This window comes from Desulfobotulus sapovorans DSM 2055 (assembly GCF_059569355.1).
Window position 1 is genome coordinate 1 of sequence record NZ_JCANVJ010000019.1, and the last position, 57,671, is coordinate 57,671.

At 55.7% G+C, this 57,671-nt stretch carries 44 protein-coding genes (1 of these 44 running past the window's edge); 18 read left to right on the forward strand and 26 right to left on the reverse strand.

Annotated features, from left to right (window positions below):
* On the forward strand, window positions 1-438 hold a 438-nt coding region (locus BR04_RS12240; protein WP_496356301.1), incomplete at its 5' end, for a hypothetical protein.
* A gap of 192 nt (window positions 439-630) precedes the next feature.
* Here BR04_RS12240 and BR04_RS12245 read toward each other — a convergent pair.
* From BR04_RS12245 to BR04_RS12310, 14 genes are all read right to left on the reverse strand, one after another.
* A complete protein-coding gene (locus BR04_RS12245) occupies window positions 631-3,102 on the reverse strand; it encodes a CehA/McbA family metallohydrolase (protein WP_496356302.1) in 2,472 nt (823 codons plus the stop codon).
* A 40-nt stretch (window positions 3,103-3,142) separates the two neighbouring features.
* Complete coding sequence (locus tag BR04_RS12250) at window positions 3,143-3,409, reverse strand: hypothetical protein (protein ID WP_496356303.1); 267 nt, start codon at window positions 3,407-3,409, stop codon at window positions 3,143-3,145.
* A gap of 1 nt (window position 3,410) precedes the next feature.
* Complete coding sequence (locus BR04_RS12255; protein ID WP_496356304.1) at window positions 3,411-4,493, reverse strand: DMT family transporter; 1,083 nt, start codon at window positions 4,491-4,493, stop codon at window positions 3,411-3,413.
* 192 nt (window positions 4,494-4,685) lie between these two features.
* Window positions 4,686-7,019, reverse strand: coding sequence for a sigma 54-interacting transcriptional regulator (locus BR04_RS12260; RefSeq protein WP_496356305.1), 2,334 nt, complete (start codon window positions 7,017-7,019; stop codon window positions 4,686-4,688).
* 207 nt (window positions 7,020-7,226) lie between these two features.
* The gene (locus BR04_RS12265) at window positions 7,227-8,477 is read right to left on the reverse strand and encodes an L-lactate MFS transporter (RefSeq protein ID WP_496356306.1); all 1,251 of its coding nucleotides are present in this window, start codon (window positions 8,475-8,477) and stop codon (window positions 7,227-7,229) included.
* A gap of 93 nt (window positions 8,478-8,570) precedes the next feature.
* On the reverse strand, window positions 8,571-9,356 hold the full coding sequence (locus BR04_RS12270; protein ID WP_496356307.1) for an enoyl-CoA hydratase-related protein: 786 nt from the start codon (window positions 9,354-9,356) through the stop codon (window positions 8,571-8,573).
* A 25-nt stretch (window positions 9,357-9,381) separates the two neighbouring features.
* Window positions 9,382-10,503, reverse strand: a complete 1,122-nt coding sequence (locus BR04_RS12275) for an enoyl-CoA hydratase/isomerase family protein (RefSeq protein WP_496356308.1) — start codon at window positions 10,501-10,503, stop codon at window positions 9,382-9,384.
* On the reverse strand, window positions 10,500-10,790 hold the full coding sequence (locus BR04_RS12280) for a hypothetical protein (protein WP_496356309.1): 291 nt from the start codon (window positions 10,788-10,790) through the stop codon (window positions 10,500-10,502). The genes BR04_RS12275 and BR04_RS12280 overlap by 4 nt, the downstream gene beginning before the upstream one ends.
* Window positions 10,791-10,903: 113 nt before the next feature.
* The gene (locus BR04_RS12285) at window positions 10,904-11,716 is read right to left on the reverse strand and encodes a CoA-transferase subunit beta (protein ID WP_496356310.1); all 813 of its coding nucleotides are present in this window, start codon (window positions 11,714-11,716) and stop codon (window positions 10,904-10,906) included.
* Window positions 11,713-12,690, reverse strand: a complete 978-nt coding sequence (locus tag BR04_RS12290) for a CoA transferase subunit A (RefSeq protein WP_496356311.1) — start codon at window positions 12,688-12,690, stop codon at window positions 11,713-11,715. The genes BR04_RS12285 and BR04_RS12290 overlap by 4 nt, the downstream gene beginning before the upstream one ends.
* A 143-nt stretch (window positions 12,691-12,833) precedes the next feature.
* A complete protein-coding gene (locus BR04_RS12295; RefSeq protein ID WP_496356312.1) occupies window positions 12,834-13,994 on the reverse strand; it encodes an acyl-CoA dehydrogenase family protein in 1,161 nt (386 codons plus the stop codon).
* 148 nt (window positions 13,995-14,142) lie between these two features.
* Window positions 14,143-14,994, reverse strand: coding sequence for a 3-hydroxybutyryl-CoA dehydrogenase (locus BR04_RS12300; protein WP_496356313.1), 852 nt, complete (start codon window positions 14,992-14,994; stop codon window positions 14,143-14,145).
* A gap of 61 nt (window positions 14,995-15,055) precedes the next feature.
* The gene (locus tag BR04_RS12305; RefSeq protein ID WP_496356314.1) at window positions 15,056-16,228 is read right to left on the reverse strand and encodes an acetyl-CoA C-acetyltransferase; all 1,173 of its coding nucleotides are present in this window, start codon (window positions 16,226-16,228) and stop codon (window positions 15,056-15,058) included.
* Between the two features lie 328 nt (window positions 16,229-16,556).
* Window positions 16,557-16,730, reverse strand: a complete 174-nt coding sequence (locus tag BR04_RS12310; protein ID WP_496356315.1) for a hypothetical protein — start codon at window positions 16,728-16,730, stop codon at window positions 16,557-16,559.
* A 197-nt stretch (window positions 16,731-16,927) separates the two neighbouring features.
* Between BR04_RS12310 and BR04_RS12315 the strand changes: the two genes are divergently transcribed.
* A complete protein-coding gene (locus tag BR04_RS12315; protein ID WP_496356316.1) occupies window positions 16,928-20,425 on the forward strand; it encodes a hybrid sensor histidine kinase/response regulator in 3,498 nt (1,165 codons plus the stop codon).
* Window positions 20,415-21,542: a response regulator gene (locus BR04_RS12320; protein ID WP_496356317.1), complete on the forward strand. Its 1,128-nt coding sequence runs from the start codon at window positions 20,415-20,417 to the stop codon at window positions 21,540-21,542. The genes BR04_RS12315 and BR04_RS12320 overlap by 11 nt, the downstream gene beginning before the upstream one ends.
* 28 nt (window positions 21,543-21,570) lie before the next feature.
* Here BR04_RS12320 and BR04_RS12325 read toward each other — a convergent pair whose 3' ends face one another.
* Window positions 21,571-22,368 carry a sulfite exporter TauE/SafE family protein gene (locus tag BR04_RS12325; RefSeq protein WP_496356318.1) on the reverse strand — a complete coding sequence of 266 codons (798 nt, stop codon included), beginning with the start codon at window positions 22,366-22,368 and terminating at the stop codon, window positions 21,571-21,573.
* Window positions 22,361-23,083: a FadR/GntR family transcriptional regulator gene (locus BR04_RS12330; protein WP_496356319.1), complete on the reverse strand. Its 723-nt coding sequence runs from the start codon at window positions 23,081-23,083 to the stop codon at window positions 22,361-22,363. The genes BR04_RS12325 and BR04_RS12330 overlap by 8 nt, the downstream gene beginning before the upstream one ends.
* 313 nt (window positions 23,084-23,396) lie before the next feature.
* Here BR04_RS12330 and BR04_RS12335 point away from each other — a divergent pair, with 313 nt between their 5' ends.
* A complete protein-coding gene (locus tag BR04_RS12335; protein ID WP_496356320.1) occupies window positions 23,397-23,996 on the forward strand; it encodes a hypothetical protein in 600 nt (199 codons plus the stop codon).
* A gap of 42 nt (window positions 23,997-24,038) precedes the next feature.
* Here BR04_RS12335 and BR04_RS12340 read toward each other — a convergent pair whose 3' ends face one another.
* Window positions 24,039-25,199: an ArsA family ATPase gene (locus BR04_RS12340; RefSeq protein WP_496356321.1), complete on the reverse strand. Its 1,161-nt coding sequence runs from the start codon at window positions 25,197-25,199 to the stop codon at window positions 24,039-24,041.
* A gap of 358 nt (window positions 25,200-25,557) precedes the next feature.
* On the opposite strand from BR04_RS12340, the gene BR04_RS12345 reads away from it, so the two are divergent.
* Complete coding sequence (locus BR04_RS12345; RefSeq protein ID WP_496356322.1) at window positions 25,558-27,045, forward strand: HD domain-containing phosphohydrolase; 1,488 nt, start codon at window positions 25,558-25,560, stop codon at window positions 27,043-27,045.
* A 35-nt stretch (window positions 27,046-27,080) separates the two neighbouring features.
* Entirely contained in the window at window positions 27,081-27,374 is a 294-nt protein-coding gene (locus BR04_RS12350; protein ID WP_496356323.1) for a hypothetical protein, read from the forward strand.
* Between the two features lie 199 nt (window positions 27,375-27,573).
* Here the strand turns inward: BR04_RS12350 and BR04_RS12355 are convergent, their stop codons facing one another.
* Complete coding sequence (locus BR04_RS12355) at window positions 27,574-28,725, reverse strand: ribonuclease D (RefSeq protein WP_496356324.1); 1,152 nt, start codon at window positions 28,723-28,725, stop codon at window positions 27,574-27,576.
* A gap of 245 nt (window positions 28,726-28,970) precedes the next feature.
* Between BR04_RS12355 and thrS the strand changes: the two genes are divergently transcribed.
* The 5 genes from thrS (at window position 28,971) to BR04_RS12380 (ending at window position 35,799) form a co-directional block, all read left to right on the forward strand.
* A complete protein-coding gene (gene thrS, locus BR04_RS12360) occupies window positions 28,971-30,884 on the forward strand; it encodes a threonine--tRNA ligase (RefSeq protein ID WP_496356325.1) in 1,914 nt (637 codons plus the stop codon).
* A gap of 53 nt (window positions 30,885-30,937) precedes the next feature.
* Entirely contained in the window at window positions 30,938-31,360 is a 423-nt protein-coding gene (locus BR04_RS12365; protein ID WP_496356326.1) for a VanZ family protein, read from the forward strand.
* Window positions 31,361-31,568: 208 nt separating this feature from the next.
* Window positions 31,569-33,818 (forward strand): ATP-binding protein, encoded by a 2,250-nt coding sequence (locus BR04_RS12370; protein ID WP_496356327.1) that lies wholly within the window; start codon window positions 31,569-31,571, stop codon window positions 33,816-33,818.
* Window positions 33,819-33,959: 141 nt separating this feature from the next.
* The gene (locus BR04_RS12375; RefSeq protein ID WP_496356328.1) at window positions 33,960-34,865 is read left to right on the forward strand and encodes a universal stress protein; all 906 of its coding nucleotides are present in this window, start codon (window positions 33,960-33,962) and stop codon (window positions 34,863-34,865) included.
* A gap of 160 nt (window positions 34,866-35,025) precedes the next feature.
* The gene (locus tag BR04_RS12380; protein WP_496356329.1) at window positions 35,026-35,799 is read left to right on the forward strand and encodes an NYN domain-containing protein; all 774 of its coding nucleotides are present in this window, start codon (window positions 35,026-35,028) and stop codon (window positions 35,797-35,799) included.
* Between the two features lie 114 nt (window positions 35,800-35,913).
* Here BR04_RS12380 and divK read toward each other — a convergent pair whose 3' ends face one another.
* From divK to BR04_RS12410, 6 genes are all read right to left on the reverse strand, one after another.
* Window positions 35,914-36,267 carry a DVU0259 family response regulator domain-containing protein gene (gene divK / locus BR04_RS12385; RefSeq protein ID WP_496356330.1) on the reverse strand — a complete coding sequence of 118 codons (354 nt, stop codon included), beginning with the start codon at window positions 36,265-36,267 and terminating at the stop codon, window positions 35,914-35,916.
* 57 nt (window positions 36,268-36,324) lie between these two features.
* The gene (tmcA, locus tag BR04_RS12390; protein WP_496356331.1) at window positions 36,325-36,711 is read right to left on the reverse strand and encodes an acidic tetraheme cytochrome c3 TmcA; all 387 of its coding nucleotides are present in this window, start codon (window positions 36,709-36,711) and stop codon (window positions 36,325-36,327) included.
* Window positions 36,712-36,728: 17 nt separating this feature from the next.
* Window positions 36,729-38,063 carry an electron transfer complex ferredoxin TmcB gene (gene tmcB / locus BR04_RS12395; RefSeq protein WP_496356332.1) on the reverse strand — a complete coding sequence of 445 codons (1,335 nt, stop codon included), beginning with the start codon at window positions 38,061-38,063 and terminating at the stop codon, window positions 36,729-36,731.
* 10 nt (window positions 38,064-38,073) lie between these two features.
* The gene (tmcC, locus tag BR04_RS12400; protein WP_496356333.1) at window positions 38,074-38,736 is read right to left on the reverse strand and encodes a TmcC family electron transfer complex membrane anchor subunit; all 663 of its coding nucleotides are present in this window, start codon (window positions 38,734-38,736) and stop codon (window positions 38,074-38,076) included.
* Between the two features lie 60 nt (window positions 38,737-38,796).
* Window positions 38,797-40,062 carry an electron transfer complex subunit TmcD gene (tmcD, locus tag BR04_RS12405; protein WP_496356334.1) on the reverse strand — a complete coding sequence of 422 codons (1,266 nt, stop codon included), beginning with the start codon at window positions 40,060-40,062 and terminating at the stop codon, window positions 38,797-38,799.
* 429 nt (window positions 40,063-40,491) lie between these two features.
* Window positions 40,492-41,946: a two-component system sensor histidine kinase NtrB gene (locus tag BR04_RS12410; RefSeq protein ID WP_496356335.1), complete on the reverse strand. Its 1,455-nt coding sequence runs from the start codon at window positions 41,944-41,946 to the stop codon at window positions 40,492-40,494.
* Between the two features lie 224 nt (window positions 41,947-42,170).
* Between BR04_RS12410 and BR04_RS12415 the strand changes: the two genes are divergently transcribed.
* Window positions 42,171-42,521, forward strand: coding sequence for a hypothetical protein (locus tag BR04_RS12415; protein ID WP_496356336.1), 351 nt, complete (start codon window positions 42,171-42,173; stop codon window positions 42,519-42,521).
* On the opposite strand, the gene BR04_RS12420 is transcribed toward BR04_RS12415, so the two are convergent.
* The gene (locus BR04_RS12420; protein ID WP_496356337.1) at window positions 42,511-42,876 is read right to left on the reverse strand and encodes a flagellar basal body rod C-terminal domain-containing protein; all 366 of its coding nucleotides are present in this window, start codon (window positions 42,874-42,876) and stop codon (window positions 42,511-42,513) included. The two genes, BR04_RS12415 and BR04_RS12420, sit on opposite strands and share 11 nt — an antisense overlap.
* 158 nt (window positions 42,877-43,034) lie before the next feature.
* Here BR04_RS12420 and BR04_RS12425 point away from each other — a divergent pair, with 158 nt between their 5' ends.
* From BR04_RS12425 to BR04_RS12445, 5 genes are all read left to right on the forward strand, one after another.
* On the forward strand, window positions 43,035-43,964 hold the full coding sequence (locus tag BR04_RS12425; RefSeq protein WP_496356353.1) for an alpha/beta fold hydrolase: 930 nt from the start codon (window positions 43,035-43,037) through the stop codon (window positions 43,962-43,964).
* Between the two features lie 131 nt (window positions 43,965-44,095).
* Window positions 44,096-49,834 (forward strand): alpha-2-macroglobulin family protein, encoded by a 5,739-nt coding sequence (locus BR04_RS12430; protein ID WP_496356338.1) that lies wholly within the window; start codon window positions 44,096-44,098, stop codon window positions 49,832-49,834.
* A 1-nt stretch (window position 49,835) separates the two neighbouring features.
* Window positions 49,836-52,022, forward strand: coding sequence for a transglycosylase domain-containing protein (locus tag BR04_RS12435; protein ID WP_496356339.1), 2,187 nt, complete (start codon window positions 49,836-49,838; stop codon window positions 52,020-52,022).
* Between the two features lie 35 nt (window positions 52,023-52,057).
* Window positions 52,058-53,191, forward strand: coding sequence for an ABC transporter substrate-binding protein (locus BR04_RS12440; protein ID WP_496356340.1), 1,134 nt, complete (start codon window positions 52,058-52,060; stop codon window positions 53,189-53,191).
* Window positions 53,188-55,815 carry a hybrid sensor histidine kinase/response regulator gene (locus BR04_RS12445; protein WP_496356341.1) on the forward strand — a complete coding sequence of 876 codons (2,628 nt, stop codon included), beginning with the start codon at window positions 53,188-53,190 and terminating at the stop codon, window positions 55,813-55,815. Before BR04_RS12440 ends, BR04_RS12445 begins: the two co-directional genes overlap by 4 nt.
* A 159-nt stretch (window positions 55,816-55,974) precedes the next feature.
* Here BR04_RS12445 and BR04_RS12450 read toward each other — a convergent pair whose 3' ends face one another.
* Window positions 55,975-56,667, reverse strand: a complete 693-nt coding sequence (locus tag BR04_RS12450; RefSeq protein WP_496356342.1) for a superoxide dismutase — start codon at window positions 56,665-56,667, stop codon at window positions 55,975-55,977.
* Between the two features lie 227 nt (window positions 56,668-56,894).
* Between BR04_RS12450 and BR04_RS12455 the strand changes: the two genes are divergently transcribed.
* Window positions 56,895-57,671, forward strand: partial view of a helix-turn-helix transcriptional regulator gene (locus tag BR04_RS12455; RefSeq protein WP_496356343.1) — the 5' portion only. Its footprint extends 216 nt past the window's final position; only the first 777 of its 993 coding nucleotides appear in the window; its start codon is at window positions 56,895-56,897; its stop codon lies beyond the right edge, outside the window.

Consider the following 57,671-nt stretch of genomic DNA (forward strand, 5'->3'; position numbering starts at 1 on the left):
CTCCTTGCCGCCTTTCAGCAGTTTTTCAGGGAAAACTCCCAAAGCTGGATCGAGCGGTTTGACTACAAAGAGGCTGGGCCTCAGCTCCTCATGCAGGCCTTTTTACAGCGTATTGTGAACGGCGGCGGCAGGGTGAACCGGGAGTATGGTTTGGGCAGCAGACGGACAGATCTTTTTCTCGAATGGCCCCTGGATAAGGAAAAGGGCTTTTTCGGAACCGTGCAGCGGGTGGTGATTGAGCTTAAAATCTTAAGAAAAGGGCTGGAAGCCACCTTGAAAGAGGGCCTTTCCCAGACAGCGGACTATGCGGACAGAATTGCTGCGGATGAGGCCCATCTGGTTATCTTCAACCGGAACCCCGACATTCCCTGGGAAGAGAAGATCTGGCGGAAAAACATGGCGCATGGAAAATGCCCCATTGCCGTATGGGGAGCCTGACTCTCACCGCATGTTCCGTCCCTCTTCCCCTAAAAAAGATTCCCCTTAAGCGTAAGGTTTGCCCCGACGGGAAGGAACTCCCCCCTGAAGCCCCGCATCTTTTCAAGAACCTCCCTCCATAACAAAGAGAGGCCTTGTCCCAGAATCTGAGACAAGGCCCCTTATTTTCACATCACACTATCAGCACGCCCATCAGGGGATTACATGCACCCATACGGGGTTGGATACAGCCACCTTATCGGTCATATCCCTGGCGATGAGGCTGTACCAGGTATTTTCCCCGGCCTTCAGTGTAAAAGAGAGGGTTTCCCGCTTCACGCTGCCATTAAAGGTACGGGTTTCCACAGGGCTGCCGATAGTGCTTCCTGAAGTGTACAGTTCCACGCTCTTCAGACCATTCACGGCAAAGACCTCCAGCTCAAAATCAAAGGTCTGTCCTGCCCGGATACGAATACTGTCCCCGAACTGCACATCCCCGGTAAAAAACAGGGGCCCCATGGAAACATAGGATCTGCCCCTGGCCACGGCCTCCAGATAACGGCCCGGTGTCAGCTCCCCATCCACCCTGGCATAGGTACGGATAATGCCCGAATACAGGGTCGGGGAGGCTACATCATGGGTATCCGATCCACCGGTCAGGTAGTAGGCCTTGTTTTTTCCCCCCAGAGAATCCGTCCACAGTTCCATGGCCCTGTTCAGGGTACGGGTATCCGTATTTTTGGGTTTGGAAAGATCGATGGTGGGCTGAAGCTCAATGAGATCAAAGTCCGCATCGTATCCACCAGGGGCAATTTCCCGGTTATTGAAATAGCCATAGTCCGTGTAGGGATGGTTCACAATGACAAGGGCTTTTTTCTCATGGGCCTTTGCAATGATCTCTCCCACATTCAGGCTGGGTTCAATGATTTCGCCTCCCAGAGGCATGGGCAGGATGTTCATATGCCCCCATCCCGGAGAGACCTCCAGACTGGGAATCATGCCCACCTTTCTCGCGTCGGACAAGGTTTTGACAAGACGATGATTCTCCACGGAATCGTGGTCGCTGACAAAGGTCAGGGCCAGACGGCTGGCAAGCTGGGACTTGACCAGATCTTCCGGAGAGGTGTTGCCGTCCCCGATATTGGTGTGATGGTGCAGATCCACGCCATACCAGCCCTCCCGTTCCGGATGGATATGGGTTTCAACGACAGCCCCATGCTCCTGCTTCTGACGGGAAGCGACCGTGACCTTGATTTCTTCCGGAAGGCTCACGAAATTGGCTCCGGACATCACCTTGAAGGAAAAGTCTCCCACAGCCAGGGGAATGCTCACCTGACCGATTTTTTCAAGATCTGTGAAATAGGTGCGGGCACCGAGATATTTTACCGCAGGTACGGGGCCATCTACGGCAATCCTTGCGTCAACGGGTGCGCCCGTTACCCTGTCCGTCACATGCAGGGCCACGCTTCCGCCCTGTACCATGGCATGATCCCCTGTGAAGGAAAGGGAAAGATCCTGTCCCGCCGCCACACGGATGTTCCAGGGCTGAGAGGCGGTATAGCCTGCTGCAATGGCATAGACACTGTAAACCCCTTCGGGAAGGCGGAAGGAAAAGGAACCATCGGCCTCCCCCACATGCCAGATAAAAGGCTGAACATGGGTATGCAGCACATCGGAGGGCAGGTTCTGGGAACCGTCAAAGCTGCCCTTGAAGCGTCCTTCCTTTTCCACCACCAGAACAGGATGGGGATAAATGCTGCCGTCATCGGAAGTCACCACACCGGAAACCTTTGCGGAGGCAAGGTTTTTCTTCCCGATCATCCGGGTCATGAAGGGTGAGGTGTGCCCTTCGGGAATCACCTGAAGCTCCCCCGTAAAAACACGGGATTCCCCGGGAGCCAGATCATACTGGTGGTGCAGATCCTTGTACCCTGTGGTGCCCCTGTAGATTTCCGTATCATCCATCTGAAGGGTGATGGCGTAATCCCTGGTATAGCTCGCCACAAAATCCCCGAAGGCTTCCCCCGCATTTTTACCCACATGGATATTCTTGGCGCGCACATCCGGCGTATTGTACCCAAAGGGCCCGAACATATAAGCCGCAAGGCCGCTCATGGAATACCCGCTCTTCATGCCCGCATAGGTGTCCGGGCCGGGATTGGATACAGTGGTCTGCATTCTCACCACAGGGCTGTTTTTTTCCAGGGTATAGGTGGTCACCACATCGAGGGCGTTCTGTTTTCCCTCCCCGAGCCAGGTGCTGCGGGTCTCCACCACACCTTTTTCCGGAGTATTCTGAAGTATTTTTGCCGTGGCTTTCAGAGATCCCCCGCTGGCAGTCCAGGAATTCACCAGAAATTCCACGTCGTTGACAATGTTCACGCCAAAAACGCCAGGAGCCTTCATCACCGCAATATTGGAAATACTGCCATTGGTCATGCCCCAGAAATTGGGGCTGCCCACGGCCAGGGTAATGGCCAGATGCTCATTGTACAGGGTGATGTCCTCAGGATGCTTCAGCACATCCCCCTCAATGGGAGAAGCACCGCGAACAATCCGCACGCCGTCTGCGGCTGCGGCTGCGCCGGGGGAGGCCTGCATTCTGCCGCAGCCAGCCATCACCAGCCCGAACGCAAGGGCTGCCAGCAGCAGAATCAAAACGTCTGATACCTTCTTTTTTTTCATCCGAGCCTCTCTTGTCAGCATACCTTGATCAGGGTGTGCTTCAGTCTCTGATATACCGGTTGATGGTTGCCGCCCCTTCCGCATGGGCACGGTAATATACCCGAAGTTCATTTTTGGCGTCCATATCAAACCGAGTCTCTTCCAGCAGGCCGTTGGCCTCAGCCGTCATCAGAGCAGATACCACAGACTTTTTCTGAAAAGCTTTAAAACTGCCATACTGCCCCTTCAGGGCCTTCATGACATCGTCGGCGCAGGCTTCTTTCACAGAGGTGAAGTGTTTCAAAATGGCATAGTTCAGTGGTTTCATATTATGCATTCTCCTTTTTCTTAAAGAGATCCATAGGATTCATCGCGATGGTGAAAATCCCCACAACCATGATCACCGCAGCAGCCCAGGCAATGGGCGGCATGGACCAGCCCTCAAAGCCCATGACAACTCCCAGAACGATCCAGCAGCAAAAAGGCCCCCAGAAGGAAAAGGTACCATTGCAGGACATGCCCAGAGCCGCACCGCACATGGCATTCCCCTTATACCAGAACATGAAGGTGAGATAGGCGCTGAGTCCGGCAAGGGCGAACCAGATCATGGCATAGCCATCGGAAAAGGACTGGCCCAGCATACCGAAGGTATCCGCACCGGCGATCATACCGAAAAGGGGAACAAGGATAATGAGGTTGGACATGCCCGCCGTTACCTGACGGATGGTGATGCCCACTTCAGGATCGATGAGAGAGGTGCCGTAACCGCAGACACAGCCTTCAATCCCCCAGCATACGGCGGCCAGGAAACCAAAAAAGATACCGATCAGCAACCCTGGGGGAGCCTCCTCTTCAAGCCCTGTCATACCGATCATGAAGCTTGCGGAAAGACAGATGGCAATACCCAGCATCATGCGGGCATTAAGCTGCTGCTTGAACAGTACCCGCCCCAGTATGGCTCCCACCGCCGGGCAGAGGGCGCTGATGGGTACCACGATGGAGCCCGCCTGCTGTAAACCGACCACATAGGCCGTACTGGCCAGGGGTCCACCAATAACAGCACCCGCAACCATGACCAGACCGGGTTTGGTCCGGATGGTCCGGGCAAAATCCGCAAGCCGTCCCCGGACAGCGGCGATGCTCAGTGCCCATGCGGCACTGCATGTATCCGTTGTGGCGGCTCCCAGAGCTGCCAGCAGATAAAACACTGCAAAAACGGACAGACCCGAATTCTCCCCATACCAGTGTTCCCAGATCCCAACGGACATGCCAAGGGTCATGAAGGCCGTGTAGAAACCATACAAAAGGCCTGAACCCAGGGCGATCAGAATACCTTTCCGTTTAAAATCCGCCATTAACCTTCTTTTTGCGGCAACCGCAGCCAGACTTCCCGCACCCGATACCTGCGCCATAGTACCCTTCCTTCCTGTAAGCAGTTTTTTCTTCCCATCTCACAATCACAGTTTTCAGGGAGGATAGCCTTGCCCCTAAGGGGAAGGTCAACATAAAATTTACAGGGTTTCTATGGAATGAAAATGCAGCAACGGAAACGACAGAACAATGTTTACAAGCAGTTGCCGGAAACAGGAAGAAGGGGCTTTTTTCTATTCATTGAGAAGCCCGTACTTTTTCATTTTGGTGAAAAGGGTTTTTCTGTGAATGCCCAGGCTGTCTGCGGCATTTTCCCGATGCCAGTGATGGTGGTGCAGGGCTTCCACAATGAGTTTTTTCTCATAATTTTCCACACGGGTCAGCAAAGCGGTTTCCTCCGTGTCCCCTTCTTCAAAACACCCTTCCCGTTCTCCCAGAAAGTCCAGGCGTTCCAGAGAAAGGTACCGCTGCACGGCATTCTGAAGTTCCCGGACATTGCCCGGCCAGTCGTGGCTGGAAAAGGCTTCCAGAAGCTTTCCCGTAACGGGAGGCAGCACACGGCCCGCACCATATTTCTTGAAAAAATGATCCATGAGCAGGGGCAGATCCGACTTACGGTCCCGCAGGGAGGGCAGACGGATGGGAATAATATGGATTCTGTAGAAAAAATCCTCCCGCATGCGGTTTTCCCGCAGGAGATCATAGAGGTTGCGGTTGGTGGCTGCAATGACCCGGATATCGGGCTTCAGCACCTCGGTGCCGCCAACGGGGGTAAACCCTGCGCCATCCAGGGCACGCAGCAGTTTGACCTGCATGGTCAGGGGAATCTCTCCGATTTCATCCAGAAAAAGGGTTCCCCCGTCCGCAGCGGCCATATAGCCCTGACGATCCCGGTCTGCCCCCGTAAAGGCTCCCTTCCTGTGGCCGAAAAAAGCGCTCTCCGCCAGATTTTCACTGATGGCTCCGCAGTTGACAGGCACAAAGGGCCCCCGCACCCGGTCACTCATGTCATGGATGGCGCGGGCCGTCAGCTCCTTGCCCGTTCCGGACTCCCCATAAATGATCACACTGCTGTTACCGCCTGCGGCCTTGAGGATTCTTTCATACACGTCCTGCATCACCTGACTTTTTCCCACCAGTCCGCCAAAGGAAACACGATCCTGAATGGCGGAACGCAGACGCCGGTTTTCTTCCCTGAGGCTTTCCTCCCGTACCATGAGGGCAGATTCTGCGGCTTTTCTTTCGGTGATGTCCATGAAAACGGCCTGAATCCGTGCCACGGTGCCGTCAAAGGCCGCAATGGGGGCATACACCACTTCATACCAGCGGCCCTCCTTTGGAAAAAAAACCTCTTTTTTTACCGTTTCTCCGGAAAGCACCCGCGCCGCAGGACAGCCGGGACAGGGGGCCTTGCGCTCATAAAAAATACTGTAGCAGTATTCCCCTTCGGGATTGTAGCCTGCCCTGTCCACCATGCGCCGGTTGGCAAACAGCACCCGTCCCTGAATATCCCGCACAAAGACAGGACCTGGCAGGTGGTTGACAATGGCGCTGAGCTGGCCTTCCCGTTCATGGAGAAGGTTTCTTGCCCGCTTGGCCTCGGTGATGTCCATGAAGGACGCCACACTCATGAGGCTGCCCTCCACCATGCCCACCTTCATGAGAATATCCTTGATCCGTCCCTCCCGATCCACCAGCTGACATTCGTATACCGAAGGGGCGCGCCCCGGCTCCGTACGCCGCCAGGTGTGATAATTCTCCATGCGCTTGACATCCTCAGGCACCACAAAATCTTTCCATTTTTTACGCCCCAGGATCTCCTCCCGGCTACAGCCCGTCATTTTTTCGAAGGTGGCGTTACAGAAACGGATATATTCGTTGTTTTCTATCAGTATGGTTCCTGTTCCCGTATTCTCCAGCACACCGGCGTAACGGGCTTCAGCCATGCGCAGGGCTTCTTCCATCCTGGAGCGCTCCAGTTTCCTGTGCACATGGTCAATGCCGCTGGCCACATCCGAGGCGAGATCCGCAAGCAGACGAACCTCCGTCTCTCCAAAACCTTCGGCATTCTCCGAATACAGGGTCAGGGCACCGATGGGTTTCTCCCTGTCTTCCACAATCAGGGGAAGACTCAGAACAGAGCGGAAGCCATGACGATTTGCATTCCGGATCCAGCCGGGCACCTCCCCATACAGATCCATCCCCAGATGCTGCTTCAGGTAAGGCTTTCCGGTACGGATGGCCACGCCCGTCGGGCTGCTGGTACCGGGCCCGCTGTCCGCCCACGAGGCCCGCATATTGTTCAGATAATCCGTCCCTTCTCCCCACATGGCCACCCGCCGGACATGACACTCCGCATCCTCCTCACGGTACCCTACCCAGCAGAGACGATATCCCCCCATGTCCACCAGGGCCATACAGATCTCCCGCAGCAGGTAGGATTCATCACTGGCCTTGAGCAGGGCATGGTTGCATCGCCTCAAAAAAGCCACCAGGGTTCCCAGATCCTTGAGGGCCAGCTCCCTTTTTTCTCCGGACTCGGGAATCCCGTTTTTATTGTTCTCCATGATGATTTTCCTCAAAAAGGCTGTTGATCTGTGATCCATGCACCCATCCCGTTCCGCATGGTGTTTCCGTTGATTATGACAGAGAATCCCCCCCGGTAAAGCGATAAAGGGGCTGAGGAAGGGATTTTCTCCCATCCGCAACCCCTTAAAATATCATCGGACACGCATCTCAGTATGCTCTCTTACCGCTGGCATCCGACCCCAGACTCACAGAGCCCGCGCCCTTTCCGCTTCCACAGCCATGACTTCCTGACGGGGAGGCCGGGTGGTGAAGGCCAGAAGGGCACCCATGACACAGAGCACGGCAGCCACCATGAAAGCGACGGTATAGCCCATCTGCACGGCAAAACGGGGGGCGAACATGGCCGCCAGACCGTAGGAGAGGAAAACAATACCATAATTGTTACCCACGTTTTTTGTACCATACCAGTCCGTGACCACAGAAGGTGTCGTGGAAAGATACCCGCCAAAGCAAAAGCCCACGATACAGGTGGAGACCAGGTAGGTCAGGTAGTTCATGGGGACAAGGGACATGAAGAGCATGACCAGCACAAAACCCGAGGACATGACAGCCAGAGCCTGCATCCTGCCGATACGGTCGGAAATGGCTCCCCAGCCGAAACGGCCCAGGGCATTGAAAAGAGAAATGGTGACAACCGCATTGCCCGCATCCGCAAGGCTCAGGCCCACCAGTTCCATACCGATGTTGGCCGCAATACTGATAACCATGAGACCTGCCGCGCAACCAAAGAAATAGATGGCCGTCAGCGCGTAGAACTGAGGGGTACGCATCATCTCCGCAGAGGTGTACTGGCGGACGGACTGCACCACCTTACCGGTCTGGGCCGCACCCGCCGCAGGCGGGGTATATCCCTTGGGGACATAGCCCTGGGGGGGCTGCACCATGAAAAACGATCCGGCCACGATCAGCAGGCCATAGGCAATGCCAAGGTAAGCAAAGGATTCTGAAACGCCGACATTGCTGATCAGCCAGACGATGACGGGCTTCAGGGCCATCCCCCCAACCCCCACAAAGGCAAGGTTGAGACCCGTAACCAGCCCCCGCTTTTCCGGGAACCACTTGGCACAGGTGGCGACGGGTACCACATAAACCGCCCCCATGGCAAAGCCTGTGATGAAGCCATAGGTCAGGTACATGCCCATGATGGAGGCAACCTTACCGGCCATGAAAACACCAATACCTGCCACAATACCGCCCACGATGGCCACGTTTCTCGGCTTCAGCTTATCCTGCACCCTGCCTGCAACCAGAACGGCGATGGTGAAGGACACCATGGTCACGGAAAAGGTGAAGACCACGTCCCCCCGGCTCCATCCGAATTTTTCCACCAGAGCAGAGTTGAAAAGACTCCAGGTATACACAGCACCCAGCATGGCCTGCATAAGACAGGCACCCGCAACGACCAGCCAACGATTGAATAAGGCTTTTTCCTGCATGATTACGCTCCTTTGGATTGGTATCTCTGTCCATGGAACAGGGGTACGGCTCCAGGCTTTCTCCCCCTCCCCCCGAAACTCCCGCAAAAAAATCTACCGGCTTTTGCTGAACATCGCCTTGCGCTTTTCAAGGAAAGCGGCTGTGCCTTCCCGGGCATCCGGACTGGCAAAGCAAAGTCCGAATGCCTCCTTTTCCATGTGGCATCCCGCACGAAGATCCACCTCCACCCCGCGGTGTACAGCGGACTTGGCAAGGGCAATGGCAGCAGACCCCATACCGGCAATGGTTCTCGCTGTCTTCATGGCCTCTTCCATGAGCTTTTCTCCCGGCAGCACCCGGTTGACCAGTCCCAGCCGATGGGCCTCCTCCGCGCCAATCCGCTTTGCCGTAAAGATCAGTTCCATGGCCATGGCCGCCCCCACCCGGCGGGCCAGACGCTGGGTACCGCCAAAGCCGGGAATCAGCCCCAGGGTTTCTTCGGGCAGACCGAACATGGCGTTTTCCGAGGCGTAGATAAAATCGCAGGCCAGGGCCAGCTCACAGCCTCCGCCCAAGGCAAACCCATTGACCACGGCCATGACCGGCATGGGAAGATGGGCAATTTTCGCCATCATGGACTGACCGGCTCTGGCAAAGGTGCGGGCAGAAAAGGAATCCATGTGGGCCAGCTCGGAAATATCCGCACCCGCCACAAAGGCCTTGTCCCCTGCTCCCGTCAAAAGGGCCATGCGCAGTTCCCCATCCTCTCCCAGAATGTCAAAAAGGATATCGAGTTCCTCAATGAGTTCGGCATTCAGGGCATTGAGGGCCTTGGGCCGGTTCAGGGTGATACGGGCAATGCCCTCTTCCTTCTCGTAAATCAGATGCTTGAATTCCATGACCTTTCCTTTTCACTTTTGGAAGTTATGACCAGCCAGCCGTCAGAGCCGGATCCGGTAAATCCTGTAAGGGATGCTGCTGATTCCATGGAGAAATGAAACAGTGGGCAATGCGTTGAGGATCCACGGCATCCAGATGGGCATCCTTCCATACGGGCCGCATGTCCCTGTCCGCAAGCAGGGCACGTACGCCTTCATGGAAATCGGGATGTTCCAGTACCCGGGCGGCCAGAATCAGTTCCAGGCAGAAGGCCTGCCTGAGGGAAAGATGTCTTCCCTCCTGCATCTGCCGCCACACAAGCTGGATACTGAAGGGACTGCCCTGGGCAACATTTCTGGCCGCCCTTGCCAGCCTGGGTTCCCGCCTTCCCGCAGTCTCCAGCACCGCAGAAAAGGTTTCAGGATCCGGAGCCTGGGCGAAATTTCTGAGACATTCGGGCTTTTCAGCGAGAAAGCCCGCTTCCACGGGAAGGGCAAAATGGGACAGTACGGCATCCACCATCTGGGCATCCCGTTCCGGTTTTCCCGTCCAGTCCAGAGTCAGGAGGGTGTCAAAGATCGCTGTTCTGTCTTCTTCCCGCACCACCCGATCTCCCAGCCCCACAAAACAGGCATCCGCTGCATCCATGCGGTACCCCGTAAGGCCGATGAGCCGTCCGCAGCCTCTGGGCATCCGGTTCAGAAACCAGGTAGCTCCCACATCGGGAAAAAAACCGATGGAAATCTCCGGCATGGCCAGCACCACATCCGGAGTCAGTACCTTGTGCCGGCATCCGGCCAGAAGGCCGATGCCCCCTCCCATCACAATGCCGTGGGCAAAACAGAGGATGGGGGTTTTTGCCGTATGAATGGCGTAATCCATCCGGTATTCCGCCGTAAAAAACGCCAGGGCTTCTTCCTTTCCCCCCTCCTGCCAGACAGAAGAGATGGCACGCACATCCCCGCCTGCACAAAAGCCCCGTTTTCCAGCCCCCTCCAGCCAGATGAGCACCACATCCCCATCCGCCTCCCCCCGCAGGACGGCCTCTCCAATGGCCAGGCTGGTCTCAAGACGCAGGGCATTGATGCGGTCTTCTGCCTCCAGACGGATACAGAGAATCTTTCTGCCTCCGGTAAGGGGAATGGATCGCACCCGCACTGCGCTCATATGGCCATCCTTTCTGTCCACTCTCCCATGGCTTCCGCCCTGGAAACGGGAATAAAGCCCAGAACCCTGGCATCCCTCGGTAAAGAAAGGATACTGGCCACCGCCTCCGGATCCCTTACCGTTCCATAAGACTCGGGAAGGGCCGGTGGGTTTTTCCCGAAACTCCAGACCACGACAACGCCCAGGCGACAAAAACGCCCCAGGGGAGAGGCCAGACGAAAGAGAAGGGCCGTATCCTGAACCCAGAAACTCTGCCAGCAACGGGGTGTGGAAAAGTCTTCCAGCATGATTACCTCCTGTCCACCCGGATCAAGACCGGTGCGGGAGAAACCGGAATCCCCCGGAGGGGATCCCGGTGGGGGGGGGAGAAAACCGATGCGGGGGAGCACCGGTACACCGATTACGGAAGGAAAATACCTTCCGGGTCGATCGTTTTGTAAAGAAGATCCAGCTCACCGAATGTCGGCGCTTTGGTTTCGCCCCGGACCCGGCTGATGTTGAGGTCAAAACTGCAATTGTCCTTCACCTGTTCTGCGGAAAAACCGGGGTGGTAGGTGTCGAGGTACATTTCCCCGTTTTCATCGAAACGGAAGACCCCCATGTTGGAAATGACCGCCTCGGGCCCACCCCGGAAGGCCTTGTTATAAACCTCCCGCTTGTGCACCATTTCGCCCGAAGGCCATTTGGGAATACGCCATCCCGGAGAGGTCACGAAATCCACCTTCTCCCTGAAGCGCCGCTTTTCCTGCACCATGATAAAGACGGTTTTTCTGGCAAGGCCGTTGATGTCCGAGTTGCCCCCGGAACCGGTGAGGCGTTTTTCCGGCACGATGCCGTATTTGCCCATGCCCGTGGTGTTCACGTTGCCGTATTTGTCCACCTCCGCCCCACCGAGGAAGGCCAGATCCACCATGCCGCGCTGAAGCTGGTTGAATACGTCAAAAAGGCCCGATGCCACGGAAGCCTGGTAAATACATCGCGCGTCTCCCACGGAAGTGGGAAGGGATACGGGCCGTCCGTCCACACTGCCCGCTTCGTAGATACATACGGCGGAAGGTGCTGTCGTGAGCTGGGCCAGGCCGATGGCCAGCATGGGCAGGCCCGTTCCCGCAAAGACCACGTCTCCGTCCGTCACCTCCCTGGCCGCGGCAACGGCCAGAAGATCGATGGGCTTGAACTCGCCTACTTTTGCAAGGGTCGTCTCTCTCGTCATGCGCGTGCCCCCCTTTTCACTGTGGTGGAGTAGCCGAAGGCCGGATTCGCCCGCAGTTTTTCCAGCCGGGTGATGCCGAGTTTTTCGAGATAGGCCTCAAAGTCCGGTACATCATGGATCCACTCCTTCACCCAGGCGTCCAGCCCCTCCTGGGAACGGGTGGTCTTGAAAAAATTCTGGATAAAGGCGCCGTCGTTCTCGTAGCATCCGAAACATCCCGTGGGATGTGCTCCCCAGGGCTGATGCACGATGCAGGCGACCTCATGGCCGGATACGAGGTTGCGGGTAGGCTCCCTGCGGATGAACTCCTCGCTCACCACCTGCTCCGCCACGATGATAACCTTGTCCGCCGCCTTGATGGCTTCGGAGTCCGAATAGATCTGACCGTCCACCCGGACCGTCCCCTCCTCGCCCACCATCTGCACATGGGCGATGCACCAGTCCGGATTGGCGGCCGGAATATGAAGAAGCTCTCCGTCGTAAAAGGGATCGGAAACGATTTCATACTTTTTCTTCGGGATCTTGGGATTGCTGCCGTCCCGCAGCCCTGCGGTTTTCAGGTTGTCGTAGGCCGGGTTGAGCATGTCCGTACCCATACTGGCAAAGGTGGGCAGGTAGGGAAGGCCCATGGCGCCAGCGGCCATGCGGTAGAGAATCTGCACATGGCTGTAATCCTCGATGATCACTTCCCCGGCCTCCGCCTTGCGGGCCAGGTTCGCGCCGATCTTGCCGAAGAGTTCGTGGCCGATCCAGCAGCTTTCCCAGATTTTTACGCATCCTGCACCGATGAGCAGGTCCGAGTGGGTGCCGCCGTTCACTTCCACAAGATGCAGCTCTTTTTTCCCCTGGCGGATCAGTTCATATACGGCAGCCATGGGACGCCGCCAGATGGTAAAACCACTGAAAGTCAGCATGGCGCCGTCGGGAATCTGCGCAACCGCCTCCTTAAGGGTCATTCTTACGGGCTTTGCCATTGTTCCTCCTCATGTGGCAGCATTTTGCCGCCTGGACGCGGGGCACATCCCCATCCCCGCGCCGGTTACGCAGGCAGCGGAACAGAACATCGTTCAGCGCCTGCGCCTGAAAAACGGACGCCCTCAGACGTCCGTCAGGCCCCCTACTTCTTCTTGCGCTTCTTGTCGCCAATCACCTCACCGCTGATGACGATCTTCTGTACCTGGGTCGTGCCTTCATAAATGGTGAAGACCCTGGCATCCCGGTACAGACGCTCAATTTCAAATTCCTTGGTGTACCCGTAGCCTCCATGAATCTGAAGGCTCTGGCCGGCCACATGGTTGGCCATTTCCGAGGCATACATCTTGGCCATGGACGCTTCCTTGGAACATTTTTCGCCCCGATCCTTCATGGCCGCCGCATTGAGGACAAGAAGCCGTGCCGCCTCAACTTCCGTTGCCATGTCCGCAATCATCCAGCGCAGGCCCTGGTTGGCGGCAATGGGTTTTCCGAACTGATGACGCTGCTTGGCATAGTCAACAGCCAGATCCAGGGCCCGCATGCCCACACCGAGACTCTGGGAGCCGATGCCGATGCGGCCATCATCCAGCCCGCTCATGGCCACGATGAAACCTTCACCCTCTTTACCGAGAAGGGCTGAGGCCGGTACCCGGCAGTTGTCAAAGATAAGGTCTGTGGTGTCCGACCCCTTAAGGCCCATCTTGTCTTCCTTGCGTCCCACGATAAAGCCCGGTATGCCCGGCTCGATGAGGAAGGCGGAAATCCCCTTGTGCCCCGCCGCAGGATCGGTCTTGGCCAGCACGATGAAAACGCCGGAGGTGGCCCCGCCGGTAATCCAGCGTTTGGTGCCGTTCAGCACATAAAAATCCCCGTCCTTTTCCGCCGTGGCTGTCATGCCCGCAGGATCGCTGCCCGCCTCGGGTTCGGAAAGGGCAAAACTCGCGATGATCTCACCCTTCGCCATGGGCTTTAAATATTTTTCCTTCTGGGCCTCATTGCCGAAACGGACAAGGCTGCCACAGCCAATGGAGTTGTGCACGCTCATGATGACGGCCACAGAGGCGTCAAAATAGGCAATCTCCGTCAAAGCCAGGGAATAGGCCACGGTTCCCATGTTCTCCCCGTCGTACGCCTCGGGAACCAGCATACCCAGCAGGCCCAGCGCTCCCATTTTTTTAAGAATCTCCTTCGGATATTCCCCGGTATGATCCCGCTCCATAGCCGCTTCCGCCAGTTCTTTCCGCCCGAATTCCCTGGCCATTTTCTGAATCATTTTCTGTTCTTTTGTGATTTCAAACGCCATGACTGCCCCCGTTCATTTGAAAATCTTTTTCTGTGCCGCCCCATGGAGGCGGCACCCGTTTTCATCCCGGACAAAAGCTTTTTAAAAATTCCCCGAATCCTTCAAAGCCCTGCCCTGGTGTATCCGACACACGGACATCGCCCGCTTTCTACTTGTATTCGTAAAATCCCCGGCCCGTCTTGCGTCCCAGCCAGCCCGCTTCCACATATTTACGGAGCAGGGGGCAGGGTCTGTATTTGGAATCCTTGAAACCTTCATAGAGCGTTTCCATGATGGCAAGGCAGGTATCCAGACCGATAAGGTCAGCCAGCTCCAGAGGCCCCATGGGATGGTTCATACCCAGCTTCATCACGGTATCAATGTCTTCCTTGCGTCCCACGCTGTGATACAGGGCAAAGATGGCTTCATTGATCATGGGAAGAAGGATGCGGTTGGCAATAAAACCAGGGAAGTCATTGGCTTCTGCCGGGGTTTTGCCAAACTTCACGCACATGTCCCAGGTGATTTTGAAGGTTTCCGTATCCGTGGCGATCCCCCGGATAATCTCCACCAGCTTCATCACAGGCACGGGATTCATGAAGTGCATACCAATGACCTTTTCAGGACGCTTGGTTCTGGCGGCAATGCGACCAATGGGAATGGAAGAGGTGTTGGTGCCAAGGATGACACCGGGTCTGCAAATACGATCCAGATCATCAAAAATCTTGAATTTCAGGCTCTCGTTCTCCGTGGCGGCTTCCACCACATAGTCACAGGGGGCAAGACCTTCCAGGGTGGTGACGGTCTTGAAACGTCCCAGGATCGCATCCTTTTCCGCTGCGGAAAGTTTCCCCTTGTCCACATTGCGGGAAAGATTTTTGGCAATTACGGCAAGTCCCTTTTCGAGGGCCGCATCACTGATGTCCATCACAATGACATCCAGTCCGCTGGCAGCTGCCACCTGGGCAATGCCGCCCCCCATCTGTCCTGCACCAATCACCCCAAAGGTCTTGATTTCCATTCCAAAATCTCCTTGTCTGGGTCTGCTTCCGGGTTTTTCCCCCAAGCAGACGGTTCATGTATTATCGCTTCACAATCAGAGACACCGCTTCGCCACCGCCAAGGCAGAGAGAAGCCAGACCGGTTTTGGCGTCCCGGCGTTTCATTTCATAAAGAAGGGTGGTGAGGATGCGGGCACCGGATCCGCCGATGGGATGACCGATGGCCACACTGCCACCATTGACATTCACCTTTGCAGGATCCAGTTTCAGTTCCCGGTTGATGGCAAAGGACGTACCGCTGAAGGCTTCATTGATCTCAAAAAGATCAATGGCATCCAGGGCAATTCCCTCCTTGGCGCAGCACTTGGGAATGGCCCAGACCGGTGCCATGAGCACATACTGCATTTCAATGCCATAAGAGGCCTGGGCCCCAAGGGTAGCCAGAATCTCACATCCAAGGGCCTCGGCCTTCTCCCGGCTCATGACACATACGGCAGCAGCCCCGTCAGCAATAATGGAGGCATTGCCTGCGGTGCCCACGCCACCTTTTTTAAAAGCACCCGGCATGGCGGCCAGCATATCGTAGGGAGTATCCTTTACGGATTCGTCCTCGGAAAAAACGGTCACACCCTTGCGGGTCTTAATCTCAACGGGAACGATTTCTTCTTTGAAACGGCCTGTGGTTTTGGCCTCGTTGGCTCTGCGGTAGGATTCTGCGGCATACCGATCCTGCTCCTCGCGGGTGACGCCCCATTTTTCGGAACAGATCTCGTTGCTCATGCCCATATGAAAATTGTTCACATGATCCCAGAGACCATCATGGATCATGACGTCCCGGATCTCTCCATGCCCCATGCGCAGACCAAAGCGGGCCTTTTCCAGAAAATAGGGGGCATTGCTCATGCTCTCCATACCGCCTGCGATCACCACATCCGCATCCCCTGCCACAACAGCCTGGGCTGCCAGCATCACGGCCTTCAAAGCCGATCCGCAGACCTTGTTCACGGTCAGGGCTTCCACCTCCCAGGGCATACCCGCCCGTACCGCTGCCTGCTTGGCCGGATTCTGACCGCAGCCACAGGGAAGCACCTGGCCCATGATGACCTCGTTAACTTCCGTATCCGCAATCCCTGCGCGCTTAACCGCTTCACGAATGACAATGGCCCCCAGATCCACGGCACCCAAAGGTGCCAGCCCCCCATTAAACGCCCCCAGCGGTGTACGGCAGGCACTGACAATAACCGCTTCTTTCATGACTGAACTCCCCGTTTTTTCAGAACACCGTTCATCCGATAGAAAACAGTATCCTGTGTTGATGTTAAGGCACCCCCCTCTGCGGCAAGGCACCCTGGAAATATACAGAAGACAAAACTGTCTTTAATTTTTTGATATGCGTACCGGCCCACCTCAGGAGGAAGGAGACCGGTACGCACCACCAAAGGAGACACCCGAAAAACCAAACCACACTTGCTTTGCTTGTCGGCAAGAGCAAAATGCAATGGAGATGCCATACATCAGACTAAATCCAAAAATAATATGCAAAATATTGTTTTTAAAATGAATTTTTCTTTAAAAAATTATTTCAAACCTGATTAAGCGAACACCAGACATCGTGCCCGCCCAAAAAAAGTGGCGAATCCGCCACAGGACAGATCCACCATAAAAAACCATAACCCCCTGCGAATAAAAGCAATCCATCAGACACCACATCTCCAATCAACAATGTGGCGTTTTCGCGCACATACAGGGTCTGCATACCCCAGAGTCTCCAGAAGCCAAGGGAATGAGAAAACACCTTACCCCGTATCTTCGGTCTCCGGACAACTCCAGAGGCCCGTTCATGATTCCCGTCGTGATTCCCGTTTGCCAGCCTTTGAAGATTGGTCTATAGTCATCCAAAAATATGAGGAGACATCGTTTTTAATCCCTCCCCCCCTTGTGCGAGCGAACCCCATGCCCCTTCCCAGACTCTCCAGACGCAGCCTATCCAGAGATCTGATCCTAGGTCTCTCCCTTTCTCTCAGCCTGCTCTTTGCCATTCTGGGTGCTTTTTACTATGTCTATCTCACCCACAATTCCAACGCGGCCCTTGAAGAACAGGCAGGACATCTGAGTACGGAAATCGCCCAGGTACTGTCCGGCCCTGCCTGGCAGCTGGATAATGATCTGATCACCCGTATCGCCAGTGCCTACCTCCATACGGAACATACCGTAGGACTGAGGGTTATTTTCAGTCCGGATACCATTGTCTTCAGCAAACTGCCCCCTCCTGAACTGGCCCATACTTTCAGGGAAATCAGGCCCTTGGAACATCTCCGGGAAGACGGCAGCAGCCTCTCCCTCGGTTCTGTAGAGATCTGGTTTTCCAAGGACAGCATCCGATCCATGCAGCGTACCCTGATCCGCATGGTCTGCATCATGGTACTCCTGTCCACAGCCCTTGTGGTGCTGACCATCCGGCTGCTCATGAGCTCCCTGCTGCAAGGCCCCCTGGACACCCTGCTGCACAATATTCAGGCCATTGCCGCAGGCAATTATGACCGTGCCATCAAGCCCGTCCCCCAGGAAGACATCAACGCCATCATCACGGAAGTCAATATGATGGCCACACGCATTGCCGCACACACAAACCAGCTGAAAGAGGAAATCCGGGAACGCAGGCAGGCGGAAAATGCCCTCCTCATATCGGAAAAAAAATACAGGGGTATCTTTGAAAATGCCCTGGAAGGTATCTTTCAGATCACTTTTTCCGGAAGAATCCTAAGCATCAACCCCTCCATGGCCCGGATTTTCGGATATCGGGACATCCGGGAAATGATGGCCCTCGTGGAAAATTTTGAAACCGAGCTTTTTGTGGATCCCGATGTCCCCATCACCATCCGCCAGCTTCTGGAAAAGGAACGCATCGTTCAGAATTTTGAAACCCGGCTGCGCCGAAAGGACGGCAGACAGATCTGGGGAGCCATTCAGGCCCGTATCGAAAAAAATCCGGAAACCGGGCTTCCCTTTGTGGAAGGCATGCTGGAGGATATTTCCGAACGCAAAGAAGCAGAAGCTGCCCTGAAAAGTGCCAACCGCCTTCTGGAAACCCGTGTCACAGAACGCACCGCCGCCCTTCAGGAGGCCAATGAAAAACTGAAATCCGCCAAGGAAAAGGCGGAAAAAAATGCGGACGCCCTCAATGCCTTTGCCCATGAGCTGGAAACCAAAAACAGGGAACTGGCCATTGCCAAGGATGCGGCGGATGCCGCAACGGAAGCGAAAAGCCGTTTTCTCGCCAACATGAGCCATGAAATCCGTACCCCCATGAACGCCATCATGGGGATGACCTATCTTGCCCTGAAAACCCCTCTCTCCCCGAAACAGAAGGACTACCTTGAAAAAATCCATGGGGCCACGGATTCTCTTTTACGCATCATCAACGATATTCTGGACTTTTCCAAAATTGAGGCCGGCCACATGGAAATGGAGGAGGTCGTCTTCCGCATGGATGACATCCTCAGCCGTCTTTCCCATCAGACCGCCCTCAAAGCCCATGAAAAAGGGCTGGAGCTGGTGTTTGTGACCGAACCGGGAACCCCTCCCCAATGCATGGGAGACCCCCTGCGTCTCGGCCAGGTACTGCTCAACCTGGTCAGCAATGCGGTAAAGTTCACGGAAAAGGGACAGATCACCCTCAGCATCCGGCCAGGGGAAAAAAGGAATCAGCACGTCCAGATCTGCTTTGCCGTTTCGGATACGGGTATCGGCATGAGCCCGGATCAGCAGGAAGATCTCTTCCGGCCCTTCAGCCAGGTGGATGCCTCCACAACCCGAAAATATGGCGGTTCCGGCCTGGGCTTAAGCATTTCCCAGCGCCTCGTGGAAATGATGGGAGGAAAAATACGGGTGGAAAGTATGCCCGGAGCGGGCAGCACCTTCTCCTTTGAAATCTGGCTGCGTCCCTGCCTGGAGGACGTGGGAATGCAGGAAAAACTGCCCGCAAGTCTTCGCAATCTCCGGGTTCTGGTGGTGGAGGACAACAGTGTCAGCCGCCAGGTCATCACAGAGTATGCGGAAAACCTCTCCATGCACCCCAAGGCCTTTGTCACGGCAGAAGAGGCTCTGAATGCGCTGCATCAGGGACTTCCCTGTGACCTCATCTTTCTCGACTGGAAACTCCCCGGCATGAGTGGCATTGAACTTGCCCACAAGATCCGGAAAATGCCCCTGAATCCCCAGCCGAAAATTCTTCTCATCACGGCCTTTGGCAAGGAACTCCGGGAAAAGGAAAGGGAAGTGCTGGACGGTGTGCTCTTCAAACCCTTCACCATTTCCGACCTTATGGATTCCACCCTGGAATCCCTCTGCATCCCCCACAAAAAAGAGGGGCTGATCCACGAAGAAAGCCTGGGCTCGGAAAAGGATGTCTCCAGGCTGGAAGGGGTGCAGATTCTCCTGGCAGAAGACAATGAGCTTAACCGTCAGCTGGCCAGGGAACTGCTCAGCAGTGCCGGTGCCCGTGTCACCACCGCAGTCAATGGGCGGGAAGCCATGCACAAGGTTCTGGAATATGATTTTGATATCATCCTTATGGATGTGCAGATGCCGGAAATGGACGGTTATGAAGCCACACGCCAGATCCGCAGCATCAGCGGAAGGGAAACCCTTCCCATCATTGCCATGACGGCCAACGCCATGGTGGGGGATCGGGAAGCAGCCATTGATGCGGGCATGAACGATCATGTACCCAAACCCGTCAATCCCGCAAGACTCTTTGCCACCATTGCACGCTGGCTGCCCCGGATCTCCCCCGATCAGGGGAAAACCCAGAACCAAGAACCGGAAACACCTGAGATGCTGCTGCCCGATCTGCCCGGAATTGATCAGGTCATGGGACTGACCCGTGCAGGCGATAACCTGGCCCTTTACCGGGAACTGCTCATAAAATTCCGGGAAGAATATGCTGGGGCTGCGGAAAAAATCCGCCATGCCCTGGATACGGATGCCCTGGAGGAAGCCAAAATGGCTGTACACACCATCAAGGGGGTTTCCGGCAATCTGGCCATGGATGCGGTGTTCAGTGCTGCCACATATCTGGATGGCCAGCTTCGTCACCAGGCTCCGAAGGAAACGCTGGTTGAAGCCTGGATACCGTTCCAGGAGGCCATGGCGAAAACCCTGGAAGGACTGGGCCGTCTCAATGGTATTCAGGTAAAAAAGCCCACCCTTTCCCCGGGCAGCCCCCGCGAACTGCTTGACATTCTGTACCGCCTCAGGCCCGAAGTCGCCAACCTCAAACCCAAACGCTGCGCCCCCCTTCTGGCGGATCTCGAAGCCAGAAGCTGGCCTCCCGATTTTTCTCCGGCCCTGAAAGACATCCTCCACCATATCCGAACTTACAAACTGAAGGATGCCCTGTACCGCATAATCGAACTTATCCAGGATCTGGAGCAAAACCATGATGCGTAAACTGGAAGACTGTACCCTCATGGTGGTGGATGACACCCAGACCAACATTGATCTTCTGCTGGATACCTTAAGTCCGGATTATGAGGTCATGGTGGCCATCGACGGCCCGACAGCCCTGGAACATGCCAAAACCAATCCCCCGGATCTCATTCTCCTGGATGTCATGATGCCGGGCATGGACGGCTTTGAGGTCTGCCGCCGTCTTAAACAGGATACCCGTACCCGGGACATCCCCATCATTTTTGTTACCGCCATGAATGAGGCCCCGGATGAACACAAGGGGCTGGCCTTGGGAGCCGTGGACTACATCACCAAACCCTTTAACCCGGCCATTGTCCGCATGCGTGTGCGCAACCATCTTTCCCTGAAACTCGCCCAGGAAGCTCTGGCCGTACAGAATGCCACCCTGGAAGACAGGGTTCGGGAACGTACCCGGGAGCTGGAACGTACCCAGGATGTGACCATCCAGTGCATGGCATCCCTTGCGGAAACACGGGATATGGAAACCGGAGAGCATATCCGCAGATCCCAGCATTATGTGCGCACTCTGGCCCGGCACCTGCGTCAGCATCCCCGTTTCCGCCATGTACTGGGCAACCCCAACTTTATTGATATGCTTTTTAAATCCGCGCCCCTGCATGATATCGGCAAGGTGGGCGTTCCCGATCGTATCCTCCTCAAGGAAGGCCCCCTCACCCCCGAAGAATTTGAAGAAATGAAACGCCATACCCTGTACGGCCATGCGGCCCTGCTTCAGGCGGAAAAGGGGCTGCCCGATCAGTCTTCCTTCCTCAGCATCGCCGCAGAGATTGCCTACACCCACCATGAACGCTGGGATGGCACGGGGTATCCCAAAGGTCTCAAGGGCGAGGCCATCCCCATATCAGGACGCCTCATGGCCCTTGCCGATGTCTATGACGCCCTCATTTCAAAACGCAGCTACAAAAAAGCCTTTCCCCATGAAAAGGCCGTGGAAATCATCACACGGGGAGATGGCCGTACCCTGCCCTCCCATTTTGATCCGGACGTGCTGGCCGCCTTTATCCAGGAAGCAGAAACCTTCCGCAGCATTGCCCTCCGGTTCCGGGACGGTGATACCCGGGCCGGAATCTTCTGAAACTCTCCTGCAACGCCAGCTTCCACCGTTACAAAATCCCCATAAGCATCCGGGTCGCCACAGCCATCAGGATAAAAGCAAAAATACGCTTTAGTTTTGCAACAGGGAGACTGTGGGCCAGTCTCGCCCCCTGGGGTGCCGTGAGCACACTGGCTGCCACAATCCCTAAAAAAGCCGGAAGATGAACAAATCCAAGGGAATGTGAGGGAAGAAGGACGTTACCCCACCCAGCGGTGACATATCCTGCGGTTCCGGCAATGGCAATGGGAAGCCCGATGGCCGCAGAGGTTCCGATCACCGTATGAAAGGGAAGGTTGCACCAGGTCATGAAAGGAACGGAGAGGGTTCCCCCGCCAATCCCCACCAGACTGGACATCCCCCCGATACCGCACCCCACCCCGAACATCCCTGCCTTTCCGGGCAAGGTTCTTGACGGTTTGGGTTTTTTGTTCAGAAGCATCTGAAGGGAAACATAGTACAGAAAAACAACAAAAATTCCCTTCAGCCAGACCGTGGGCATGCGGGCAACCAGCTGCGCACCGGCAAAGGTACCCAGCACAATCCCCGGTGCAATGCTGCGCACCACATCCCAGCGTACCGCCCCACGGCTGTGATGTGCCCGGAGACTGGAAGCTGCCGTAAACATGATGGTGGCCATGGATGTCCCCAGGGCCAGCTGCATCTGAATGAGCGGATCCACCCCCTGCCCGGGAAAAACAAAGACCAGCATGGGTACCACCACAAGCCCCCCCCCGATACCGAGCAGACCTGCGAGAACCCCTGCAACCGCACCCATGGCAAGATAAATAAGCCAGGTTTCAACCATTTTTTTTCTCCTTTATGTCACCTGCCAGAAAAGACGGGGGAGGATCCCCCGCCTGCCTATCATGCATCAGAAGATCCCGAACCTCTCCCAGATGAATCTCCATGGCCTGTCGTGCTGCCCGGGAATCACCGGCGTGCAGGGCGGCCAGGATATTGCGGTGTCCCGCAAGGGATCGGGCCATCCGGTCAGCATCCACCCAGGCCTGACTGCGGCTCTCGTTAAAGAATACCGCAAGGGAAGCCATGACCTCACGGATCACTATATTGCCCGTGGCTTCGGCCAGAACCGCGTGAAACCGGGCATCAAGATCCCCGAAATCCCCGCCATCCGCCTGCAAGCCCACAAGCTTCTCCAGCTGATCCAGATGTTCCCTTCCCACACGGGAAGCCGCAAGCGCTGCAATCTCCGGTTCCAGCAGCAGGCGGAATTCAAACAGCGCATGGATGCGGGAACCTTCCCCCACAAGGAGACAGGCCATTTCCCTTGCCAGAATTTCCGGGGATCCCGCAAGAAGAATACTGCCCGAACCCTGACGGCAACGCACAAGCCCCCGCTCCCCCAAAGATTGCAGGGCCTGCCGTACCGCATGACGGGATACTCCGAAACGTTCCGCCATCTGGCGTTCCGGCGGCAGCCGCCCACCTTCCAGAATTTCTCCCTTTTCCATCATCTCACGGATCTGAATCAGCACCCGTTCATAGGCATAGACCCCCATCATCTCTCCCCGTATCCATCATGCATCACCATCTCCTTGTCAGAAAAATTGGTTCAACCAATTTTTCCTTACCACCCACCCCGAATAATTTCAACAAAAAACACCATAAAAACAGGGCTTCCATTGACTTTTACCCTAAAACGGTGTTTACTCCCCAGAATATCCTGAGCGACTGCTCCGTACCGGGCTATGACTCTGGCAGAAAAACTTTCTGCCTGCCCGCCCCCTCCGAACAGAACGCTTCTGGCCATGAATCCTTGACACAACAGACGTCTTGCAGATTCGCAGACACCCATATTCAGGAGGGTTTCCCGTGAAAGGATTTTTCTGCCTTTTCAGCACCCCCTTCATTGCCCTGTCCCTCACCTGTCCTGCCCAGGGTGTAGAGTACCGGCGCCTTGCCGACGAGGAACTCAGCCATATCACGGCCCAGGCAAGCCCGGATTTTCCAGAAAATTTCCCCTCCGTACAGGACTTTTTCCAGGATATCATCGACAATTCAACGGGATACACCCAGATCCGCATGGATCTCACATCCCGGGATCCCACCCTGTACATGCAGTTTGACCTCACCCAGGAAGTTTCCTGGGACACCTTTTATTATGGCAGCAATGCCCCTGGAAGTGCCTATTCCAGCCTCTGTGATGTTTATTACAAAATGCGCTTTTTTACTCCGGATGACGGTATTCTTTCCAGTACGGCCAGCTATGGCCCCACCCTGCTGCATCCCAACGGCCCCAGTGTCTCCAAGCTCCGCCTTGAAGCCAAGCATGTCAATATCGTTCTTGAAGAAGCCCGCATCGGGGATATCCGCATCGGAAATGCCCCCGGAGAGGGCAAAAGCTTCGGAAGTATCATCCTCAGCGGCGCCCATATGGACTTTTCCGGTATCATTGAAATCTGGCCCCACTGAAAGACTGCCTTCCTGAAGAAGGCAGTCCCATGGAGTACACCCTCAGCCCGGACGCTTTTCAAAAAAAATCCGCAGTTCCGGTGGCTGATGCACTGTTTCCCGAATCGTGTAAAAGGCCAGAAAACGCGGCAGAAAAAGATGACGCCGCCGGGATCCCGCCTGCAGGGTCACAGTATCCCCGGAACGGGTTACCGCCACATCCCCCTCTTCCAGAAAAGGAAGACGCAGATACAGGACATACCCCCCATCCGCCTCCACAATGCGCAGCGGATTTTCCGCAGACAAAAACGCATCCCCCGGCTTGTCTCCGTACAAAAGCGCCCCCACCTTTTCCAGGAGTTCAAGACCAAAAACCTCTTCCCCCAGATGCGGACTTCGCAGCACGGGCAAAGGCGCAAAACTTTCCTCTATTTCTGTAATATAACGATCCTGGGTCGCCACATACCCTGCAAAAAACCCCTCGGCCTCCACTTTCGGCAGGATACGGTTGATGATCACCGCATCCACATGGTAACCGTAAAGTTGCAGATAGGTATAGGCTCTCCGGGCCTCAGCAATCACCATGCGCTCCGGATTGACCAGAATACGGGTACTGGTGATTTCCGGATCCGCCAGAAGCTTCTGCACCCGCTCCATCTTTTCAAGCAGTGAGCCGAGTTCCTCAAATCCGGAAAAGAGGGGAAAGCTGCCTCCCATGAATTTTCCCATGCCCCGCAGCGCCATTTTCGGCAGGGGAAAAAGCTTGCCCGTCCACCACTGGGTCACCTGAGGAAGGGAAAGGAGGGTCAGGGTTTCTCCCGTAGGTGCGGAATCGATGATGATGAGATCAAAACGTTCCTCCCGTGCATATTCCTCAATCCAGAGAAAGGCAGATCCCTCCTCCATGCCGGGAATGGCGGCCAGTTCCTCGGCGATCTTGCGATCCACACCCTGCCAGCGGAACATATCCAGCATCAGCTTACGCAAAGACCCCCAGTGTTTCCGCATTGAATAATAAATATCCAGCTCCTGCGCCCAGAGATTGGTCTCCACCGCTACCGGTTCCGGCCCAAGACGCATGTTCAGCACATCCCCAAGGGAATGGGCTGGATCCGTGGACATGACAAGGGTTTTTTTACCGGATCGTGCCGCACGCAGAGCCGTCGCTGCCGCTGTTGTGGTCTTACCGGCACCCCCCTTGCCAGTAAACAGAAGAATACGCATGGGGCAACCTCCTTATGAAAGGTATGAAAAAGCTGGAAAAAACCGTCTGAGAGCTTCGCATAACATCGTGCTGCGGTCAAAAAATAAATCAGGGAAAGTTTGGGACAGACAGGCAGAATCCCTATCCGGGCCATGCCGTTTCTGATCCATTTCAAAAGTCCTCTTCAAAAGTCCATTTCAAATTTGACAAGTCCCTGCAAAAAAACTACTGTACCTTTAATTTTAAGGATTCTTTAACCATCGAATGCAGAAAAATACAACAGGGCAGATGCTCCCCCCTGCCATGAAGCTGTGGCAAAGTCTTTATCTTCCCTGATTTTTCCCATGCGGCGTGCTTTCCCGCCCGAATTGAGGTAAAATGCGTCACGTTTTTCCCGATGATTCTTCCGATACCCCCCTTTGCTTTGCTCCGGAAACTTTTACGAAACCCTCCTGCGCCCTGATGCCTTCACCTCCATGGGAAATTCTTGTGGCAGATGATGATATCGAGGTTCACCGCATCACACGCATGGTTCTCGCAGACTTCACATATGAAAACAGACCCTTGAAACTCCATAGCGTCTATTCGGGAAAGACCGCCGTGGAATTTGTCCGCAACAATCCACAGACTGCCGTCATTCTTCTGGATGTGGTCATGGAAAATGATAGTGCCGGTCTTATCGCGGCGAATCGCATCAGGAGAGAACTGGACAATAAAGCCGTACGCATCATTCTGCGAACCGGACAGGCGGGTAAAGCACCGGAAGCGGATGTGGTGTGCCACTATGATATCAATGATTACCGGGAAAAATCAGAACTGACCTCCCAGAGACTGCGCAGCGCCATTACCACGGCCCTCCGCAATTTCCGGGATATGCTCTCCATTGAACGGGAAAAAAACGCACTCCGGCATATCCTTGATACCACATCCCCCCTTGGGGTACAGGAAGGCGCTCCCGCCTTTGCCGCAACCGTGGTACATCAGGTCATGCGTATCCTTAAAAATCCGGAAAGCGAACCACGTCATCTGCATGTCCTTTTCACGGTCAGGGATGCCCAGGGAACAGGCTTCTGCTCCCATGAAAGTGCTCCCCTGACACATCCCGGTATCCTCCTCCCCCTTTCCTGCCAGTCCGCAGGGAACAGAATCCTCGATCTTCGCATCAGCGCCTTTCCCCAGATCCGTCAGGAGGAAGGAGAAATCCTGGCCATTTTCATGGGCCACATAGCCGACATCCTGGACAGGCTTCTGGATCACCACCCCAGGATCCAGAAGGAAACCCGCTTCAGCCATCTGCTGGAACATGCCCTGATCCGGAGCAAAAAGCGGGAAAGTCCGGGGCACCTGCAACGGGTAGGGGCCTTTGCCCATTTTCTGGCACAGAAAGCCGGACTCAGCCGGAAAGACGCTGAAGCCCTCCAGCTGGCAGCCCCTCTGCATGACATTGGCAAGATTGCCATCCCCCAGGATATTCTTGAAAAAAAAGGCGCTTTAAATCCGGAGGAAAAGGCTGTCATCCGCACCCATCCGGATATTGGTTATGCCCTTCTCCACGCAGAAGACAGGCCGGATCTTAAAAATGCGGCCATTGTTGCACGGGAACACCATGAACGGTGGGACGGTAAGGGCTATCCTCTGGGGCTTTCCGGAGAAAAAATTCATGTTTTTGGCCGCATCACTGCCATTGCAGATGTCTTTGATGCCCTTGTCCATGACCGCAGCTACAAAAATGCCTGGAGCCTTCCCCAGGCGGCAGATTTCCTGAAAAACAAGGCCGGAACACTCTTTGATCCCGCACTGGTTCCCTGCTTCATTGAGGATATGGACGCCCTGGCCCGTATCCACTTTCAGTGGCCGGAAGCCTGAATACCGGTCACCTTCCCCCCCCCTATGGAGGCCCCATGAAACGAAACTCCTGTTTTCTGCTCTTCACCACAGCCCTGATTCTTGCCGCATGCGGCGGTGTCAAACTCCAGCACTATGCACGGAAAAGCTGTGAAACGCCTCCGGGAGATCAGACCCTTGGCCTCATCGAAAACAAATGCGCCCTCTGCCATAAGGGCGATTTTGCAACAAAAATGGATATCTGTGAGAGAAAAGACCTGATTATTGATGCCGTTACAGCCAAAAGAATGCCCAGACTCAAAAGTCTGAGTCCGGAAGAACGGCAAACCATCATGGACTGGAACTTATAAAAAAAGCGCCGTAAATCCTTCCCCATGACCGAAAATCCGAAACGCCTTCCGGAAAAAACGGGCAGGCCTTTCGGATCACAGACTTTACAACCGTGAGTAAACTCCCGCCAGCCCACCCCCCGAAGGCCGCAGGATCATTTTATTTCTGTCAGTTTCCCCCCAGCGTACCGTAAAACCATCCTGCGGCCCAGTCTTTCCCTTAAGGATTTGACGTATGCTGGGCTTTGGATAAAACCCGCAGAATCCCCTCTCCCAGAAGAGTCTTCTGCCAGATACGCATATCGGGTATCTGGAGAAAGGCTTCCATGGACTTGGGATTGCGCTGGGCAAGCTGGGTTAAAAGGGCCTTGTTGCACAAAAGAGCGGGATCCAGATCCAGCTTCTCAGCCAACGCATCCCGCCATTCCTTGATGGCCTTCATTCTCAGAGAAACCGCAGGCTTGATACGCTCATTTTTCGTTTTGGGATAATACGGAAGTGTGCTTTCCGGAAGGGTCATGGCACCATGAATACAGGCAAGAAGGCTGCCACCATACATGGAAAGCTGCCGTGGACTGAGAACCTCTAGTTTCCGTATCCCCTCCAGGCTCTGCGGTCTGGCCTGGGCCAGACGCAAAAGGGCTTCCCCACCAAAAACCTTGAAAAGGGGCTTGTCCTTTTTTTCCGCCATGTCCATGCGAAAAGCCAGAAGAGCTTCCAGAACAGCAAGTCCTCTGCGATCCAGCCGCCCGGCTCCCTTGAAACGCAAAAAAAGGGGACGTTCCTCCACCTCCGATGCCCGTACCTGCTGCAGGAGGGCACACTCTTCCTGCACCCAGTCCAGACGTCCCTTTACGGCAAGCTCCGCTTCCAGAATCTCTGAGAGGGGCAGCAGATAACGGGTATCCCCTGCCGCGTAGGCGATCATTTCCTTGCTCAGGGGTCTCTGGGACCAATCCTTTTTCTGGAACCTTTTATCCAGCCTTACCCCGAAACGCGCCTGAAGTACCGTGTCGAGTCCCGAATTCCGATGGCCGAGAAAACGGGTGGCCAACTCCGTATCGAAAAGATTTTCCACCACAAATCCAAAATCCCGGAACAGGGAACGGATATCATAATCCGCCCCATGAAAAATCTTCCGTATGGCCGGATTGGCCAGTACGGGGCCTAAGGGAGAAAGATCGGGGATACACAAGGGATCCAGCACAAAATTCTGATCCTGAACCGCCAGCTGAATGAGACAAACCTTTTCCCGGAAATGAAACATGGAATCCGCCTCAAGATCCACGCCCATGCGATCTGTGGATCGAAACAGGGGCAAAACGGCTTCCAGATCCTCCTGGGTTTCAATAAGTGTATACGTAGGATCCATCCTTGTCCATTGATTCAACAGCTTGAAAAAACCCGATATTACACAATTTAATCCAGGGAATGCCTCCCCGTTTGCAGCCTGCCATGGTTCCACAATTTTCCTTGACCCGCAAGACCATTTCCCTTAGGTACATTCAAATGTACGGGTCTTTGCCATTTTAGCCATAACGGGAAGCTCCGGTACACCAGTTTGTTTCTCCCCAAAAAGACAAAAATCCATCATACCCCACACCAGGAATGGTTCCCATGATACGTATCACCCTGCCCGATGACAGCATCCGGGAATTTGACAATCCTCCCTCCGGCATGGACATTGCTCTTTCCATTTCCGAAGGGTTTGCCCGCAACTGCATTGCCATGGAAATCCATGGATCCCTCAAAGATCTGGATACCCCCATACGGGAGGATGCCCGGGTACGTCTGCTCACATCCAAAGACCCGGAAGCCCTCGAAATCCTCCGTCACTCCTCAGCCCATGTCATGGCCGAAGCCGTGATGCACCTCTACCCTGAGGCAAAGCTCACCATCGGGCCTGTGGTGGAAAACGGCTTTTACTACGATATTGACATGCAAAGTGTTTCCGAAGAGGACTTTCCCAGAATCGAAGCGGAAATTGAGGCCATCATCAAGGCCAAAAAACCCTTTGTCCGCAGGGAAATGAGCCGGGAAGAAGCCAGGGAACGCTTCAGCAACGAGCCCTACAAGCTGGAAATCATAGACTCCCTGGAAGGGGATGTCTTCAGTCTCTATGAGCAGGGGGATTTCATTGACCTTTGCCGGGGCCCCCACCTTCCCCACACAGGGCACATCAAAGCCATCAAGCTTATGCGGGTTTCCGGCGCCTACTGGCGAGCGGATCAGAGCCGTCAGCAGCTTCAGCGCATCTACGGCACCGCCTTTTTTGATAAAAAAGATCTGAAAGCGTATCTCACCCTCCTGGAAGAGGCCAAAAAACGGGATCACAGAAAACTCGGCGTGCAGCTGGATCTCTTCAGCTTCCACGATGAGGCACCGGGGATGCCCTTTTTCCACGCAAAAGGCATGGCCATCTGGAATGCCCTCCTCGACTACTGGCGGGAAGCCCACAGGGATGCGGGCTATGTGGAAACCAAAACCCCCATCATGCTCAACCGCATGCTCTGGGAAAAGAGCGGGCACTGGGAAAACTATCGGGAAAACATGTACACCTCCCGGGTGGATGAAATGGATTACGCCATCAAGCCCATGAACTGCCCCGGCGGCATGCTGCTTTTCGGCATGAAACCCCATTCCTATAAAGATCTGCCCTACAGAGCCGGAGAAATCGGACTTGTGCATCGCCATGAGATGTCCGGAGCCCTTTCCGGGCTGTTCCGGGTCCGGGCCTTCCATCAGGACGACGCCCATATCTTCATGACCCCGGATCAGATCCAGCAGGAAATTTTAGGGGTTCTCCATCTCGTAGACCGCATCTACGCCACCTTCGGCCTTGATTTTCACCTGGAACTGTCCACGCGTCCCGAAAAATCCATCGGCTCCGATGCCCAGTGGGAACAGGCCACCGAAGGGCTTCGGGCCGCCCTGGATGCCTACGGCAGGGGCTATCAGGTCAACGAAGGGGACGGTGCCTTCTACGGCCCCAAGATCGACATCCATATCCGGGATGCCATTGGCCGTACCTGGCAGTGCGGTACCATTCAGCTGGACATGGCCCTGCCCGAACGCTTTGACTTAAGCTACATCGGCCCGGACAATGAAAAGCACCGGCCCATCATGATTCACCGGGTCATCTATGGCTCCATTGAGCGTTTCTTCGGCATCCTCACAGAACATTTTGCCGGAAAATTTCCCCTCTGGCTGGCCCCGGTACAGATCATGCTGCTGCCCATGAACGATGAGCTCATTCCCGCCACCGAAGCCCTGCAGAAGGAACTTTCTGCCGAGGGCCTGCGCGTGGAGGTGGATACCCGCTCCGAAAGTCTCAAGAAAAAAGTGCGGGATGCCCAGCTCCTTCAGGTTCCCCTCATGCTCACCGTGGGGGCCAAGGAGATTGAAACTCAAACCTTTGCCGTGCGTACCCTGGATGGGAAGGTACTGATGGGAATGGAACGCAGTCTTTTCCTGGATACCGTAAGAGCCCATATCCGCAAGCGCTTCCTGAATCTTGATATTTTTGCATAAGCCCCGAAGCAGGGGGAACATCCCCCTGCTTTCACAAAAAGAAACGAAAAACCATGCCTGACACGAGCCTGCCCTTCCAGCCCTTTTCCAGAATATCGGGATATGCTTTTCTGCTTTTTCCCCTCATCTTTTACAGTCTTCTCATCTTCTGGCTCTCTTCCGGCCCGAGATCCGTCCCCTTGCCGGACTTTGCCTTCAAAGACAAATTTCTCCACTTCATGGCCTTCGGCTTCATGGGAATTCTGGCCTTCAGAGCCACACGGCTTCTTCCCATGAATTCCATGGTAAAACGGTATCTTATGGCCATTTCCTATGCCATCTTCTATGGAGTCTCCGATGAACTGCACCAGTATTTTGTTCCCGGCCGCCATGCGGATGTCCTCGATGTCGTTGCCGATGCCCTGGGGGCCTTTTTCTGGACGGCGGTTTATATGAAGATTCGGCACATTTCCACCTTCCGCCATCCCCTGCTCTGAATATGCCCGGCTTTCTGCCAGCCCCATGCTCTCCTTACAGACTGTTTCCCCTTGCAAGGTATCCAAAGTCCGTGGCCCTGTGGAAAGTCCGGAGTCCCCTGTCTCCGCCGATAAAAGCTTTGCTTTTTGGACGCTGAAATGATATTTTCACCAATCTTTTCAAAACACTCCGATCCGAATCCCCCCAACCCTGAAAAGCAAGGTGGCCATGCTGAAAATCCCCCAGCGCAGTATCTCCAGGGATCTTTCCATCAGTGTTTTTCTGCTTGTCTTCTTCCTCCAGACCCCCCTTGTTTTTTATTATTTCACCAGAGAAGCCCGCCAGATTTCAACGAGCTTCCACATTCAGAGTGAAAAAAATGCCCAGCACCTGAGCAAAATCCTGTCCACCCCCCTCTGGCAGATGGACATCCCCCAGGTGGAACGTATTGCCCTGGCCTTCACCCAGAACGACCCCAGTTCCGCCATCCGCATCCGGGATCCTTACGGTCATATTTTTTTTAATTCCATTCCCGAAAAACTACAGCAGTCACCCGGCAGCATCCTCTCCATGGAAATTCACAACCAGCAAAAGGTCATCGGTTATATAGACCTGTATCTTTCAAAGGAACCCTACAGGCAGGAGCTGGCCCGCCTGCGCAACCAGACGCTCTGGATTCTGGGAATTTCCTTTCTGGGAATTTATCTTGGCGTCCGTCTTCTTGCCCGCTTTTTCATGCGTCCCCTTCTCCAGTCCATCGCCAAAGGCCTGGAAAATATCGGAAACGGGCGCTATGAAGATGCCTTTCCCCGTATCCGGCACAGGGAAATCGGTGCCATGGCCGATACCTTCTACAATATGGCAAGCCGCATCCGCTCCCGGGAAAATGTCCTGCAGATGATGAATACGGAGCTCCAGACTGAGGTTCGGGAGCGCAAAAAAGCCGAGGAAGAGGCCCTGAGGAGTGAAGCCCGACGAAAAGCCCTTCTGGATGCCATTCCGGATATGATCTTTCAGTTTGATGCGGAAGGTGTTTTCCTCGATTTTCAAGGCGCAAAGGATTATCTTTACCTGGATCCCAATGCCTTTCTTCATCAAAAAGCCGATCTCGTTCTTCCCGAAAACATTGTAAAACTGATTCATGCCAACATCCGGGAGGCCCTTGCCACAGACAAGGCCCAGGTCTTTGAATACAGTCTGCCCCGTAAAAACAATCAGACGGAATATTTTGAAGCCCGCATGGTGGCGGCAACGGAACATACGGTGCTGGCCATTGTAAGAAATATTTCAGAGAGGATTCTTGCGGAACAGGAAAGAAAAAAACTGGAGGGTCAACTTGCCAGAGCGCAGAAAATGGAAGCTGTGGGCCTTCTGGCCGGTGGTGTCGCCCACGACCTCAACAATGTCCTTTCCGGGCTTGTGAGCTATCCTGATCTGCTCCTGAGGGAACTTCCGGAAAACAGCCCCATGCATCGCAGGGTACGGATCATTCAGAAATCCGGCCAGAAAGCCGCACAGATCGTACAGGATCTCCTGACTCTGGCCCGGCGGGGAGTCGCAGCGGAAGAGCAGGTACACCTGAACACCATCATTCAGGAGTATCTTTGCAGTCCTGAATTTGAAAAACTTTCGTCCTTCCATCCCCTGATGCGCCTGGAAACCCGGCTGGATGCCAGTCTGCCTTACCTGAAAGGTTCCGGACTCCATCTTGGGAAAATGCTCATGAACCTTGTCTCCAATGCGGCGGAAGCCATGCCCGATGGAGGCGATCTTGTCATTGAAACCCGGTACGATCCCTCCGGGGATCCCTCATTTCCTCAGGGCACCCTCCTTCTGTGTGTCAGGGATACGGGACAGGGAATTCATCCGGAGGACAGGGAAAAAATCTTTGAACCCTTTTACACCAAAAAGGTCATGGGACGCTCAGGAACAGGGCTTGGCATGGCCGTGGTATGGAGTACGGTGCAGGATCACCGGGGACGCATTGAGGTGGACAGCGCACCGGGAAAGGGCTGCCTGATTTCTGTCCGTCTTCCGGCAAGCCCCGATCTCCTTCCCGCCCCCCAGGAATCAAAAGAAATTTCACTGGGATCCGGACAGCATCTCCTTGTGGTGGATGACCTTCCCGAACAGCTTGAAATTGCGACACTGATGCTGCAAAGCCTGGGGTATCGGGTCTCAGCCGTGACAAGCGGTGAGGAGGCCCTTTCCCAGCTCTCTTTCCTCAATCCGGATCTCGTGCTGCTCGACATGATCATGGGCAAGGAAAAGATGGACGGACTGGATTGCTTTCTCCACATGCGCACCCTCATGCCGGAACTGAAGGTGCTGCTGGTCACAGGTTTTTCCGAAGGAGAACGCATCAAAGAGGCCCTTGCCCTGGGAGCCCTCGGTTATGTGAAAAAGCCCTATACACGGGATTCCATTGCAAAGGGTATTCACGAAGCCCTCCATTTCCCGGAAAAACGACAGCTGTGAACTTGCGGCTTTTTTGTATCCCTCCCCTTCTGCCCCCCTTGTATTCCTGCTGCCATGCTCTTAGAATAAGCCCATACACATTCATGTCGTACGGGTCATCGCGAAGGTTCCCATTTCATCCCCAGCCAAAGGAGGCAGACCATGCGCATACCATTCCATCGAATTCTCTGCACCACAGATCTTTCGGCCTACGCCAACCGGGGTATCCGCTATGGCCTTGCCATGGCCCGCACCCTCAATGCGGAACTCCATCTCTGCTCCATCATTGATCCCATTCCCCTCATCTATGCGGAAGGAATGCGGGATCCCGGCGGGTATGAGGAAAAAATGGAAAAAAAGGCCACGGAAAAAATGCGGGAGGCCATGACCGATGTCGCCGTCCCCTGGAAAAGCGTGGTTCGCACCGGCCATCCGCCCACCCGCATCACGGAACTTGCCGATGAGATGGATGCGGATCTGGTGATTGTCACCACCCGCCCCGGATCGGGCCTCAAAAAATTTTTCATGGGTTCCACATCAGAAGAACTGATCCGCACCCTCAAGGTTCCCCTGCTCATTCTCCGGGATATGGAACCCGAAGCCCTCGTGGAAACCCCAGACGGCCCCTCCCTCCACCTGAAACAGATCCTTGTGGGCTACGATTTTTCCTATCACGCCACCATGGCCCTGCGCTATGGCCTGAGTCTTGCCCAGGAATTTGAAGCGGAACTGCATATTGTCCATGTGGTTTCGGAAAACCAGTTCAAGGCCTTTATGGCGGACAGTCCCGCAGGCGAACGGATCCGGCACCAGAAGGCAGAAATGGAAAAACTGAAAGAAAAACTGGATTCCCTTGTCCCCAGAGATGCGGAGGTCTGGTGCAGGCATAAAACCCAGGTTCTTCTGGGAGAACCCCACACGGAACTGCGGAAATACGCCATGACCCATGCCATCGACATGACCCTGGTAGGCTCCCGTGGCATTTCCCTTGCCGAATCCATGCTCATGGGTTCCGTGACAGACAGGCTCATCCGGGAAAATCCCTGCCCTGTGATGTCCGTACACTGAAACGGTTTCCGCGTATTCGCAAACCTGACCCGGCCCTGTAAAAGGTGCCGGGTTTACTTTTCCGGTTTTCCTGATGACAGAAAACAGGCTATGGAAGAACAAGGCCTTTTCCGATGTGGGAAAAGGCTGGCGTTGAAGCCATGGAAAAAGGGGAGAAAAAATGCTGAAAGCCGGAATTTTTCTGGATATGGAAAACTTAAGCCGCAATGGCGGCTGGGGTATCCGCTATGAGGTCATCAAGGAGCTGGCCGAAGCCCAGGGCACCATTGTCCTCCGGGCCAACGCCTATCTTGCCGTGGATGTGGAGCGGGAACGTCAGGAAACAGGATACAGAATCCGCAATGAAAACTACAGGGCAGCCATCCGCAGAAACGGTTTCCATCTCATCCGCAAAGAAGTGCGGCGTTACTACGATTCAGAAGGAGAACTGGTGGTCAAGGCCAATGCGGATCTGGATCTTGCCGTGGATACCCTTCTTCAGGCCGAAAATCTGGATTATATCCTCATCGGATCCGGAGACGGAGACTTTCTCCGCCTTGTCCGCGCCCTCCAGAACCGGGGAAAACGGGTGGATCTGCTGTCCTTTGCCAATACCAGCGGGGATCTGATGCGGGAGGTGGACAACCATTTCTCAGGCTTTCTCATTCCGGGGATCCTCGGGACGGACAATACCCAGACACGGAAACGGGGAATTCTCCATGCCTACAATGAGGACAGGGGCTTCGGATTCCTCACCATGCGTACCGGTCTGGGAGCCATGGAAATGCGCCATGACATTTTCTGCCACATCAACGATATCACCGCCGATGGCGACCCCGTGGACTCCCGCTATGTGGCCGAACTCCGTAACCGTCAGATCATCCTGGAATTTGACCTTGTCCAGACCCCGGAAGGTCCCAAGGCCGTGGATGTTTCCGAATTCGAATGGCGCTGAGATAAAAACCCGCTTCTGACCGAGTTCTTTTGGAGGGAGTCGCAGCTATGGTTCCCAGGCTCCAGCGCGGGAACCATAACTGTGATAAGGTGGGAATCAGAAAAAAAGCACCACTTAGCCGATGGTGTTTTTGATAATGCCCACAAGCTTTTCCGGATCAAAGGGCTTTTCGAGGTAGGCGATGGCTTTATTGATGGAAAGGTGCCGGCTCTGCATACCGGAAATCACAATTACGGGGATATTGGCAAACTCCGGCTTCTTGGTCATGCGACGGTAAAAACGCGGGCCCCACTCATCGGGCATTTCCAGATCCAGGGTAATGAGATCCGGCTTTTTCTTCTCCAGCATTTCCGAGGCCTCAGGCCCGGATGCGGCCCCCCAGGCCTCATAGCCATTGTCATTGAATACATTGATCAGATATTTGCGGATAATGGGGTCGTCATCCACCACCATGATTTTTTTCAGCATGCCGCACCTCCTCAAAAAAAACCGGCGTAAGGGCAGGGGCTTCAGACCCCTGCGGGATCAGGGGGTTTTGTGACAGCCTGCACAGGTTACAGGCCCGGCCTTCTGCTCGATATGACAGCTGCGGCACTGCTGGTGATAGGCTTCAATGACCGGCAGAATATCACCGTCCTTCCCCATATGACACTCCGAACAGCTCACACCTTCCGAAGATTCAAACTCCAGCACTTTGCCATCCTCATACACATGATGACAGGTGGCGCAGTCCACCACACCGGCGGTCTCCATGTGCATCTCATGATCAAAAAACACATCTCCCCGGCTCTTCCGGGAAAAGGCGGGGTCTGTCACCGTCCCCTCGTCTATACCGGAAAAGGCGTTGATGGAAAATACCATCAGACCCAGAATGGCAATAAACAGCAAGACTGCCATGGATTTTTTTAACATGGGCACTCCTTTACCCCTCATGCGGGCTTTTCCATAACCTCGTAGATGATATCCCCGAAAAACTTCAGCTCCATCTCCACCCCATAATGGTGAATGATGTCTTCGAGGCCGCCATGGCAGTTGTGGCAGGGAGCAATGACAATTTCCGCGCCCTGGGCCTTGGCATTGAAAAGCTGCTTGGCCTTGACGGAATTGGCCTCCACCCGTTTGTCCTTGAAGGGAGGGCCGCAGTTAATGATCCCGCCTCCGGCATTGCAGCAGATGTTGTGCTCCCGGTTAGGCGTCATTTCCACCACGGTATCGCAGAGGGCGTGGGCCAGCTCCCTGGCCTTCTCGTAGAGTCCCATGCCCCTTGCAATGTTGCAGGGGTCGTGCAGGGTGACGGGCTGGGTAAATTTCTTTACAATGCGGATTTTTCCCGTGGTGACCAGATCATGATAGAACTCCACGGCATGAACAACGGGAAGGGGCGGCATTTTATACCCCAGCCAGCGGTTGCCCACATCATAAACGGAACGGAAGGCATGGCCGCACTCGCCCATGACAATCTTTTTCACCCGAAGCTGTGTGGCCGCATCGAAATGCGCCCGCTTGATGCGACCCATCATCTCACTGTCGCCACTGAACATGCAGAGATCGGAGTTGTCCCAGCCCGGCATGGAGGGCATGGTCCAGTCCGCTCCTGCGGCTTCAAAGATCATGGCCGCCTGATAGATGAGCTGGGCGCGGAACTTGGGCTCCGGCCCGATCACGGAATAAAAGATCTCCGCCCCTTCCCTGTCCAGAGGAATACGGATGTCCGGGGCCTCGTCTCTGGCCTCTTCTTCCTGCCAGAACAGGGTGTCCACCCACTCGTCCCCATTGATCCACATCTGGTTGAAGTGCACGGACTGGCTGTGGGCCGTATCCTGCATGTACCGGGGCACCACCCCCAGAAGATGGCAGATACGGCGGACCAGGGTCATCAGATAGCCCACATCAATACCAAAGGGGCAGTAAAGCACGCATTTCTTGCACAGATTGCACTCGCTGTAGGCCACCATGGCCGCTTCCCGGATAAAATCCGTGGATACCCGCCCCTTTTTCTGGAGCATGACCCCGATGGTCCGCTTCACCTTGCCCGCGGGCGAAAGTCTCGGATCCCGGTTCATGGAGACAAAGTGATGGCAGGCATCCGCGCAGAGACCGCAGTGCACGCAGGTACGGACATAGGTTTTCAGACGGGCACCCGCCTCCCGGTTCAGCACCCGCTGGATCACCGCCTCAATGCGCTCCGGTGTGAGACGGGCAAGGCCCGCCTCAATCCCCTCATCCACAATGGTTTTTGCCGTCTTGGTTCCCTCTTGTGCCATGATGCCTCCCTTACCAGTCCCGGGCATGGCGGATACCGCCGAATTCAGAGCCCATATAGCCACGCGTCATGAAAAATGAAACCATATGCCCCAGTCGGGTAAAGGGAATGGCCATCAGAAGCACTTCCCCGGAAAGGATGTGAAACACCGTGGCCCATTCCGCTCCCCACCAGCCCCTGTAGGCCCAGAGTCCCGTGAGAAAAGGCAGGGCGATCATGAAAAGAATGAGAAAATCCGACAGCGTGCTCAGATACCGCACCTCCGGCAGAAGGATTCTTCTTCCCGCAAAAAAGCACAGGGCCAGCAGCACGACCCAGGCCAGGGCCTCCACAAGGATATCCGGAAGGGTGGGCCAGGACAGACCAAAGGCCTCGTACACGAGAATCACATGGCCGAAGATGAAAAAGGGCATGAGCACCATGCCGAAATGAAAGACAAAGGTGACCGCCGTCATCACGGGATGACGGCGCATGTTCACCGTGGCATAGGGTGTCAGCCAGCGGAGGATGGATCTCAGGGCATAACGGGGGTGAAAATAGTAAAGAACCATCCGGTCCGATGCCGTCTGCCGGAAAGCCGTGACAATGCGGTAGACGCAGCCAAGGACAAAACCGGAGATGGCCAGAAGAGCCAGCGGCCCAACCGCAAGGGCATACAGGGTTTGCAGGGTCATGGAACCTCCTTATGTCAACATCCGGGCCTGAAAGCCTTGATAGAAGGCCTTCAACAGGCCCTATCCGATTTCCAGAACTTCCCGGAAAATCTTCCCGGCAAGGGCACCCTCGCCACCAATGCCACGGATCAGAACACGTCTGCCATCCGGGCTGAACACAGGATCCCAGGCAAAGGCAAGGCCCGAAGCCAGGGCTTTGCCGTCCACATACACGGCAAAGGCCCCTTTGTGCCGGGCGCGGCATCCAAGACGCTCCCCATCGGGGGAGAACACGGGTGCCCAGATCTGCTCAAAGCGGCAGTCCCAGGGAGTATCCTCACAGAGTACGGTCCAGTGCTGATCCTTCTTTCCCGTACAGGCCAGACGTCTGCCATCGGGGCTGAACACAGGATCCATCACCATATCCCCAAAGCTCTGCTTCCAGATCCGGCCCCCATCCGCCAGAGTCCATTTCCCGAAATCCGGGGCGCAGATCCCGGCAAGCCTTCCCGTTCCCGGATGTTCGGTGAGCTGCCAGAGCTGCACAAAGGCCTCATTCCAGAGGGGCTCACCGTTCACCACCAGACGCCACTTGCCTCCGGAGCGGGCGGGAACCGCCACCCTGCCATCCTTCAGAAAAAGGGGCTCCCAGACCCCGTCAAAGCGTTCATTCCAGCTTTTGCCATCCACCACCACCGTATAGTCATACAGGGTGGAGCGGGCCGCTGCGGCAATACGGTCTCCGTCCGGAGAAAAACGCACATCCCAGAGATTGACAAAATTCTGGTGCCAGGGGTTACCGTTCACCGCCACGGTGAAACAGCCGCTCTGGAACTTTTCGATATCCCCTTCCTGCAAGGCCACGGTCTGCACCACAGCCGCCACACGATCCCCGCCCGGAGCCATGGCCAGATCATTGATGGCAAAAAAGGTGCGCTCCCAGACTTCCCCATTCAGAAGAGCCGCATACTGCCGTCCCTGCTGCACGCAGGCGGCCATATGCCTGCCATCCGGACTCTGAAGGGGAGACCAGAGAAAATCAAAGCTCTCTTCCCAGGGTTCCCCATCCACCACCACAGACCAGGCCCCCACTTCGGAAGCCAGACAGGAAAGACGCTGATCTGCCCCATAACGAAGCTTCCAGATCCTGTCCCAGCGTCCCTCCCAAAGTTCCTGATTCCGGATAACGGAATATTCCCCCTCATCGGCACGGACAAGGGCTGCGGCTTCTTCACCGTCGGGCCGTATCACCGGTTCTTCCACATAGCCATACCCTTCTTTCCACTGGTGCAGATCTGCCACAGCCCGCAGGCCGACCTGCCAGTCCCAGGCTGTGGTATCGGTCAAATTTGCAGATATCTCCTCTGTATGCATCATCGGCGCATCTCCTCAGAAAGTTCGATGGACTTTGAAGGGCCACCGCCGGTTTCCCCTGCAAACGCCACTCGTGATGAAAAGGATGAAAAGCAAGTTACGGGCCAGATTCGGTTCTGACTCAAAAAACCTCTCAAATGACCGTTTGAGATCTGCCTTTTGAAGAAAAACAACGACAGGCTCCGGACTTTTCAAAAAAACGCCTGAACAGACACAGGGGAGGAATCCGGAGGAGGACGGCCTTGGCGCCCGGTACGATGTTCCCAGGCTGACGCATGGGGATTATCGCTGAAGCAACGTGGTCATCCCTGAAAAAAATAGGGCTGGAGGCGTGAGGGATATGCCCCGGAAAGGGCCTATTTTTCGGACATCAGAAGGGGAAGTACGTTTTTCAGGACTTTTTCAGGTCGCAAGACTGCGGTTTCCCTTCACCGTGTCCTTCAGGATTTTGGGCATGGACAGGGTGAACACCGTGCCTTCTCCCGGTGCGGACTGCACCCGGATGGAGCCCCCGTGCTGATGAATGATACGGCTGGTGATAAAAAGGCCAAGGCCCGTTCCGCTGCGGCCTTTGGAAGAAAAAAAGATGGTGAACATACGCTTTCGGGTTTCCTCGTCCATGCCCACCCCGTTGTCCCGGATCTCAATGAGCAGCTCATTGCCATCCTCGGACTCCCGTCCGTGCATTTCGATGCGGTGGCCCTCCTTTTCCCTGTCCTCCGTGCAGGCGTCCAGGGCATTTTCCAGAAGATTGATCAGGGCCGTCCTGAAAATCCCGGCGTCCACTTCAAAAAAATCCAGACCGGAATCAAAACAGGAAACAAAATAAATCCCCTGCACCCGGATACGGGGTGCCATGGTCTGAAAAACATCCTCAAGAAAACTGAGGGCGTCCACCCGTTCCCAGTCCAGGGGCCTGTCCTTGGCATAGAGCAGAATATCCAGCACCAGACTGCGCAGGCGCTGGGTAATGTGTTTCACGGCCTCAAACCCCTCTTCCACTTCCTCATCCCGGTGTTTGCGAAAACCGGAACTCATCAGGTAAATACCGCCATCCATGCCCGTAAGAAGCCCCTTGATACTGTGGGAAAGGGTACTGATCATAAGCCCCAGATGGGAAAGATGCTCACGTTCCTTATAAAAACTGGTAATGTCCGTCCCCACCATCATGATTTCCTGGAAACCGCCATTTTCATCATAAATGGGAGCAGACCACACCAGAAGGCGTACTTCTTCCCCTCTCCGGTTGGTCATCACCATCTCAGAATGATGCATGGCACCATCCTGGATGCTTTTTTTCAAAGGGCAGTTTGGACAGGGAGAGGAACGTACCTGAGGATCATCCCGGTACACCATGTAGCAGGGCAGGCCCGCCCGTACACCGAAATCCCTTGAGAAACGACGGTTTACCGCACGGATATTGCATTCTTTCCCCTGTATGGTGATGTAACAGGGGGCGCTGTGAAAAAAGCCTTCCAGCCGGAGAAGCTCCTTTTCCTTCTGGATACGCTGTGCATGACGCCGCAGCAGGGCCGTAATATCCGTGGCTCTGAGGGGCAGAAAAAGCAGATCCACAACGCCTCTGTCCATACAGCGCAGCATGTCCTCCTCCTGCTCCGGATTCCCCAGAACCACAAGTTCGCATCCATCCGAAAAACTGCGGATACGCTGGGAAAACATTTTTGCCTGTTCAGGATCCGAGGGGATCTGCCAGATCACAAGATCCGCATTCCAGGCAAAGGGTTCCGCACTGCCGGGAGGATGCACCTGGAGGCTCACCTTTTCCGGATCCAGAAAGGGCGACAAAAGAGATATGCTATCGTTATCTTTTGGAATCCACATGACACACAGAGACATAGGCACCGTTCCGTCAGGAAAAAAACAGGTATGGGTTGATTTTCAGTCTCATTTCTGCTGTCCTGTAAAGGTCAGAACATGAAGGGTATTTATGCAAAAAACCAGCCACAGTCATGATTCTGCCCGGCAGGAACCCCGGACTGTCAAGGAAAAGACCCCAGATACCGAATAAGGAAAAAGAGTATCTGGCATAATCATCAGATCTGAACCGTAAGGAGAAAGCCATGCGTATCCAGAACCTCCGCCTGTTCTGCTTTTTTTCTGCACGCGTTTTTCTCCCCCCCTTTTTCTGTCTTCTGGTTCTGGGGCTGCTGCTGATCCCCCTTCCGGGGGATGCCCAGGAAGCTCCCCGCCATCCCAGCCCGGACTGGACACCACCGGGCAACCGCAGCAACTATCCCGGCTATGCCATCCGTCAGCAGAAAAAACAGAACCATCCCACCTGGCAGAGAAATACAAACCGCCCCGGAGGCAATACCCGGGGCGGCGGTACAACAAATTATTATGACTACCGATCCATATCTGAACAGACAGGACGCATGGAAAACCGGAAAAGTGAAAAGATCATTCCCTGATGGAAAGAAGACTGCCCAGCATGTCATCTGCCGTGCGCAGCTGGCGGGCATTGGCCGCATATCCTGCCGTATCCCGGATCGTAAGAGTCATTTCCCTGGCAAGATCCGTTTCCGAAGGCAGAATCCGGGAATCTTTCCCCTTCCCTTCTTCCGGCAGATCGGGACGCTGCACAGGCAGTTTTTCCTTCTCCGCCACATGCACTTCAGGCCCGGTTCGAGGCAAGCCTTCCACCAGAACGGCGTCCTGGGTCTTGAATCCGTCCGTATTCACATTGGCAACATTGTGGGCTGTCGCAGAAAAACGTGTACCAATGGCCTTCATGGCCTGGACTCCGGATCCGATGGCTGGCAGCATGGCGTCCTCCTTTTTTCTGTATCAGAACAGACAGATCCATAAAAAAGCTTCATCGTTTAAGATCATAGGCACTCCCGGAGCCAGGGTCAACACAATACCCGTACGGTTTCCTCTTTCGCATCCCCTACCCCCCAACGGAAGGAAGTTAAAAGGTGAAAATGCTTCGTTTTGTCCTGCTGGCTGTGGCTGCCCTTGCGGTATGCCTCTTCGGCTTTGTCCAGTTTTTTCCGGAAAAAGCCCTGATGTTCGCCCTGGAGGGAGAACGCAGCAAATCCCAGCTTGTCCGAAAAGAGATCTCCCTTGGAAAAAACCTGCACTATGTCTTTCTCGAAGGCGGCCAGGGAGAAGCCCTGATGCTGCTCCACGGATTCGGAGCCAACAAGGACAATTTCACACGTATCGCCCGCTTTCTCACCCCCCATTACCGCGTCATCATTCCCGATCATACGGGATTCGGTGAATCCTCCAGACCGGAGGGCGCGTCCTACACCCCCACAGAACAGGCAAAACGGCTCCATGAACTGGCTTCGGCCCTGGGAATTTCCAGAATACACCTCGGAGGCAGCTCCATGGGCGGACAGATCGCCCTCCGGTATGCCAGCCTCTACCCGGAAAGTGTGGCCAGTCTCTGGCTTCTGGCTCCCGGAGGACTCTGGGGAGGGCCTGTGGCGGATATCTGGAAACAACTGGAAAAAGATCCCCAGGCCATGAATCCCCTGATCCTGGAAAAAGAAGACGATGTCATGGCCCTGGTTTCCCTTGTCATGGAAAAACCACCTTTCACGCCCAGGGCCTTCCTTAAGGTGATCGCCAGGGAACGCATGAAGAATGCCAGCCTTGAAAACCAGGTGTTCACCGATATCCGCAGCGACAACGTGACAGAAGATATCCGCGGACTGGCTATTCCCAGCCTCATTGTCTGGGGAGAAAAGGACAGGGTACTGCACCCCGGCAATGCGGATCTGCTCCATGAACTGCTGCCCAATTCCAGGCGTATCCTCATGGAAGGGCTGGGCCATCTGCCCATGATGGAGGCACCGGAAAAAACAGCAAAGGATTTTCTTACCTTTCAGGGCATCAGAAAGTAAGGGAAAAAATCCGGAACCCTCAGCAGCATGACGGTATTCCGGATACGGGGTAAGGCTGCATGGGATTCTGCTGTCCGGGATCGGATGCAGCCTTTGATTTCAGGCCTGCCTGTGCTATAAAAAGATGCATCTTGAATGCCACCCTTTTTCTGCGCTGTGAGGTCCCTCCCATGTACAAGCGGCTTCCCGTCCTTCTTCTTTTCCTGTTGTGGCTGCCCTCTCTGGTTCTGGCCAGCCCCCTTCTGCGTCTTGTCCCCCAGGGAGAGGATGTCCCCACAGACCAGCGCATCCGTCTGGAATTTGACCGTCCCATGATTCCCCTGGGTCAGGGGGCCGCAGCGGCGGTTCCCCTCCATATCCATCCTGCCCTCAAAGGACAGTGGCGCTGGACGGATCCCCAGACCTTAAGCTTCCGGCCTGATCCCGAAGAAAAGCTCCGCCCCGCCACCCGCTATACCCTGCGTCTGGATGCAGGACTCCGCGCCCTGGACGGTACCCCTGTGCCCCCCTTTCCGGAAAAGAGTTTCATCACCACCCGACCCAGAATCGAGCATGTCTTCTTCCGTCAATGGCTGGATGCGGCAACGCCGGTTTTCGAAATCCATGCCAACATGCCCCTGAACCGGCACTCCTTGCGGGATACCCTGATTTTCCGCACAAAAGACCACAGCTATCCCGCAGAAGTCACCCGGACAGCGTCCTCCGAAAGTACAGAAAAGAAAGGGGATGCGGAAGATGTCCGCTGGGAAGTCCGCCCCCGTGTTCCCCTGCCTCCGGATCAGAAGGTGGACATCCAGGTAAAAGCAGGCCTGATGACGTCTTCAGGCCCCCTTCCCGGAGTGGAGGCTTTGGATCTGCGCTCCTTTGCCACCTTTCCTGCCCCGCAGTTTCTGGGACTGCGCTACCCCTCAGCGGATGGAACCAGCCACCTCCTTGCCCCTGCCGGACAAGGAGAAGACAGCGGCTCTGCGGCTCCGCCCGCCGATCCGGAAGGCTACATGGAACTGATCTTCACAAGCCCCGTCCGCATTGGGGAAGCCACACAGCACATCCGCTTTCTTCCTTCCCTCACGGGAGAAAAACCGCCCTGGGAAGGCTATTACGATTTTGATCCCAGCCAGATCCTTCACCAGAAGGGCGATACCTATACCCTTTCCCTGCCCGCCCCTCCGGCAGCGATGCAGGCCTACACCCTCCATGTGGATGCCGCCCTCAGCGATCTTTTCGGCAGAACGGCAGGCAGAGCCTATACCCTCCGGTTTAAGACCGATCACCTGAAGCCCGCCTTTTACCTGCCCAACAGTACCGCTGTCCTTGAAAAGGCCATCCCTTCGGAATTCCCCCTCTCCCTCACCAATATCGAAGGTTTCCGCATTCAGGGAACGGCCATGGATGCTGAAGGCAAACGTCCTGTGGATACGGGTCTGCTGCGTCCCGACCTGCCCCAGGACAGCCCCCGCACCCTGGCCGCCGGTGTCCGGCAGATCCTGAGGGAAAGCGGTACCCTCACAGCCGAAGTACACACCGCACCCGGAACGGAAAGCTATGAAGGCGCAGGCCGTTTTCTGGCCATTGTCTCTCCCTGGCAGATCGTGGCCAAAATCGGTCATTTCAACAGCCTGATCTGGGTGACGGATCTCAGCACCGGTGCTGCGGTTCCTGACGTCCGCATCCGCATCCGAGAAGGTTTTGAAAAGGATCTCGGCCTTGAAGACCGCATCGTTGCCGAAGCCCCGACGAAAACCGATGGGGTGGCCCTCCTGCCGGGAACCGCAGAGCTGGATCCTCAGCAGCGGATTGAGGGTCGGGGGGAATACCAGGAAGACAAGCCCCTCTGGTTCATTGAAGCCAGCCTGGGGGAAGATCTCATCCTTTTTCCCCTGGACTGGCGTTTTGCCCTTTATCCCTGGCAGCTGACCTCAAGTTCCATTGAGACCCGCAGCGAAGCCCCCCTGGGGCACATCCGGGCCTGGGGACTCACGGCCCAGGGCATCTACCGCAGCGGTGAAACCATGGACTGGAAGCTCTATGTCCGCAATCAGGATCTCACCGGACTGATTCCGCCCCCCCTCACGGGCTGGACGCTCCGTATTGTCGATCCCAGGGATCAGGAAATTTTCTGCACCGAGGAGCTGCGCCTTTCCGAGTTCGGCACAGCCCAGGGCTCCCTGAAAATTCCGGAAGACGGGGCTGTGGGCCGCTATCGTTTCGAGCTTTCCCACAGGGACAATCCCCGTGTCTTCACCCCCCTTTCCGTTATGGTGACGGACTTTTCCACATCCCCCTTCCGGGCTTCTGCGGAAATTTCCGCCAAAAAGGCAAGACCCGGAGAAACCCTGAACCTGAAGGCCATGGCAGCCCTGCATTCCGGCGGCCCCTATGCGGATGCCGAGGTGCGTATCCGCAGCCATCTCCGCACCCAGCCCTTTACGCCTCCCAACCCGGCCCTGAAGGATTTTTATTTTGACACCCTCATGCCCGGAGAAAGCGACCCGGAATCCAGCCTCTCGGACATTGCCAGAAAACTGGACAAGGAAGGCAGGACGGATCACGAGCTTCGAATTCCCGAATCCCCCATCGCCTGGGGACTGCTGATGATGGAAGCCGCCATCCTTGATGACAGGGGAAAATCCGTTCAGGCCACAACAAGGGTTCCCTTTGAAGGCCGGGATCGTCTGGTGGGGCTTCAGGCCACCCGCTGGATGCAACAGGCGGGACAGGCCGCAGAGTTCCGTGTGGTGGTGGTGGATCCCGACGGCACTCCCCTTGCCGGTGTTCCCGTACACTTCAAGGCAGAACGTCAGGAGGTTTCCCTGGTACGGGCCAAAGGTGCCGGAAACGCCTATACCCCCCGTTACACGGTTCAGTGGAAAGAGGTGGCCGCCACCCGTCTGCAATCTGAAACCAGGCCTGTGGATGGGGTCTTCACACCGGACACGCCAGGACTCTGGCGGGTTGTGGCAAGTATTCAGGACAGGGCAGGCCGGGAACACCAGACCCGCCTGAGCGTGTGGGTGGCCGGTTCAGGCCCCGTACTCTGGGAAAGCGGGGATGACCTGAGGCTGGAGCTCATCCCGGAAAAAGAAACCCTGAGCGTGGGCGAAACGGCCCGCATCCTGGTCAAAAATCCCTTTCCCGGTGCCCAGGCCCTCATCACGGTGGAGCGTTACGGCATCCTGCATCATGAGGTTCGTACCCTGGAAGATGCCGCCCAGCTCCTTGAAATTCCCATGGACGCTGCCACCCTTCCCGGATGCTATGTCTCCGTTTCCCTGCTTGCCCCCAGGGTGAAGGATCTCCCCCTTTCCGAAGAAGGGCCGGATCTCGGTAAACCCGTATCCCGAAGCGGTTATCTCCACCTCACCGTCACGGCTCCGGAACAGCGTATTCCCGTAAGCGTCCAGCCGGAAAAGGAAAATTACAAACCCGGAGAAACCGTTTCCCTGACGCTCTCTTTGCCGGAAAATTTCTCCGAACCAACGGAGTTCTGCGTTGCCGTGCTGGACAGTGCCATCTTTGATCTGCTGCCCGAAGGCCGGAAACTCTTTGATCCCCACACCGGCCTCTACAGTCCCGTAACAGCCATGGATGTGGAAACCTTCACCCTTCTCACCCGCCTTCTCGGTATGCAGCGTCTGGACGCCAAGGGCGCAAGTCCCGCAGGAGACGGCGGCGGGCTGCGTCTCAGGGAAAACTTCCGGGGGGTGGCTTACTGGAACCCCTCCCTTCTGCCCGATGCCGCAGGAAAGGCCAGCTTTTCCTTTGTCGCGCCGGACAACCTCACGGGCTGGGAGGTGCTGGTCATGGCCGCAACGGCAGGGGAACGCATGGGCACAGGCCATGCCCTGCTCCGGGTGAACCGCCCCACGGAAATCCGGCCCCTGATGCCCCATTTCCTGAGAAAGGGAGACCAGCTCCAGGCGGCCTTTTCCGTCTTTAACCGCACGGAACAGATCCGGGATCTCGATATTCTCGCCACGATCCACAACACACAAGAGAGTCTGCTGGAGTCCCTTACGGTTCAGAGCCGTCTGGCTCCCTGGGAACGTCGTACCTTCACCCTGCCCGTCCACGGGAAAGATCCGGGGATGCTGCGCATGGAAGTGCGTGCTCAGGATGCACTGGACGGGGACGCCCTGGCCCATGAGCTGGAAGTTGTGGAAGACCTTTTCCATGAAACCCAGGCCTTTTCCGGAGTTGCCCGGAAAACACTCACTCCCATCAAAATTCAGATCCCGGAAGAGGCCAGACCCGATACCGGCGGCCTGGGTATCCGCCTTTCGCCCAGCCGGATTTCCGCTGCGGAAGAGCCCCTCATCTTTCTGAGGGATTATCCCTATACCTGCTGGGAACAGCTGCTTTCACGGGCCATGGGGGCAGTGCTCTATCTCTCCATGATGGATTTTCTTCCCGATGAGGTGCACTGGAAGGATGCGGAAAAACTGCCTGCGGAAATTCTGGCCCAGGCTGCCCGCTTTCAGACTCCAGGCGGAGGAATGGCCTATTATCCCTCAGCCGGAGGCGGGGAAAATCCCTTCCTTTCCGCCTTTACCTCTCTGATCTTCCTGAAGCTTTCGGAGTTTGGCTTCATCGCCGATCCTGAGGTCACGAGAAAGCTTGACGCTTATCTGGATACCCTTCTGCGCAAGGATCTCACGGCTTCCCCCCTCGTCAACCGGACAGCCCGGATCCTGACCCTGCTTGCCCGTGCAGGCGATGCAGACAAAGATCCCCAGATTTTTGAACGCCTGAGACCCGATGTCGCAGAGGACGGGCTCTTTGCCACAGCCCTCTACCTTGAAGCCGCCGCCAGAAATGATCTGCCCTATGCCGACCTTGCCCCCCTGGTGGATGCCCTTCTGGCCCGCACCCACAGAAACACCACAGGGCTTGCGGCCCAGGATGAGAAAAGCCTTGCCCATCCCTGGCTCATGGCCTCCGACACCCGCACCCAGGCGGCGGTGCTTCTCGCCATGATCCGGCTCAGCGAACTCTCCGATGCCCCGGAGGACTTAAAAAACTATCCTCCCCTTCTTCTGGCGGAACTTCTGGAAAAACAGGGCAAAGCCGCCCGCTGGGAAAGTACCCAGGACAACCTCTTTGCCGCCATGGCCACCCTGGAATATGCCCTGAGCTACGAAAATGAAGAGGTTCACCTGGATGTGAATCTGAAGGGTTCCACTGAACTTGAGGGTCAGGCACAGTTCCGGGATATCCGGGATGCGGCCCTGCGCTTCACCCGGCCCATGAACGAAAGGGATCCGGGGCGGCTTCAGGAGCTGACCCTTGAAAAGGACGGGGAGGGTTCCCTGTATTACACGGCTGCGGTACGTTTCATGCCGGAAGGAAAAAAAGAACCTTCAGACAATGGGCTGCATGTACGGCTCCGGGTTCTCAGCGTCAACGACACCCCCGTCACGGGAGATGACCTGCCCCCCCTTTCCAGGGGTGACCGTATCCGGCTTGCCTGTGACATCAGCAGCACCCAGGATCTGCATTTCATCATGGCGGAAATCCCCCTGCCCGCAGGTCTGGAGGCCGTGAATCCCCATCTGGCCACAAGCCTGTCCACAGAGGAGAAACCGGAACCGGAACTGCCGGAAAATATCCGCAATGGAAGCCCATGGCCCTTCTATCATCAGGAAATGGGACAGAAGGCCGTACGCTTTTTTACCGAAACCCTGCCCAGCGGGAACTGGCGTCTCAGCTTTACGGCCCAGGCCATCGCCGAAGGACATTTCCAGATGCCGGCCGCCCATGCCCAAGCCCTGTACAGACCCGAAATCTGGGGCCGCCACCGGGATGGAGAACTGCACATCGGATCTTGGGACAAAAAAACGGATGCCCTTCACTCCCGAACCGAACCCTGACATGGAAAGCCGGACGCTTTTCCTTTACACTGGCCTGCCTGTCCTGTGCGGCCTTTGTCTTCTCTTTTTCAGCCTCTGGATTCTGCCGGGACTGCGGCCTTTGCCCCACAGCCTGGATCCCGGCCTTCCAGGAGAACGCATCCGGCTTACGGATCGCCATGGCACGCTTCTCAGTCTCACACGGGAAGAACCTTTCAACACCAGCGATCTTGCGGAGCTGGATGCCATTCCCCTGCTGCTCCGTCAGGCCCTTGTGCTGGCGGAAGACCAGCGCTTCTTCAGCCACAGCGGGACGGACTGGCTGGCCGTCAGCCACGCCCTTTTCCAGAACCTGAGGGCAGGCCGCAGCATCCGGGGTGCCAGCAGCATCACAGAACAGGTGATTCGCATCCTGCACCCGAGGCCGAGAACCCTGCGTTCCCGCATCCTCGAAAGTCTGGAAGCCCGTCTTCTGGAAAAAAAAGTCTCCAAGGCGGAAATCCTCGCCTTTTACCTCAATCAGGTACCCTACCCGGATCGCTGTCGGGGTGTGGTACAGGCGGCAAGGACGCTCTTTGACCGGGATCTTGCCACACTGGGTGCCAACGAGATACTCACCCTGGCCATTCTGCCGAGAGCGCCCCAGGCCCTGCATCCGGAAAACCACCCGGAACGGCTTGCCCTCCGGCTGCAAGGTCTGGCACTTCGCATGAAGGAAGCGGGCCTGCTGGAAGAAAGGGCCTTTCGCCTGGCTACTCAGGTTCCCGCAGTCCGCAGGGCGGAACTGGCCGTGGAAGCCCCCTTTTTTGTCCGCTTTGTCCGGGAGAATCTTCAGGACGTTTCCGATTCCCGGTCTTTTTTGCTGAAAACAGGTCTGAAAACAAGTCTGGACGGCCCTCTCCAGAACAGGATACAATCCCTTCTCGACAGCCGGGTTTCTCTGTTACAGCAGGAACGGGTGCTCAACGGAGCCGTTCTGGTCATTGCCCATGAAACGGGAGAAATCCGGGCCTGGGCCGTCGCCGGCAATGGGGACAGCCGATCCGGAGGCCGCATCAATGCCGTTCTGACACCCAGACAGCCGGGCTCCACCCTCAAACCCTTTGCCTACGCCATGGCCCTGGAGAAGGGCTGGACAGCGGCAAGCCCCATCGCCGACACACCCATCAGCACAGCCGTTGGCAGGGGACTGCACGATTACCAGAACTATTCCCGCAATGCCTATGGTCTTTTGCCCCTGCGGGATGCCCTGGCCAACTCCCTCAACCTGGCCGCTGTCCGCACCGTGCGCCATGTGGGCATCGCCCCCTTTCTCACCACCTTAAGGACATGCGGCCTCTCCTCCCTGAACCGCAACCCGGATTTTTACGGAGACGGCCTTGTTCTCGGCAATGGTGAGGTTTCCCTGAAGGAGCTGACCGAAGCTTATAGCGTACTGGCCAGCGATGGGGTGAAACGGCCCCTGCGTTTTCTTGCGAACGAAAAGACGGTTTTACGGGAAGCTCGGATTTTTGAGCCGGATACGACCCGTCTCATCGCTCTCATCCTCTCGGATCCCGAAGCCAGAAGGCGGGAGTTCGGCCCCCTGCTTTCCTTTCCCGTGCAGACAGCCATCAAAACGGGCACCAGCTCCGACCACCGGGATACCTGGGCTTTGGGTTTTGACCACAGCCATACGGTGGGCATCTGGATGGGCAACCTGGATCGCAGCCCCACGGAAGGTCTGGCCGGTGCTTCCGGCCCTGTCCCCCTGCTCCGGGCCATCTTTGCAGAACTGAACCGCCAGCAGCCGGGCCATGCCCTGCCCCTGCCCCGCCATCTCGTACAGCAGGACATCTGCATCCGGGAAAACAGGGAGGGCGGCTGCACAGGCTTTCGCAGCGAATGGCTGCCTCCGGGTACCGCCTCCACAGCCCGCTTTCTGGCAGTGGAGGAAGAAAGTGCCATCCGTCTTGTCCGGCCCCCGGACGGTCTGCTGCTTGCCATGGATCCAAGAATTCCTGCGGAACGCCAGCGCCTGGGGCTTGCGGTGGAAGGAGTTCAGGAAGCCGCCCGTTATGTATGGCACATCAACGACACCCTTCTCGGTGAGACCCTTGAACCGGAAATTTTCTGGACGCTGCATCCCGGAACCCATGACATCCGGGTGGACATTCTCCGGGAAAACAAGGAAAAAATCACGCGCAGGGCAGGCATCCGGATTCTTTGAGTGACATGAGCCCTCAACAGAAAGGACATTCTCCCATGCAAAAAACCATGCACCTCTGCTGTATTGCCCTCATATCGTTCTGCCTTGCGGCCTGCGATCCGCCCCCCATCCGGGTGGGATTTTCCGGAACCCTCATGGGTTCCTATGCGGATCTCGGAGTCCATGGCCGCAATGGAACCCAGCTCGCCCTGGAAGAGATCAACGGGATGGGGGGGATCGGGGGACGGCGTCTGGAACTGCTGGTCAAGGATGACAAAGGAACCCCGGAAGGTGCCCTTCAGGCGGACAGGGAACTGATTCAGGCCGGGGTGGTGGCCATCATCGGCCACATGACCAGCACCCAGACCCTGGCGGCCCTGCCCCTCATCAATGAAGCGGGCGTGGTGCTGCTCAGTCCCACCACATCCAGCCCTGAACTGAGTGGCCTGAAAGACTTTTTCTTCCGCGTCCAGCCCGCAGCGGATGGCCCGGCACGGGCCCTTGCCCGCTATGCCGTTCAGGAAAAGAAATTCAAACGCCTGGGAACGGTACGGGATCTGAACAACAGGGGCTATACCGATCCCTTTCATACCTTTTTTGTCCGGGAGCTTGAGGCTCAGGGCGGCACCCTTGTCATGGAACAGACCCTCACAAGCCCGGATGCGACGGACTGGCAGGCTCTGGGGGCTGAGATCGCAAAGACAAAAATCGACGCTCTCCTTGTCATTCTCTCCGCAAGGGATGCGGCGACCCTGGCCCAGACCCTCCATGCGGCCAAGATCTCTCTCCCCCTTTTAAGCTCCCACTGGGCCATGACCGAAGACCTGCTCACCGCGGGCGGAAAAACCGTAGAGACCATCATCTTTGCGGCCCACTCCTTCCGTGAGAATCCCAGTCCGCGATACCGTCTTTTCCTGGATCGTTATTTTGAGCGTTTCGGGCATCTGCCCTCCTTTGCAGCGGAATATGCCTTTGACGCCATGCACATCCTGGCCCTGGCTCTGGAGCAGACGGGGGGGAAACAGGAAGGCCTGAAAGAGGCCCTCGTCCGCATCCGGAACTTTCCCGGCCTGCATTATCCCATCAGCCTCAATGCCTTTGGGGATACCCTCAGCCCCGTTCATATTCTGGAGGTTCAGAAGGGGCAGTTTGAACCCGTCCTTCATATGCTGCTGGAGGCCATGCCATGAAAATCCCTTCCCTCAGTCACCTGCTCCACCGCTATCTGATGCTGCGTCTGCTCCTGCCAGCCATCCTCCTGATACTGTCCATCGCTCTCTTTTCGGGCTGGCAGCGCTGGCAGGAGATGCAGCGGGAACAGCAGATCCAGACCCTGGCCATCGCGGAATATGTGGCCACCTATCTGAACACCTCGGCAGAAGTCCTCACCCTTCTGGCAGAAACCGCATCCCTTGCCACCTTCCCTTCCCTCTCCGACGCCTATCTGAAAAAATCCACATCCTTTGAACGTATCCTGCTGCTCACGGATACGGGAAACGTTCTGAAAACCTTTCCCCCCGCAGGTACGCTCAAGGATTATTCCCGTCTCATCACCATGGCCCAGCAGAAAACCAGCACATCGGATCTGCGGATCTCCTCCCCCTATCTGGCGCCCTTAAGCAACCAGATTACGGTCAGCCTGTTCAGCAGGGTTGTGAACCAGCAGATGGTGGTGGGCGAGCTCAACCTCTTCAATCTTCAGAACTTCATCGCAGGACTGGGAAAAACGGAACACAAGGCCCATGTTTTCATCACGGATCGCTATGGCACACTCATCGCCCATCCGGACAGTACCCTGGTGAAACAGCAGACCAATGTCGGCCATCTCCGATCCGTCGGCCTTGCCCTTGGGGGCCACAGGGGCTTTCTGGGAATGGACATCCTTCAGGATGTGCCCCACCTCTTCAGTGCCGCCCCTGTTCTCAACGGAGAATGGATGGTCTTCACGGCCTGGAATGCGAAAGCCCTCTTTTTTTCCATCCTCTTTCTCATGGTTTCCCTGGTACTGCCCCTGAGCCTGCTTCTCATGCTCACCTTCTGGTTTTTAAAACAGAACCTCGACCGGGAAATCTCCCAGCCTCTGGCCCGTTTTGCCCAGACCATGGAAAAAATGGAGCGGGGTGAAATCAACCGCAAGCAAGAGCGGCAGGACAGCATGGAAGAAAGCCCCTTCCATGAACTGGATGTACTCCACCGGGGCTTCAAAGCAATGATGCGGGCCATTTTCGAGCGGGAGCAGGCGTTGCGCATCAGCGAAAAACGTTTCCGGAACCTTGCCGAAGCCCTTCCGGAAAGTGTTTTTGAGATTGATCTGGACTGTGTGATCACCTACGCCAATCCCAATACGCTGGAGCGTTTCGGCTATAGCCGCACGGATATCCGTTCCGGACTCAAACTGATGGACTTTGCCATTAAGGAAGACAAAAATCTTATTTTTGACCATGCCCTGAAGGTCTTCCGCAACGAGGTGGCAGGCTCCCTCGAATTTGAAGCCCTGCGAAAAAATCAGCTCACCTTTCCTGCACAGATGCACACCTCAGCCATCCTGATTGAAAACCGGGTCTGCGGACTTCGGGGGTTCATCATTGACATCACCCAGACCAAAAACAAGCAGGTACAGCGTCTGGAAATGGAACGGCGTCTGCTGCACACCCAGAAACTGGAAAGCCTCGGTCTGCTGGCCGGTGGCATCGCCAACGACTTCAACAATCTTCTGGCCGTGATTCAGGGAAACCTGGAACTGGCCATGGATACTATTCCTGACAAGCACTCCGTTCCCTACACCCGCATGGGGCAGGCGAATGTGGCCGTCCAGCGGGCCACGGATCTCACCCGGAAAATCCTGGCCTATTCCGGAAAAGGGCAGCTCATGGCCCAACCCATCAACATCAATCACTTTATTGATGAAAATCAGAGCCTGCTCCAATCCCTGACCAGCAAAACGGTCACCATGAACCTGGATCTCACCGAAGAAAATCTGAGCATCATGGCCGACCCCGGTCAGTTACAACAGGTATTGATCAACCTTGTGGCCAATGCCTCCGAAGCCATGGAAAAAAAAGCGGGAACCCTTTCCATCACAACGGGAAAGCGTTTCTGCGATGCCGCTTTCCTCAGCCGGAGCCGTCTTCTCGAAAAACCGCGAGCCGGTCATTTTGTCCACATTACTGTCTCGGATACGGGTTCCGGCATGGATGAAAAAAATCTGGAACGGATCTTCGAACCTTTTTTTTCCACCCGGCTTACGGGTCGTGGGCTGGGACTGGCTGCCGTACTGGGGATTGTACACAGCCACGGCGGAGCCATCATGGTAAAAAGCCGTCCCGGTGAAGGAAGCTGTTTTCAGGTCTTTCTGCCGGCGCTGGAAGCCCCCGACACCTACGAGGAAGAAACAAACCGCCTCCCTGCCCCTCCCGTTCTTCCCGTAAACAGAACCCAAAACGGTATCATCCTTGTGGTGGATGATGAAAAAATGGTGCGATCCCTCTGTGTTGAAATTATGAAACTTCTGGATTTTTCCACCCTGGAAGCCGCCGATGGCGAAGAAGGCCTGCTGCTCTTCAGGGAGAACAGTGACACCATCCTCTGCGTCATCATGGATCTCACCATGCCGAGAATGGACGGACTCACCGCACTGCACGCCATGCGCCGCATCCGGCCCGACGTGAAGGTCATCCTGTGCAGCGGATACAACAGTGACGATGCCGTACTGCAACTGACGGACAAATCTCCCACACGCTTCCTCAAAAAACCCTTTTCCATTACGGATCTACAGGCAGCTCTCACGGATATCCTGGCACTCCCTTCCGCCTGATTTCTCTCCCCTCAAAAAAAATCCCCGGAAAATCCACGGCCCTTTCCCAGACTGGGAAAAAACGGAAGATTTCCGGGGAGATCCTGCGTTACCCCATCGTCCCCAGACTGGAATATGGGAACGATGGCACACTTCATCCATGGAACAGCATAGGCTGCCTTACCTTGGGGCAAGGGCTTTCTCAAGACGCGCCGTCACCTCCGGCCAGTTCACCACATGCCAGAAGGCATCAATATATTGGCTTCTCTGGTTCTGATACTGGAGGTAGTAGGCATGTTCCCAGACATCCAGGCCCAGAATGGGGATACCGGTTTTTTCCACATCCGCCATCAGAGGATTGTCCTGATTGGGGGTGGACGTCACAAACAGGGAACCATCCTTTGCCACACAAAGCCAGGCCCATCCGCTGCCAAAACGGGAAAGGGCCGCCTGATTGAAAATTTCCTGAAATTTCTCAAAAGATCCAAAATCCGTTTTCAGCTTCTCCGCAAGCAGCCCCTGGGGAAGTCCCCCGCCCTGCGGTGACAGCACCGTCCAGAAGAGGGTATGGTTGTAATGCCCGCCCGCATTGTTGCGTACCGCAGCCGGGAGCCTGTCCGCACCGGCCAGGATATCTTCCAGACTTTTCCCGGCATAGGAAGTTCCCTTCACCGCCTCCACCAGCTTGTTGAAATAGCCCCTGTGATGGCGCTCGTAGTGCACCTCCATAGTCTGGGCATCAATATACGGCTCCAGCGCATCATAGGCATAGGGCAAAGGATCAAAACTCAGCTCCGATGGTACTTCCCGTGAGCAGGAAAAAAGACACAGCACAGCAGCCAGCATCAAAACAACTCCGATTCTCATTTTCATCTTCCTCCTCCAGGCCTTTTTCAGGCCTTCCGTTGATAAGGATACCCGACCTCCCCCATGCAGGATCACTTTTTCCGGGGTACGCGCCACCTGCACCTTGCACACTATCAGAAGATCAACCTATATTCAGCGGAAAATTATGACACCCTGAAAATCCAGACGCTGTCATCCCCACAATTTTCCCAAAGACCTGCGGCCCGGCATCCGCCATCGGTCAAGGAGACCCCATGAACCAGCTTGAACGTATCTATCGCATTGACAGCCTGCTTCAGAGCGGAAAAACCATTCCCCTTTCCCGCATGGAAAAGGAAACGGAAAAATCTCCGGCAACTCTCAAACGGGACATCCAGTACATGCGGGATTTTTTCGAGGCCCCCATCCTCTACGATAAAGCAGCCCGAGGCTACCGCTACGATCCGGAAGCAGACTCCTTTTCCCTGCCCGGATTCTGGCTCAGTCAGACCGAGCTGTACGCCCTGCGCCTCCTTCAGGAAGTAACGGACACCGAGGAAAAGGCCGCCATGGCCCCCTTTCTCGTGCCTGTCCGGGAAAAACTGGACAAGGCCCTTGCAAAGCTTGGCCATGATCCCGCCCTCATCGCAAAGCGCATCCAGGTTATGCCCGTGTACCAGCGCCGTCTTGAAAGAGCGGTTTTCGCCGCCGTGTGCAGGGCCCTTCTCCATGGCCGGGTTCTCGATATCCGCTACCACGCACGGGGAGACGACAAAACCGAAACCCGCCGCATCCACCCCCAGAAACTCGTGCAGTACCAGATCAACTGGTATCTCGTGGCCTTCTGCGAACTACGAAAAGAGCTGCGCACCTTTTCCATGGATCGTATCTCCATCATGGGAATACCGGATCTTCCGGCGGACATCCTTGATCCCAGAAAAATAAAGGAGCACACGGAAAGCGGCTTCGGTATTTTCGCAGGCAAAGCGGAAAACACAGCCTTTCTGCGCTTTTACCAGCCCAATGCCCGCTGGGTGAAGGACGAAATCTGG

Bases quoted from the DNA above. Each gene is read 5' to 3' on its own strand.
- BR04_RS12245 (WP_496356302.1), bottom strand. From the start codon at position 3,102: ATGAAAAAAAAGAAGGTATCAGACGTTTTGATTCTGCTGCTGGCAGCC.
- BR04_RS12250 (WP_496356303.1), bottom strand. From the start codon at position 3,409: ATGAAACCACTGAACTATGCCATTTTGAAACACTTCACCTCTGTGAAA.
- BR04_RS12255 (WP_496356304.1), bottom strand. From the start codon at position 4,493: ATGGCGCAGGTATCGGGTGCGGGAAGTCTGGCTGCGGTTGCCGCAAAA.
- BR04_RS12260 (WP_496356305.1), bottom strand. From the start codon at position 7,019: ATGGAGAACAATAAAAACGGGATTCCCGAGTCCGGAGAAAAAAGGGAG.
- BR04_RS12265 (WP_496356306.1), bottom strand. From the start codon at position 8,477: ATGCAGGAAAAAGCCTTATTCAATCGTTGGCTGGTCGTTGCGGGTGCC.
- BR04_RS12270 (WP_496356307.1), bottom strand. From the start codon at position 9,356: ATGGAATTCAAGCATCTGATTTACGAGAAGGAAGAGGGCATTGCCCGT.
- BR04_RS12275 (WP_496356308.1), bottom strand. From the start codon at position 10,503: ATGAGCGCAGTGCGGGTGCGATCCATTCCCCTTACCGGAGGCAGAAAG.
- BR04_RS12280 (WP_496356309.1), bottom strand. From the start codon at position 10,790: ATGCTGGAAGACTTTTCCACACCCCGTTGCTGGCAGAGTTTCTGGGTT.
- BR04_RS12285 (WP_496356310.1), bottom strand. From the start codon at position 11,716: ATGACGAGAGAGACGACCCTTGCAAAAGTAGGCGAGTTCAAGCCCATC.
- BR04_RS12290 (WP_496356311.1), bottom strand. From the start codon at position 12,690: ATGGCAAAGCCCGTAAGAATGACCCTTAAGGAGGCGGTTGCGCAGATT.
- BR04_RS12295 (WP_496356312.1), bottom strand. From the start codon at position 13,994: ATGGCGTTTGAAATCACAAAAGAACAGAAAATGATTCAGAAAATGGCC.
- BR04_RS12300 (WP_496356313.1), bottom strand. From the start codon at position 14,994: ATGGAAATCAAGACCTTTGGGGTGATTGGTGCAGGACAGATGGGGGGC.
- BR04_RS12305 (WP_496356314.1), bottom strand. From the start codon at position 16,228: ATGAAAGAAGCGGTTATTGTCAGTGCCTGCCGTACACCGCTGGGGGCG.
- BR04_RS12310 (WP_496356315.1), bottom strand. From the start codon at position 16,730: ATGCAGACCCTGTATGTGCGCGAAAACGCCACATTGTTGATTGGAGAT.
- BR04_RS12315 (WP_496356316.1), top strand. From the start codon at position 16,928: ATGCCCCTTCCCAGACTCTCCAGACGCAGCCTATCCAGAGATCTGATC.
- BR04_RS12320 (WP_496356317.1), top strand. From the start codon at position 20,415: ATGATGCGTAAACTGGAAGACTGTACCCTCATGGTGGTGGATGACACC.
- BR04_RS12325 (WP_496356318.1), bottom strand. From the start codon at position 22,368: ATGGTTGAAACCTGGCTTATTTATCTTGCCATGGGTGCGGTTGCAGGG.
- BR04_RS12330 (WP_496356319.1), bottom strand. From the start codon at position 23,083: ATGGGGGTCTATGCCTATGAACGGGTGCTGATTCAGATCCGTGAGATG.
- BR04_RS12340 (WP_496356321.1), bottom strand. From the start codon at position 25,199: ATGCGTATTCTTCTGTTTACTGGCAAGGGGGGTGCCGGTAAGACCACA.
- BR04_RS12345 (WP_496356322.1), top strand. From the start codon at position 25,558: ATGCGTCACGTTTTTCCCGATGATTCTTCCGATACCCCCCTTTGCTTT.
- BR04_RS12350 (WP_496356323.1), top strand. From the start codon at position 27,081: ATGAAACGAAACTCCTGTTTTCTGCTCTTCACCACAGCCCTGATTCTT.
- BR04_RS12355 (WP_496356324.1), bottom strand. From the start codon at position 28,725: ATGGATCCTACGTATACACTTATTGAAACCCAGGAGGATCTGGAAGCC.
- thrS (WP_496356325.1), top strand. From the start codon at position 28,971: ATGATACGTATCACCCTGCCCGATGACAGCATCCGGGAATTTGACAAT.
- BR04_RS12365 (WP_496356326.1), top strand. From the start codon at position 30,938: ATGCCTGACACGAGCCTGCCCTTCCAGCCCTTTTCCAGAATATCGGGA.
- BR04_RS12370 (WP_496356327.1), top strand. From the start codon at position 31,569: ATGCTGAAAATCCCCCAGCGCAGTATCTCCAGGGATCTTTCCATCAGT.
- BR04_RS12375 (WP_496356328.1), top strand. From the start codon at position 33,960: ATGCGCATACCATTCCATCGAATTCTCTGCACCACAGATCTTTCGGCC.
- BR04_RS12380 (WP_496356329.1), top strand. From the start codon at position 35,026: ATGCTGAAAGCCGGAATTTTTCTGGATATGGAAAACTTAAGCCGCAAT.
- divK (WP_496356330.1), bottom strand. From the start codon at position 36,267: ATGCTGAAAAAAATCATGGTGGTGGATGACGACCCCATTATCCGCAAA.
- tmcA (WP_496356331.1), bottom strand. From the start codon at position 36,711: ATGTTAAAAAAATCCATGGCAGTCTTGCTGTTTATTGCCATTCTGGGT.
- tmcB (WP_496356332.1), bottom strand. From the start codon at position 38,063: ATGGCACAAGAGGGAACCAAGACGGCAAAAACCATTGTGGATGAGGGG.
- tmcC (WP_496356333.1), bottom strand. From the start codon at position 38,736: ATGACCCTGCAAACCCTGTATGCCCTTGCGGTTGGGCCGCTGGCTCTT.
- BR04_RS12410 (WP_496356335.1), bottom strand. From the start codon at position 41,946: ATGTCTCTGTGTGTCATGTGGATTCCAAAAGATAACGATAGCATATCT.
- BR04_RS12415 (WP_496356336.1), top strand. From the start codon at position 42,171: ATGCGTATCCAGAACCTCCGCCTGTTCTGCTTTTTTTCTGCACGCGTT.
- BR04_RS12420 (WP_496356337.1), bottom strand. From the start codon at position 42,876: ATGCTGCCAGCCATCGGATCCGGAGTCCAGGCCATGAAGGCCATTGGT.
- BR04_RS12425 (WP_496356353.1), top strand. From the start codon at position 43,035: ATGCTTCGTTTTGTCCTGCTGGCTGTGGCTGCCCTTGCGGTATGCCTC.
- BR04_RS12435 (WP_496356339.1), top strand. From the start codon at position 49,836: ATGGAAAGCCGGACGCTTTTCCTTTACACTGGCCTGCCTGTCCTGTGC.
- BR04_RS12440 (WP_496356340.1), top strand. From the start codon at position 52,058: ATGCAAAAAACCATGCACCTCTGCTGTATTGCCCTCATATCGTTCTGC.
- BR04_RS12445 (WP_496356341.1), top strand. From the start codon at position 53,188: ATGAAAATCCCTTCCCTCAGTCACCTGCTCCACCGCTATCTGATGCTG.
- BR04_RS12450 (WP_496356342.1), bottom strand. From the start codon at position 56,667: ATGAAAATGAGAATCGGAGTTGTTTTGATGCTGGCTGCTGTGCTGTGT.